The organism is Streptomyces sp. Root1310, assembly GCF_001426425.1.
Taxonomy (GTDB): Bacteria; Actinomycetota; Actinomycetes; order Streptomycetales; family Streptomycetaceae; genus Streptomyces.
Genome location: NZ_LMEQ01000032.1, coordinates 633,273 through 690,943, shown reverse-complemented (window position 1 = coordinate 690,943; position 57,671 = coordinate 633,273). Strand labels below are relative to the sequence as shown.

The following is a 57,671-nucleotide window of genomic DNA, read 5'->3' as shown; positions in this document are numbered from 1 at the left end:
AACGGTTCCGCCGGAGACACCCTCGTCGCGGGTGAAGGAGCCGCTGGAGGCGATGAGCTCGCCCTTGAGCGCGGCGGGGCCGGCCTCGGTGAACAGTTTGCGGACCGGGGTGGGCCAGTCGAGGGCCTGGTCGACGAAGTCCCAGATCCAGCCGCCCTGGAGCACGTCGTGACGGCGGATCAGGTCCCAGTACTTCTTGAAGTTCCCGCTGGAGTTCCCCATCGCGTGGGAGTACTCGATCATCACGTACGGCCGGGTGTCGCTCGTGTCCGCGGCCCGCGCCTCGACGCGGGCGGGGGTGTCGTACATCTCGGAGCGGATGTCGCTGATCCCCGGGCGGTCGTCGCCCTCGTACTGGATGACGCGGGTGGTGTCGTAGGAGCGGATCCAGTCGTGCATCGCGTTGAACGTGGTGCCGCCGCCGGCCTCGTTGCCCAGGGACCAGATGACGACCGACGCGTGGTTCTTGTCGCGGTGGACCATGTTCCGGGCGCGGGCCAGGCACGCCGTCGTCCACTCGGCGTGGTTGCCGGGGTACTCGCCCCGGATGCCGTGGGTTTCGAGGTTGGTCTCGTCCACGAGGTACAGGCCGTACTCGTCGGCGAGCTCCAGCCAGAGCGGGTTGTTCGGGTAGTGCGAGGTGCGGACGGTGTTGATGTTCAGCCGCTTGATGATGCCGATGTCCTCGACGAGGTCGGCGCGGGTGAGGGCCGAGCCGCGGGTCGGGTGCATCTCGTGCCGGTTGGTGCCCCGCAAGGAGACCGGCTTGCCGTTGATGCGCATGAGGCCGTCCTTGAGCGCGAACTCGCGCAGGCCCACGCGGTGAGAAAGCGTTTCGATCACCTTTCCGGACGGGTCGCGCAGCCGGAGCACGGCGGTGTAGAGGTACGGGTGTTCGGCCGACCACAGGCGCGGCGCCGGCACCGCCTTCGCGGCCTGTACGGCCGTCTCCTCCCCGGCGCCGAGCACGACGGCCTGTTGCAACGGCCGGGGCCACACGGGGTGCCCGCCCGCGTCGTACAGCTGGGTCTCGACGGAGTAGTGGCCGGCGCCCTGTCCGCCGTAGTCCCGCACGCTCGCGGTGACCGACAGCCGGGCCGTCTTGTGGTCGTCGCTCAGCGGGGTGTCCAGCCGGAAGTCCCGCAGGTGCACGGCCGGTGTGGAGTACAGGTAGACCGAGCGGAAGATGCCGCTCAGCCGGATCATGTCCTGGTCCTCCAGCCAGTCGCCGTCCGAGTACCGGTAGACCTCCACCGCGATCTGGTTGGCGCCCGGCTTGAGGTGCGGGGTGATGTCGTACTCGGCGGGGTCGTAGGAATCCTCGTGGTAACCGACCAACTCGCCGTTGATCCACACGTAGTGGGCGGACTTGACCCCTTCGAAGTGAAGGAACGTCCGCCGTCCCGCCCAGCCGCGCGGGACCGTGAAGGTACGCCGGTACTGGCCCACGGGGTTGTAGCGGGTGGGGGCGGCCGGCGGCTGCGCCTCCTCCCCCAGCCCGTTGGCGCCCCACCACGGGTAGGTGATGTTGATGTAGATCGGGCGGTCGTAACCGTGCAACTGCCAGGCGGCGGGAACCGGGATGGTGTCCCAGCCGCTGTCGTCGACATCGGTGCGGTGGAAGTCGGGGTCCCGGTCGTCGGGACGGTCGGCGTGGGCGAACTTCCAGATGCCGTCGAGGCTCAGCCGGTACGGCGAGCGGGTGCGGTCGGCGGCGAGTGCCTGGGCGAGATCCGCGTACGGCATGAGGGTGGTGTGCGGGGCTTCGGTACCGAGCCGGAAGACGTCGATGGCGCCGTTCCACTGCGGGGCGCCGTCCGCCGCGACGGCCCGTTGGGCGGTGGACGGCGCGGACAGGGCGAGCGCGCCGAGGACGGCGGCCGACCCTTCGAGCAGACGACGACGGCTGACGACCGTCCGCCGGGGGTGGTCCGGTTCCACCCGCTGGGGGCGGTCCGGCCGGTCCATGGACGACACATGCGGGTGCGACATGACCACGACCTTCCTCGGGGCGACCCGTGCGGCTTCGCACGGACGGAGGGTGCGTCAGATCTTGTCCACTCCTGTTGAAAAAACGAACATGGACGCGCCGCGATGGCCGAATATCAACTCTCTTCGGCGCAACGCCACTTGGTGCCCGCGCCTCCCACGGGCCTTTTTGGTGACTCCCGTCAGTACACGTCCCGCACGTACCGCTTGTCGGTGGCGAGCTGCTTCACATAGGCGGCCGCCTCCGGCTCGCTCAGGCCGCCGTGCAGGACCGCGACGTCACGCAGGGCCAGATCGACGTCCTTGGCCATCCGGGAGGCGTCGCCGCAGACGTAGAAGTGGGCGCCGTCCTGGAGCCAGGACCACAGGTGCGAACCGTGCTCGCGGATCCGGTCCTGGACGTAGACCTTGGCGCGCTGGTCGCGCGAGAAGGCGGTGTCCAGACGCGCGAGGGTGCCGTCGTCCACGAGGGCGGACAGCTCCTGCTCGTAGTAGAAGTCCGTCGCCCGGTGCTGCTCGCCGAAGAACAGCCAGTTGGGAGCCCGGTGCCCCCGCGCCCGGCGCTCTTCGAGGAAGCCGACGAAGGGCGCCACGCCGGTGCCGGGGCCGACCATCACCATCGGGGTGGCAGGGTCGGCCGGCGGCCGGAAGTGCGGGGAGCGCTGCACGTGGACGGCCACCTCGGCGCCGGGATCGGCATCGGCCAGGAAGGGCGAGCAGACGCCCTGCCGGGGCCGGCCGGCCAGGTTCTCGTACCGCACGACGGAGACGGTGAGCGAGACGAGGTGGGGATCGGTCAGCGGGCTGGACGAGATGGAGTACAACCGCGGCTGGAGCCGTCCCAGCAGCTCCGCCCACTCCTGCGGGCCGGCCCGGACACCCGACTCGGCGACCACGTCGACGGCCTGACGGCCCCAGGACCACTTCGCCAGCTCGTCCTTGTTGTCGGGGCGCAGCAGCTTGCGCAGTTCACGCGGGTCGCGGGTGCGGTCGGCGGTGAAGCGCAGCAGGGCCGGGGTGATCCGGGTGATGTCGAGGTGGCGCAGGAAGGCCTCTCCGAGAGCGACCTCACCGACGCCGTTCACCTGCACGCGCGTCTGCGCGTCGAGGCCGGTGACGCTCAGCCACTCCGCCACCACGTCCGGGGAGTTGAGGGGGCGTACACCCAGGGCGTCGCCCGCCTCGTAGACGAGCGGGGTCTCGCTCTCGCGGGTGTCGAAGGTGAAGCGCCGGACCTCCTTGCCCGAGCCGGGCAGGCTCAGCAACCGGTTGCCGGTCAGGCGCGCGGTGACGGGGGCGGGGCGTTTCGGGCGGGGCGTGGCGGGCGCCTTCGGTACCGCGACGGAAACGGTTTCCGTAACGGTCACCGGCGCGTGAGCGGTGGCGGGAACCCCGGTGCCGGGGATCCGGCCGGTGCCCGGGATCCGGCCGGTGTCCGGGGCCGCGGGCACCGGCTCCGTGGCCTCCTTCAGGGCGGTGGCCACCTGGTCGAGCCAGGCCTGCGCCTCCGTCTCGTAGTCCGGCTCGCAGTCGGTGCGGGGGGCCAGCCGGACCGCGCCGAGTTCGTCCAGCCGACGGTCCAGCCGACGGCCGTGTCCGCAGAAGTCGTCGTACGAGGAGTCTCCGAAGGCGAGGACGGCGTAGCGGTGGCCCTCCAGACGGCCGGTGTCCAGCGCGTCCAGGCCGTCCCAGAAGCCGGCGCCGTTGTCGGGGGCGTCACCGTCGCCGAAGGTGCTGGTGATCAGCAGCAGATCGGCGTCGGAGGGCAGCGCGGCGGGATCGGCCTCGTCCATGGCGACGAGGGACGCCGGGTGACCTCCGGCGCTGAGCCGCTCGGCGGTGGTGGTGGCGAAGTCCTCGGCGTTGCCGGTCTGCGAGGCCCACAGGACGACGATCCGGCGCGCCGGGGTCTGCGGGGGTGCGGCGGCGGTGCGGGAGTACATGCCGGCGAGGGTGCCGTTGACCCACAGCGCGTGCTCGGGGCTGAAGGGCGCGTCCGCGGGCAGCACCGGTACCCCGGGGGCGCCGGCCGGGATCCCGGCGAGGAAACCGACCAGGTACTGCCGTTCGCGCTCGGTCAGGACCGGTGGCGGGGCGGGGCGCAGCCCGAAGACCTCGGCCGCGGCGGGCAGGACGGCGGTCGGTACGAGGACCGCTCCGGGCGCTTGCGGCCCGGACGTCCGGGTGCCCGGCGCGTTCCCGAGCGGGTTCTCCGGCGTCGGCTTCTCCGCGGCCGGGGGCTGCACGGTAACCGGTGTCGACACCTTCGTCAGGGAGACCGCGCACACCTTCAGCTCGGGCTGGAAGGACAGCGGGTCGACGGCGTCGCTGGTCACCGCGTTGACGCTGAGGTACTCGCCGAACAGGTCGTTCCAGTGGAACGGCGCGAAACAGGAGCCGGGCAGGACGCGGTCGGTGACGACGGCGGGGAGCACGGCCCGGCCGCGCCGCGAGGCGACCTCGACGGAGTCGCCGTCGGACACGCCGAGCGCGGCGGCGTCCTCGGGGTGCACCTCCACGAACGGTCCGGGATCCAGCTTGTTGAGCTTGGCCACCCGCCCGGTCTTCGTGAGGGTGTGCCACTGGTGCTGGAGGCGGCCGGTGTTCAGGAAGAACGGGTAGTCGTCGTCCGGCATCTCGGCGGGCGGGACATGCGGGCGCGGGTGGAAGACCGCGCGGCCGGAAGCCGTGGGAAAGGTGAGCGAGCCGTCGTCGTTCACATAGCGGATCGGGTTGCGGTCGGGGCCGTCGGCGGTGGCCGCCGGCCACTGCACGGGGGTTTCACGCAGCCGGTCGTAGGTCACTCCGCGCAGGTCGTAACCGGTCTGCTCGTTGTGGGCGCGCTTGATCTCCTCGAAGATCTGCTCGGCGGTGTCGTAGGTGAAACCGCTTTCGTAACCCATGGCGCGGGCGACGGCCGCGATGAGCCGCCAGTCCGCCATGGCCTCGCCGGGCGGATCGGCGGCGGGCCGGGCGAGGGTGAGGTTGCGCTCGGTGTTGATGAGGACGCCCTCGGTCTCGGTCCACATCGCGCCGGGCAGGACAACATCGGCGTAAGCGTTTGTCTCGGTTTCCGCGAAGACGTCCTGGGCGACGACGAACTCGGCGGCTTCCAGCCCCTCGATGACCGTCCTGCGGTTGGCGACGGAGGCGACCGGGTTGGTGCAGATGATCCAGCAGGCCTTGATGTCGCCCTCGGCCATCTTCCGGAACATCTCGACGGTGCCCTTGCCGACGCCGTCGGCCCTGATCGTGCCGGGCTCGAGCCCCCACAGCTCCTCGACGAAGGCACGGTCGCCCTCGACGAGGACGGAGCGCTGGCCGGGCAGCCCCGGGCCCATGTACCCCATCTCCCGGCCGCCCATGGCGTTGGGCTGGCCCGTGAGGGAGAAGGGCCCGCTGCCCGGTCGGCAGATCCTGCCGGTGGCGAGGTGGAGGTTGATGAGCGCGTTGGTGTTCCAGGTGCCGTGCGTGGACTGGTTGAGACCCATGGTCCAGCAGCTGGTCCACTCCCCCGCCTCGCCGATCAGCCGGGCCGCCGCCCGGAGGTCGTCCTCCGCGATGCCGGTGATCCGGGCGACCGTCGCGGGCGGGTAGTCGGCGAGGAACTCCGGCATGGCCTCCCAGCCCTCGGTGTACGCGGCGACGAAGTCGGGGTCGGTGTGGCCGTTCTCGTGCAGGAGGTGGAGCAGGCCGTTGAGAAGGGCGAGGTCGGTGCCCGGCGCGACCTGGAGGAACAGGTCGGCCTTCGCGGCCGTGGCGGTGCGGCGCGGGTCGACGACGATCAGCTTGGCGCCCGCCTTCACCCGGTCCATCATCCGGAGGAACAGGATCGGGTGGCAGTCGGCCATGTTGGAACCGATGACGAGGAAGACGTCCGCCTTGTCGAGGTCCTCGTAGGAGCCGGGCGGGCCGTCGGCGCCGAGAGAAAGCTTGTAACCGGTTCCTGCGCTTGCCATGCAGAGCCGGGAGTTCGACTCGATCTGGTTGGTGCGCAGATAGCCCTTGGCCAGCTTGTTGGCCAGGTACTGCGCTTCGAGGCTCATCTGGCCGGACACGTAGAGGGCGACCGCGTCGGGGCCGTGTTCGTCGACGATCGCCCGCAGCCGTCGTGCCGTCTCGGCGATCGCCTCGTCCACGGGGGCGTGCTCGGGTTCCGCGCCGCGGTCCGGGCGGACGAGCGCGCCGGCGAGCCTGCCGGGCGCGGCGAGCATGTCGGCGGTGGTCGCGCCCTTGGTGCACAGCCGGCCGAAGTTCGCCGGGTGCTGTTTGTCGCCGGACGCCTTCAGGACCGTGCGGCGCCCGTCCGGTCCGCGGCCGATGTCGAGGAGCATGCCGCAGCCCACACCGCAGTACGAGCAGACCGTGCGCACCTTCGTCGTGGTCGCGTTGTCGGTCCGCGGGTGCAACGCGGCCACGGGCGCCCCTTTCCTTCTGCCGATCAGCCTGGTGAGAGCCTCTGCAAGCCTCTGTGACGGTACGAACCGTGCATTACACAGGTGTCTCCCGGACCGGCCGCCAGGAGTTAAGCCCGGCGCACACCGGGAGGCGGGCTGATGTGAGCGGACCGCCGCCGCCCGCAGGAGGGCAGGCTACCCGGGGCGGCGAGCGGGCAGATTCCGCGCACCGGCGGTGGTGACCTGCGGACCGTCGAGATGCGAGGATCTCCGGCGGCCCGGTGAGGATGCGTCGGCCCACCTCACGTCCGGGGGCCCGGACGTACAGCGGCCCGCTGATGGCGCCGACGGTGAGCGGCACGTCGTCCCCGCGCAGCCGCCGCCACGTACCGATCCGCACGGGCAGAGCAGATCCCTCGTGTCCCCCTCGGGGGAGCCAACCGTCGCCTTCGAGCGGGGAACCCGTCGCACTTGAGCGGGGCACCCGTCGCCCTCGAGCGCGGCCCTGCGGTTCGTCGTGCCGCGTGAGCGTCCGGAGGCGGACGACCGGGTGACCCCTGCTCCCGCGCGCCGCGCACGGCTGCGCCGACAGATGTCGAGGGCGTTCGCGCGACGGCGCGACAGGCCATCGCCCGGCAAGGTCTGGGGGCTCCGACGCCGACACCGCCGGGATCGCCCGACAGGCGGGGGTGACCCCGGCGGCTCTCCACCGGCACTGCGCCGATCCCGGGGATCGTGCGGCGCACGGCCCGGGACATCGTCACCGAGCTCACGGACCGGTTGCGGGAGGCCATCGCGCGGGGCCGTGAACGCGCGGGAGCGTGAATCGGACTCCCGCGGCCCGGCCGATCGCCCGGCCCGGGTGTTCCGGGGAGGGCTGGGGGCCAGATACGGGCCACTGGACGGCCCCAGGGCCTGGGGATCCCCTCCAAGGTGCCGCCAGGACCCGCCAGTACTCCTTCAGGACCGGCCGGGACTCCTCCAGAACCCGCCAGCGCTCCTTCCGCCGGCGCTCCTTCAGGACCGGCCGGGACTCCTCCAGGAACCGCCTGGGCTCCTCCAGGGCCGGCCGGTATTTCCGTCGGTCACCTGGCGGTGGTCGCGCCACCGCCCGCGACGGCCGTTGCTCACGGGCAGAAACGGTCGCAGCCGTTCCTGCTCCGCGTCCGGCGGATCACGGCGTTCCCCCTCCTCCTCCCTGTCCCGCCCCATGACCGGGACGACGAGCTGATCGGGGGGAGCCACATGATCGGCCGGACCACTGCCACTCCTAGGCGTAGGTCTCGAACTCGGCCACCTTCGGGGTGGCACTCGAGCCGGTGATCTCGAAGGTGACCTTCTTCAGCGAGGTGGACGTGAAGGAGATGGTGCCCGCTCCGCTGCCCGAGGTCAGCAGCGCCCCGGTGTCGGCGTTGAGCACCCGCCAGGAGCCGATGTTGCCGGTGGCACCGGAGGCCTCCCTGATGTTGATCTTGGAGACAGCGGTGGCCGAGCCCCACTTGATCGAGATGGAGCCGGTGGAGCCGGCCGGCGACCAGTAGGTGCTCGTGTCGCCGTCACGGACATTGCCGTAGCTGGTGCCGGACGCCTTGCTGGAACCGTCGGAGTCGGCGCCGATGCTCAGGTTGGTCCCGCCGGGCGTCGACGTGGCGGTGGCGGTCGGCGTCGCGGTCGCGGTGGCGGTGGCGGTGGCGGTCGACGTGGCGGTCGCGGTGGGCGTCGTCGCGGCGCAGTTGCCGTCCGACACCTTCAGGCCGTTGTTGGCGCCCGCGGTCGCGGTCACGATCGACGGCACGCAGGTGGCGGCGTCGAGGGTGTAGGCGTAGGGGATGCCGACGGTCGTGTTCGACGTCGGGTTCGGCCCGGCGGGGTTGTTGTCCTCGCCCGGCGCCGACCAGGTCACGTTGTCGAAGATGTTTCCGCTGACCTGCCAGTACCCCGGCAGGTCGGTGTAGAAGGTGCCGAGGACGTCCTTGGAGTCCTTGAAGTAGTTGTTGTCGACCTTGGCCTTGCCGCCGGCCCGGGGGTTGATGCCCGATTCGTTCAGGCTGACGTAGTAGTTGTTGTAGATATGGGCGGTGGCGCCGCGCAGCAGAGGGGTGCGGGAGTCGATGTTCTCGTACCGGTTGTGGTGGAAGGTGACCGGCCCGTTGGCGAGGTCGCTGTCGCTGGAGCCGACGAGACCGCCGCGGCCGGAGTTGCGCAGGATGCTGTAGGACAGGGTCACGTACTGGGTGCTGTCCTTCATGTCGAACAGGCCGTCGAAGCCCTCCGACTCACCGCCCGAGGCGATCAGCGTGGCGTGGTCCACCCAGACGTTGTGCACGTCGCTCTCCATGCCGATGGCGTCTCCGCCGTTGGAGGTGGGCGAGCCCGACTTCTTCACGTTCTGGACGGTCACGTTCTGGACGATGATGTTGCTGGACTGGCGGATGTGGATGCCGATCTGGTCGAACACGGCTCCGCTACCCACGCCGACGAGCGTGACGTTGCTGATGCCCTTCAGTTCGATCACGCCGGCGGCGGTGTTGCAGCCGGTGCCCGACACCTTCGCGGTGTTGCCGACGGTGACGGTCCCCTCGACCTGGATGGTGATCGGGGTGCTGGTACTGGCCCGGCCGCACAGGGCTTCGTGGATCTGGGTCCCCGTGGTGGCCTTGACCGTCGTCCCGCCGGCGCCGCCGGTGGTGCCGCCGTTCTGGGTGGCGTACCCGGTCGCGCCGGCGCCGGCCGCCGATGCGGTGGGCATGGACAGGACCACGCCTGTCGCCGCCGCCAGGGCCAGCGTGCCTAGTGCCGCGGAGAGTCGCAGAGCGACTGGCTTTCTCATCCTTGCCTCGTCTTTCGTCATCGCGTACGGGGGTGCCGCGCACGTCGGCGCCCGGATCCGGGCTGTCGAGGCGCGCACCATTGCCATGTTCATGCCATGAAGATGCCGAGCACGGGCCTCTGCCGGCCCGGCGCGGACGCCGTTCTCGCCAGGGGCCGCGCCGGGACCGGAAGGGGCGGTGGTGCTGATGTGGTGCGGGCGGTGCCGCTGTGATGCCAGCGGCGCGAAGGCCATGCGGGCGACGCGGTCGGGACCGGATCGGGACGCACGCATGCCGAGGCGACGCGAGTGGGAACGCCGCCGAGAGCGGGACTACCGGCGGAACGGGACCGCAGAGGCCCCGGCCGGCCCTGGTGCGGGTGCCCGCCACCGCGGCCACGGCGACGAGCGCGATGCGTCCGCGCCCCGGAGCGCGTCCCGGAGTCCTGGCGCGTCGGCACCTCGGTACGGTCAGCCCTGGCCAGCCTTGCGCCGGATCGGTTGCGGCGCGCGTGCTGCTCCACGGCCAATACCGCGGGCCGCTCCCCCGGCACGGTCAACAGGCACCGGGAAAGCGCTTTCTCCACGCGAGGATAGGGCGGTCACCACGGGGTGACAAGTATGTGAACGCCGATCGATCTGTCGGACTCGCGCCGCTGCCCGACCGGAGGCCTTGACTGGCACTAAACGCCCTGGAGAGTCACGGACGCTCACATCCCTGCCGCACGGTCGACAGCCCGCCCTTGTTCATGTACATGAACGAACATGGCCTCGGTTCGCCCATCCACCAGGCCCAGCCTGGCCGGCTTGGCCTGGCCCGGCTTGGCCTGGCCCGGCTTGGCCTGGCCCGGCCCGGCGGGCGCGCCGCGCCCGCGCGCGGGGCGGCCCCTGCCCCCGCCCGGGTCGGCGCACCGGACTTCCGGCAACGCGTTCAGCAACCGCCGCAGTTGTAGTACAGGACGTCCCAGTGGTTGCCCTCGTCGGCGTAGACGTTGCCGGAGCCCGAGCGGTACTGCGGGGCTCCGTCGCCGCGCAGGCCGATGTAAGTGAAGGTGTTCTTGATGTAGTTGGTGACGCAGGTGTTCTTGCCGTAGTCGAGCTTGTAGCCGTTCCAGTGCGAGTAGGTGCCGCTCGCGTGGCCGGTCTCCGTGCCGCCGGTGATGTTGAGCGCGCAGCCGGTGGCCCGCTTGAGCGTCTGCGCTCCCTGGGCGGTGGACAGGTTCAGCTGCTCGAAGGATGTACAGGTGGAGTTGTTGCGGTCGGAGCAACTGCCGGACGAGGACCAGGTGATGCCCACCTCGCGGAACATCGAGGTGGCCGTGGCGTGACTGATCTTGGTGACGGCGAAGGCGTCGGTAGCGGTGCCGACGACGGCGACGCCGGGGGCGATCACGAGCGCGAGGGCGGTCAGTGCGGAGCGGAACTTCATGGAGTAACCCTTCCTGCGGACGACCGTGCTTCCTGTGGAACGGCTGTGCCGGCGGTGCAGGGAGATGGTGCCCGACCTCTACGCGCGTCCGCCAGAGGACGGCGGTCCTCGCACGCCTGGCGGACTGGAGCGGGAGGAGTCCACGGGTCGCCGTGTCGAGCCGATGTGCTCGCCCGGCCGGCGCGCGGCGGCGGCAGTCCGCTCGCCGTCTGAGTACGCGGCACCCGGGATCCGAGTATCTGTACGGCTGTGCGGCGTCGGCCGCCCGGATGGGATGGGGGCATGAACGCATCCACCTCCACCGCCGCCCCCGCTCCCCCGGCCCGGTCCACGTCACCGACGGACCGCACCCGGCGGTGGGCCGCCGTGGCCGCCCTCCTGTTCGTCCCGGCAGCCGTGGTGGCCGGCGTGCTCACGCTGACCTCGGAGCGGGCGGGGCGGTGCCTGACGTACGGCGAACAGTGCGCCCCCGGACTGCCCGGCGGGCTGTTCGCATGGAGTGCGGGAGCCGGCGCCGTGGCCCTCCTCGTCGCCGTGGCCGCCCCGGCCGTGCGGGTACGGCAGGCGGCACTCACCGCGCAGGTTCTCGCGGAGGGCACCGCGCTGCTCGTCATCCTCAGCCACGCCTGATCCCACCCGGGAGCGTCGTCGCCACCACCGTCATTGCCGCCACCACCGTCATTGCCGCCGCCACCGCCACCACGGTCATTGCCGCCGCCGCAGATGCGACCGGACAGTGCGGGGCTACGGACGGCGGGAATGATCCACGGATCCCCGCGAACAGCGGCCGTGGCCGACCGTCGACGCGGTCATGTGGCTGCCAGCAGGATGGCCGTGTAATGCGCGCTGAAGGCGGCGATGGTCAGGGCGTGGAAGACCTCGTGGAAGCCGAACCAGGCCGGTGAGGGGTCGGGGCGCTTGAGTCCGTAGACGACGGCGCCCGCGGTGTAGAGCAGGCCGCCGGCGATGACGAGTACGAGGACCGCGATACCGCCGGTGCGCGCGAAGTCGGGCAGGTAGAAGACGGCCACCCAGCCCAGGGCGATGTAGCACGGTGTGTAGAGCCAGCGGGGAGCGCCGATCCACAGGACGCGGAAGGCGATGCCGACCAGAGCGCCTGCCCACACCGCGGCCAGCAGCACTCGTTGCTGACCCGCGGACAGCAGCAGGACCGCCAGCGGGGTGTAGGTGCCCGCGATGATCAGGAAGATGTTCGCGTGGTCCAGCCGCCGCAGGACCGCCTCCCCTCGCGGGCCCCAGGTGCCGCGGTGGTAGACCGCGCTGGTACCGAACAGGAGGCAGGCCGACAGCGCGTACACCGAGCAGGCCGCCAGCGCCGCCACGGAACGAGAGACGGCGATGAGGACGATCCCGCCGGCCAGCGCCAGGGGGAACACGCCGGCGTGCAGCCACCCCCGCATCCTGGGTTTCAGCGCGGCCGCCGCACGCTCCACCCCGCCTTCCAGGCCGACGGCGGCGGTCAGCCGGCCGACCGTGCCGGCAGGCGTGTCAACCGCCGGGGCGAGCGGGACGTCGGGCGGGGCTTCCGGGCCGGGCTGGGATTCCCGTCCGTGTACCGGCGGTTGAGCATCTTCGGCGGTCATGCGCTCGTATTCTCACATCGGCTGATCAGTGCGGCCTGGCGAGTCGCTGTGGCCGGGGGTTGCGAACTGCGGGCTGCTGAGGGTCAGATGTCGGCCGTGTGCCCGGAGGCGGCTCGGCGGTATTCGGCGTTGATGCGCTGGGCTTCTTCGAGTTGGTCTTCGAGGATGATGATCCGGCAGGCGGCCTCGATGGGGGTCCCGTGGTCGACGAGTTCCCGGGCACGGGCAGCGATCCGCAACTGGTAGCGAGAGTAGCGCCGGTGTCCGCCCTCGGAGCGGAGCGGGGTGATGAGGCGGGCTTCGCCTATGGCGCGGAGGAAGCCCTGCGTGGTGCCGAGCATCTCGGCGGCCCGGCCCATGGTGTAGGCGGGGTAGTCGTCGTCGTCGAGACGGTTGTAGGAGTCGTCTGCTGTCACTTGCACCTCTCTGTGGAACGCGTAGAGGGGCCCTGGCGCCGTACGGCGCCAGGGCCCGAAGGAACTGCTACACCATCCGCCGGCCTTCTACTGCGCCGGCCTTCTGTTTCCGCAGACCCGACCGGAATGCGGTCGGGCGTGCTGGGATCGCGGTTGCTTGACCGGAGACCACCTCACTATCGATGTCCTGCGGTACCCGGGCTCACAACCTCTGCCCGGGCGATCCTGATGGCGTTCGGCTCCTCCGTTCTTCCCTGATCGATCAACTGCGTGTCCCACGGGGACCGCGTACTGCTGGTGACGCGAACTGCTCACGGCGGCCCCTGATCACTGCGGGCCACCCGGTCCGGCCGTCAGCCCCGTCGCCGTCCTGCGACAACCCTGGCTTCGGAACTCCACCGCCGTACCGTCCTGCGAACGGCAACTGCCGTACTGCTACCCGGCAGTTCGTGTCTGCCGGTCCTGCTGTCTCTCTGGGCTACGAGAGAAACCATAACCACGTCATCGACCAATGTCTACTCTCGTCGGCATAGATTTTCGTGCGCCGGATGGTGAGGTACGACCCCGCCCCGCTCTTCTGCGGCCAGGGCCGACGCCTGCGCGACGAGCACCTCCTCGCGGTCGGAACGGCGTCATCGACGGCGGCCACACTCAGGCGACCGCCGGCAGCGGATCGCCGGCGGCCGTCGACTCCAACCGCTTGATCTTCCGCCGCACCACGTACAGCGGGATCACCCCGAACACCCCGAACGACATGTCGATCACGCTCCACCAGAAGGGAATCCCCCGGAGGGGCCCGCAGATCAGCGCGAGCGGGACGATTCCGGCGCAGGCGATCATCGAGAACTCGACGACCCAGATATTGCGGACCGGGTCACGGTAGGGGCCGTAGAAGGCCACGGCGATGACGAGATGGGCGAAGGCCAGCCAGTCCGTTCCGTAGAGGAGGAAGGGGTAGTCGGCGTCGGCGGTGTCGAGCCCGCGCCGGACGCGCTCGATCCACTCCATGAGGCCGGGCAGGTGCTCGGGGGCGGACAGATGACCCAACAGCTCCTCGGTCCAGCGCAGTTCGTGCACCAGCGGGAAGGCCGTGGCGCCGCTGAGCACCAGACAGACGACGAAGAAGCCCAGCCATGCGCGGATGCCCTTCACCAGGGCGGCTCGGTCGCTCATGGCGGTAGCGTACGCCCGCAATTGAACACGTTCAAAACCACCCCTCGACGCATGCGTGGCGCACCCTGCGGGGCGATCCGCGAGAGGCTCCGGAGGCCGCGGGCGGAGCAGGCGGAGGGGGCGGAGCAGGGCGGAGCGCGCGGAGCGGGCGGGGGCATCGGGTCCAGTTCCGAGGCGGACCCTTTACCCATGCCTGATGGCATGGCCGCGTCAAATCTGTCACGCTTCCGGCAGCCGTCGCGCACCGCCCTCCGGCACACCCACGCCGTCAGGGACAGCCACCGAGCAGGCCGGAATCCCGGCCGCCGCAAAGGAGCCACGTGTGAGACCCACCCCACGCAAGGCCGTCGCCGCGAGCGCGCTCGCCCTCGCCGCACTGGCCGCCGTCTCGCTCCCCGCCGCGCCCGCGGCAGCCACCCCGGAGCGGGCCGCCTCGGCCGCGCCCGGGACCTCCGCCCCGGCCGCGGCCGCCGTACCGGACGGCGTCGCCACAACCGGCGTCGCCGCACCAGGGCACGCGGCTGTGGCGCCCGGCGGATCGGCTGCCGCGCCCGCGAAGGCGGCCGCCGCGGCCGACGCCTGCACCCCGGCCCAGGTGATCACCAACGGTGGCTTCGAGAGCGGCACCTCACCGTGGACCCAGTCCTCGACCACTGTGATCACCAGCCGCACCGGGCAGAGTGCCCACGGCGGCACCGCCTTCGCCTGGCTGGACGGCGTGGGCAGCACGCACACCGACACGCTCTCGCAGAGCGTCACGATCCCGTCCGGGTGCGCCGCCGCCACCCTCACGTTCTGGCTGCACATCGACACGGCCGAGACGACCTCGTCCACCGCGTACGACAAGCTGACGGCCAAGATCGGCACGACCACACTGGCCACGTACTCGAACCTCGACAAGAACACCGGCTACGTCCAGAAGTCGTTCGACGTGTCGGCGTTCGCGGGCCAGACCGTGAGCCTCGCCTTCACCGGCACCGAGGACTCCAGCCTCCAGTCGAGCTTCGTGCTCGACGACCTCGCGCTCACCACCTCCGGCGACACCGCTCCGCCCGCCGACGCCACCCGCACCCCGGCGGCACCGTCGTACACCGTGAGTCTGACCAGCAACACGGCCGGCACGGTCTGGACCGGTCGCGAGAGCGCGACCTTCACCAACGCCTCCGCGACCGCGCTCAGCGAGGTGTACCTGCGGCTCTGGGACAACTACCACGGCACCTGCGCCTCGATGCCGATCACGGTCGGCAACGTCACCGGCGGCACCGCCGGCGCCCTGTCGGTGGGCTGCACGGCCCTGCAGATCACCCTCGCCAGTCCCCTCGCCCAGGGGCAGAGCGCCACGATCGGCTTCGACCTGGGTATCACCGTGCCCAGCGGCGCCGACCGGTTCGGCTACGACGGGGCGTTCAGCTTCATCGGCAACGCGCTGCCCCTGCTGGCGGTGAAGGACGGCGCGGGCTGGCACCTGGACCCGTACACGAACAACGGCGAGTCGTTCTACTCGCTGGCCGCGGACTTCAAGGTGACCCTCGACCATCCGACCACCCTCCTGGTGCCGGCCACCGGCGCCTCGGTCGACGCCGCCGGCACCAGCGGCCGCACCGTCACCACGGCCACCGCCACCAAGGTCCGTGACTTCGCGTGGGCGGCCGGCCCGTTCAGCAGGATCTCCGGCACCTCGACCGCCGGGACCCCGATCAACGTCTACTCCGTCACCGGCATCAGCTCGGCCAACGCGCAGTCGATGCTCACCACCGCCAAGACCGCCGTGGACGCGCACGCCGCCCGCTTCGGCGCCTATCCGTACGGCGAGTTGGACGCCGTCATCGACAACAACTTCTGGTTCGGCGGCATGGAGTACCCCGGCTTCGTCCTCGACCTGGTCAGCACCACGGCACTGACCCATGAGATCGGCCACCAGTGGTGGTACGGGATCGTCGGCGACGACGAGTACAACAGCCCTTGGCTGGACGAGTCGTTCACCGACTACGCCACCGACCTGGCGCTGGGCAAGACGGGCACCAGCTGCTGGAGCAGCGTCTCGTGGGCCTCGTCGGCGGAGAAGATCACCAACTCGATGGCCTACTGGGACACCCACTCCTCCCGGTACTCCACCGTCGTCTACGGCTACGGCAAGTGCGCCCTGCACGACCTGCGACGGCTCATCGGCGACACCGCGATGACCAAGCTGCTGAAGGACTACGCCACTTCGCACTGGTACGGCGTCTCGACCACGGCCGAGTTCAAGGCCGCCGCCCAGGCCGCCACGACCACGGACCTGACGTCGTTCTGGACCACCCACCGCATCGAGGGCTGACCCGGCACGGGCCACCCGCCCCCTTCACCGGCCACCGGTGCCGCGGGAACGCCGGACGGCGTCCCCGCGGCACCGTCGCCGTTCGTCGGCCGGTCGCCTCCGCCGGCCGTCCGTCGCAGACCGCCCGTCGCAGGCCGTCGGTGAGCGGCCCTCCGGTCGGCCGGTTCAGCGGGTCGGCCGGTTCAGCGGGTCGGCCGGTTCAGCGGGTCGGCCGGTTCAGCAGTTCAGCCGGTTCAGCCGGTTCAGCCGGCCGGCGGATCAGCCGATCAGCTCGGCGAACGCCTGGTACGCCTGCTCGTCGAACAGCACGAACCGCACCTCCTCGACCGCCGTCTCCGCCGCGCGTACCGCCTCGACCGCGATACGGGCGGCATCCGCCATCGGCCAGCCGTACGCCCCGGTGGAGACGGCCGGGAACGCGACGGTACGCGCGCCCAGCTCGTCCGCGACCTCCAGGGACGCGCGGTAGCAGGAGGCCAGCAGGGCGGGGTCGCCGCCGGAGACCTGGTACACGGGACCCACGGTGTGGATCACCCAGCGGGCGTCCAGCTCCCCCGCGGTCGTGGCCACCGCCCGGCCGGTGGGCAGGCCCTTGCCGTACCGCGAGGCGCGCAGCCGTCGGCAGTCGTCGAGGATCGCCGGGCCGCCCCGGCGGTGGATGGCCCCGTCGACGCCGCCGCCGCCGAGCAGCGAGGAGTTGGCCGCGTTGACGATGGCGTCCACGGACTGCCGGGTGATGTCGCCCTGGACGAGCGTGATCGTGGTCATGCCTGCGTGTATACCCCCCGTCGGAGGGCGGCCGGTCACCTTTCTCGCCGCAGGCTCCGCCATACGGCCTTCGCCGCGTTGTGGCCCGACATGCCGTGCACGCCGGGGCCGGGCGGAGTGGCCGAGGAGCAGATGAAGACGGCCGGGTGCGGAGTGGCGTACGGGAACGGCGTCAGCTTGGGCCGCAGCAGGATCTGGAGCCCGGAGACCGCTCCGGAGGCGATGTCCCCGCCCACGTAGTTGGCGTTCCGGGCGGCGAGCTCGGCGGGGCCGGCGGTCGCCCTGGCGAGCACCCGGTCGCGGAACCCCGGTGCGAAACGCTCCAGTTGGCGTTCCATGGCGTCGGTGAGGTCGCCGGTCCAGCCGCTGGGCACATGGCCGTACGCCCAGAAGACGTGCCGGCCGGCCGGCGCGCGGCTCGGGTCGACGACACCGGGCTGCACCGTGATCATGAAGGGCCGGTCGGGCGCCCGGTCCTCCCGGGAGGCGGCTCTGAGGGCGGCGCCGATCTCCGCGCTGTCCGCGCCGATCTGCACGGTGCCGGCGGCGCGGGCCTCCTTCGCCGTCCACGGGACCGGACCGTCCAGCGCGTAGTCGATCTTGAAGACGCCGGGTCCGTACCGGTAGCCCTCGTAGTAGTTGCCGAAGCCGGCGATGCGGCCGAGCGCGGTGGGCGAGGTGTCGAAGACGTAGGCGCGGGCCGGGGGCAGGTCGTCGAGGCGCTTGACCTCGTAGTCGGTGTGGATGCTGCCGCCGAGATCCTTGAGGTAGGCGGCGAGGGCGTCCGAGATGGACTGGGAGCCGCCACGGGCCACCGGCCAGCCGCGGGCGTGGGCGGCGAGGGCGAAGACCAGGCCGATGGCGCCGGTGGCGAAGCCGCTCAGCGGGGCCATGACATGCCCGACGAGTCCGGCGAAGAGGGTCTTGGCCCGCTCGTCGTGGAAGCGGCGGGTGAGCCAGCTGGACGGTTGCAGGCCGACCAGGCCGAAACGGGCCAGGGTGACCGGGTCGCGCGGGAGCGCGGTCAGCGGCAACGACATGAAGTCGCGGGCCAGGGTGTCCCACTTGGGCAGGAAGGGCTCGACCAGCCTGCGGTACGTGCCCGCGTCGCGCGGCCCGAAGGAGGCGGCCGTCTCGGCGACGGACCTCGACAGCACCGCGGCACTGCCGTCGGTAAAGGGGTGTGCCATGGGCAGCTCGGCGTGCAGCCACTCCAGGCCGTAGCGCTCCAGGGGCAGCGCGCGGAACGCGGGTGAGTTGATGCCGAGGGGGTGCGCGGCGGAGCACGGGTCGTGGTGGAAGCCCGGCAGGGTGAGCTCCTCGGTGCGGGCCCCTCCGCCCACGGTGTCCCGCGCCTCGAAGAGCGCCACGGAGAAGCCTCGCCTGGCCAGCTCCACCGCCGCGGTCAGCCCGTTGGGCCCCGCTCCCACCACGACCGCATCGAGCATCGACGGCACTTCGACCCCTTCGTCAGCCGGTGGCCCCCGTAGACCGGTGGCCCCCGCACTCAGGATATGCCGGGGGTACGGCGACACCGGCGGCGCGGGGCCCGCGAAACGTCCGCGGACGCCTCGATCGAACCCTCCTCGGGGAACGTCCGCCGGAGGGTCCTGCGCGTCGGCGGCCGGACACTGTCCAGGCTCCCCCGGCGCGGCAGTGCCTCGCTCGCGCCCGGCCGGAGTGGCCGCGGTCCCGTGGTGCCCGGGGTCCCGTCCCGCTCCCGGAGCGGGAGCCTCCCGGCCCGCGTCAGCTCGACCGAGGTCCGGCGCCCGACAGCAGCGCCGCCACGCGTCGGGCCGTCGCCGCGTCCCGGGCCGCCGTGAAGGGCAGGGAGTTGCCGCCCGTGACCCGGAACGGTCCGCCGTCGAGGGTGAGATGGGCACCGCCCGCCTCCTCCACCAGCAGCAGCCCGGCCGCGTGGTCCCAGGCCGCCTCCCAGGAGAACGCCGTGGCGTCCGACTCACCCCGGGCTATGGCGAGATACTCGAGCCCGGCCGATCCGCACGCGCGCGGCGCGACCCCGTCCGTCCACAGGCCCAGCAGGGCGCGCTTCTGCTCGTCGGTCGTGTAGTCGGGGTGGGAGGTGGCGACCACGAGGTCACGGCCCGGCTCGGGCGGGCCGGCGAACAGTCGCTCGCCGTCCAGGAAGGCGCCGCCGCCGCGGACGGCGGTGGCCAGCTGGTCGCGGGCCGGGGCGTAGGTCCAGGAGGCGAGCAGAACCCCGTGCCGGACGAGCGCGACGAGGGTGCAGAAGCCGTCGTCGCCGTGCACGAACTGCCGTGTTCCGTCGACGGGATCGACGATCCAGACCGGCGCGTCGCCCTGTATCGCCTCGTACGTGGCCGGGTTGGCGTGCACGGCCTCCTCGCCGACGACGACCGAACCGGGCAGCAGGGCGCCGAGGGCGCGGGTCAGGTAGAGCTCCGCGTTGCGGTCCGCGTCCGTCACCAGATCGTGCGGTCCGCTCTTCTGGTCGACCTCGTGCGCGCCGAGCTGCCGGAAGCGGGGCATGATCTCGGCCGCGGCGGCCTTGCGGACCGCTTCCTCCACGTCGGCCGAGTGGCGCGCGAGAAACTCGTCGATGGTTTCCGTGTCTTCGATCATGCCTCCATGAGAGCACGCCCCACTGACAATCCCCACCTGCCCGGTGCATCACGGGTGGAATCGGGATGAAGAACAGGAACGTTTCCCTCCGCTCTCCGGCGTGAGCGATCCGCCCCGCTCTCCCGCACGAGCGCCCGGCCCCGCAGGCGCGCGTGAGCGAGCCGTCCCGCACGCGTGCCGGTGACCCGGGCCGCGCCCGCGTCAGCGGCCCACGGCGTATCCCTGCATCCCGCGCGGGTTCGCGGCCGCGAGCAGGATCCCGGTCTCCGGGTCACGGGCGACCGCGCACAGCCGGCCCTCGGACCACGCGTCGCCCAGGGTCACGTCATGACCGCGTCGCCGCAGCTCCTCCACCACCCCGGGCGGCATCCGGGACTCCACGGTGACGCTGCCCGGCCGCATGCCGCGCGGGTAGAAGGAACCGGGGAAGGCGTCGTTGTGCCAGTTCGGGGCGTCGATCGCGCCCTGGAGGTCGAGACCGCCGCGCACCCGCGCGCGCAGCGCCACGGCCAGCAGGAAGTGCAGCTGCCACTGGTCCTGCTGGTCGCCGCCGGGGGTGCCGAACGCCAGCACCGGGACCCCGTGGCGCAGCGCGATCGAGGGGGTGAGGGTGGTGCGGGGGCGGCGGCCGGGCGTCAGCGAGTTCGGCAGGCCCTCCTCCAGCCAGGTCATCTGGAGCCGGGTGCCGAGCGGGAAGCCCAGTTCGGGCACGACCGGGTTGGACTGCAGCCAGCCGCCGCTGGGCGTGGCGGCGACCATATTGCCCCACCGGTCGACGACGTCGAGGTGGCAGGTGTCGCCCCGGGTGGCGCCCCGCGCGTCCACCTCCGGCTCGCCCGGCACGCGGGACGTGCCGTGCCGGGCGACCGTCGGCTCGCCGGCGCCCAGGGGGTCGAAGGCGGGGTCGTCGGGGGCGACCACGTACGCGTGCGTGCTCAGTCGCGGGACACGTCCGCCGGGGCTGCCGGGGCGCAGCTCGTACGACGCCTTGTCGCCGATCAGCCGCCGCCGCTCCGCGTTGTAGCCGGTGGCGAGCAGTTCGCCCAGCGGGACCTCGGCCGCGTCGCCGTACCAGGCCTCGCGGTCGGCCATGGCGAGCTTGCAGCCCTCGATCAGGAGATGGACGTAGTCGGCGGAGCCGTACGCGGGCAGCTCGGGCGGGAGCAGGGCGAGCTGCTGGAGGAGGGCCGGACCCTGGCTCCAGGGACCGGCCTTGCACACCGTCCAGCCGTTCCAGTCGTACGTGGCCGGCGCCTCGTAGGAGGCGGACCAGGCGGCGAGATCGGCGGCCGTGAGCGTGCCGGTGTGGCGCTCCCCGCTGGTGTCCAGGGTGGGCCGGGCGGCCTGCCGGACGAGGGCCTCGGCGACGAACCCGGTCCGCCACACCTCTCGCGCGGCATCGATCCGCGCCTCCCGGTCGCCCGCCCCGGCGGTCTCGGCGAGCAGTCGCCTCCAGGTGCCGGCGAGGGCGGGGTTGCGCAGCAGCACGCCCGGGCGTGGCGGCTTCCCGCCCGGCAGGTACACCTGCGCCGACGAGGTCCACTCCGTCTCGAACAGCTCCCGTACGGTCTCGACGGTCGCGCCGACGTTCTCCACGGGCGCGTGCCCGTGTTCGGCGTACCCGATGGCGTACTTCAGCACCTCGTCGAGGGACCGGGTGCCGTGGTCGCGCAGGAGGAGCATCCAGGCGTCGAACGCGCCGGGCACGGCCGCCGCCAGCGGTCCGGTGCCGGGCACGAGTTCCAGGCCGAGTGCCCGGTAGTGGGCGACCGTCGCGCCGGCCGGCGCCACTCCCTGCCCGCACAGCACGCGCACCTCGCCGCCGGCCGGGGCGAGCAGGATGGGCACCTCGCCCGCGGGCCCGTTGAGATGCGGTTCGACGACGTGCAGCACGAACGCCCCGGCCACGGCGGCGTCGTAGGCGTTGCCGCCGCCCTCGAGGACGGCCATCGCCGACTGCGAGGCCAGCCAGTGCGTGGACGACACCATGCCGAACGTGCCCTGAAGGGTGGGGCGGGTGGTGAACACGGGGGCTCCTCACTGCGCTACGGCGGTTCCCGGGATCGTACGTACCCACCCGCCGCGCACCCGCACCCGCACCCGCACCGTGTCCCACGAAGAGGCCGCGTGAGAAAGCCGTACGGGGGTTCCGTACGACGGCGCCGCATAGGCGGCGACGCGGGTGTCGCGGGTGGGTCGTCGCAGGGGTGCCGCCCGACCGCGCCTCGCGAAGATGTCTGATGAAGGGCGGTGATGTCCCGGTTGGGCAGGGCCCCTTCGTCACCGCGCGGCCACGGAGCGAGTTCACACTTCCACCCCACAGGGAGTCGTGTGACACTGGCGTCTCCTGTCCGCACTGCGGACCCCGTCCGCACCGTCCCCCACGAAAGTGCGCCGTGCGCTCACTCCCACTGCCGCTCGCCCTCACCGCGCGCCTGACCCCCGTGGTCGTGCTCGCCTGCGCGGGCTGGGCGATGTCGTCCGGCCCGCTCACCGAAAAGCAGGACACCGCGGCCAAGGACACGCAGAAGACCCAGTCCGAGAAGGCGTCCGGCCCGTCCACCACGGCTGTGTCCAAGACGTACGCCGCCGCGCCCGCCCCGTGCACCGGCATCGCCGCGAAGACGGTCACCGCACTCGTGCCGGGCGCCAAGACGGCGGGCAAGGAAATCCCCTCCACGGACACCGATCTGCGCCGGACCTGCTCCTGGAACGCCCTCAAGGGATACGACTACCGGTGGCTCGACGTCTCCTTCGAGATCACGGAGTCGGACGACGCGGCGCAGACGTCGTACAAGGAGCGGACCGGTGAGAAGAGCGGCGGCGGCGCGGTCCCGGGGCTCGGCGACGAGGCCTATTCGGTGGTGAACCTGACGACCGAGGACAAGCAGCAGACCCGTGAGGGCGTCGTCATCGCGCGGGTGTCGAACGCGCTGGTGGTCGTCAACTACAACGGCAGCGACTTCGAGACGAAGAAGGCGCCCAGCACGGACGAGATCAACAAGGGCGCGATCAAGGCCGCGAAGGAAGTGGTGGCCGCCCTGTCGAGCGGCCAGAAGAGCTGAGCGCCCCCGCCGCGCACCGCACGGACCTGGACACGCAACGGCCGGAAGAGCAGAGTCGCTCCTCCGGCCGTTCTCGCGCCACACCTCAGACGGCGTCCGCGGGCTGTTCCTGCCGTGCGGGCAGCAGCAGCATCAGGGCCAGGTACAGCACCATCGATGTGCCGAGCCCGACCGCCCAGCCGTAGTCGGCGAGGGATTCCAGCGCCGGGATCGGCCGTCCGTCGACCAGCGGCTTGAAGCTCGCGCCGCCGACGGCGAGCACGCCGCCGGTCACGAAGGCCACCACGGCCCGCCAGTTCCAGCCGCCGTCGTACCAGTAGCGGCCGCCCGTGCGGTACAGATCGGCCAGGTCGAGCTTGCCGCGGCGCAGGATCCAGTAGTCGGCGATGAGGATGCCGGCGACCGTGCCCAGCAGACCGCCGACCAGCCCGAGCCAGGTGAAGATGTAGCCCTGCGGGTCGGAGTACAGCTTCCACGGGAAGATCAGCACTCCGAGGACACAGGTGGCGAGGGCGCCGGTCCGGAAACTGATCTTCCGGGGCGCGATGTTGGAGAAGTCGAAGGCGGGCGAGACCAGGTTGGCGGCGACGTTCACGGACAGGGTCGCCACCAGCACGGTCACCAGCGCGAACAGCAGACCGAAGACGTTGTCGGTCTTGGCGGCGAGCTGTACCGGATCCCAGATCGTCTCGCCGTACACCGCCTGCGAACCGGACGTGACCATCACCGACAGCAGCGCGAACAGCGTCATGGTGGTCGGCAGACCGAGCGCCTGTCCCCAGGTCTGCGCTTTCTGCGACTTTCCGTACCGCGTGAAGTCCGGGATGTTCAACGACAGCGTCGACCAGAAACCGATCATGCCCATCAGGGACGGCCAGAACAGCTTCCAGAAGTCGGCGCCCCAGCCGACCTTGGACGGCTGGTCGAGCAACGGGCCGAAACCGCCTGCCTTGTTGCTCATCCAGATCAGCATCACCAGGGCGCCGACGAGGACGAAGGGCGCCGCCCAGTTCTCGAAACGCCGGATCGTCTCCATGCCCCGGTAGATGATCGCGACCTGGATCGCCCAGAAGATCGCGAACGACAGCCACATCGTCCAGGCGTAGCCGCCGATCTCACCGGCGTCGCTCCAGCCGTTTCCGATCAGTTTCCCGGCGAGGAAGTAGATCGCCTCGCCGCCGATCCAGGTCTGGATGCCGAACCAGCCGCAGGCCACCAACGCCCGCACTACGGCGGGCAGGTTGGCACCGCGGATGCCGAAGGAGGCGCGGGCGAAGACCGGGAACGGGATCCCGTACTTCGGCCCCGCGTGCCCGGTGAGCAGCATCGGGATCAGCACGATGACGTTGGCCAGGGCGATGGTGAGCACCGCCTGCTTCCAGTCCATGCCGACGGCGATCAGACCGGAGGCGAGCGTCCACGACGCCGTGTTGTGGGCCATGCCGACCCACAGCGCGGAGAAGTTGTACGTGGTCCAGGTGCGCTTCTCCACAGGGACCGGAAGCAGGTCCTCGTTGGCGTAGGGGCCGCTGGGCTGCGGCGAACCAGGGGCGATCTCCACCCGGCCGTCGGCGAGGGTGACTTGGGAGGTCGGCGGTATGGCCGTGGGAGCGGTGTCGGTCATGGGCAGGCCAATCAAACGAGGGGCGGATCCGGAAAGGCCGTGCGGGCTCCGGCCCCCTCCCCCGGGTCGCCGGAGGAGGGGAGAACTGGAGTGGGGGGTTGGGGAGTTGAGCGGTCACTGCGGTGAGCTGCGGTGAGCTGCGGTATCCGATGCCGTACGGCGGTCCGTGCGCCGTACGGCGGTCCGCGCGTCGGGTCAGCCGTTGACGGCCGGGATCACCCGTGTCCCGTAGGCGTCGATGGTGGCCTCCCGGGCGTCGTGCATGTCGTAGACGGCGAACTGGTCCACGCCCAGCTCACGCAGTGCCTGGAGCTTCTCGATGTGCTTCTCGACCGGTCCGACGACGCAGAACCGGTCGACGATCTCGTCGGGCACGAACGCGGTGTCGGGGTTGTCGGCCCGCCCGTGGTGCGAGTAGTCGTACCCCTCACGGGACTTGATGTAGTCGGTGAGTTCCTCCGGTACGGCGGCGGAGTGCTCGCCGTACTTGGACACGAGGTCGGCGACGTGGTTGCCGACCATTCCGCCGAACCAGCGGCACTGCTCACGCGCGTGGGCCAGCGCCTCGGGCGAGTCGTCCTCGGTGACGTACGCCGGGGCGGCGACGCAGATCTTCACCTCGGCGGGGTCACGGCCGGCGGCGACAGCCGCGTCCTTGACCGCCTTCACCATGTACTCGGTGAGGTAGAGGTCGGAGAGCTGGAGGATGAAGCCGTCGGCCTCCTCGCCGGTCATCTTCAGCGCCTTGGGGCCGTACGCGGCCATCCAGACGGGGAGCCGGGCGTCCTCCTTGATCCACGGGAACTTGACGACCGTGCCGCCGAGGTCGGCCTCCTGGCCCGAGCCGAGCGCCCTGATGACCTTCATGGCCGCACTGATCCGGGCGAGGGTGTTCGGGGCGCGGCCCGCGACGCGCATCGCGGAGTCGCCCCGGCCGATGCCGCACACCGTGCGGTTGCCGAACATGTCGTTGAGGGTGGCGAAGGTGGAGGCGGTGACCTCCCAGGTGCGGGTGCCCGGGTTGGTCACCATCGGGCCCACCGTCAGCCTGCTGGTGTTCGCCAGGATCTGGCTGTAGATCACAAACGGTTCCTGCCAGAGCACGGCGGAGTCGAAGGTCCAGCCGTACGTGAAGCCGTTGTCCTCGGCGCGCTTCATCAGCTCGACGACCTTCGAGGCCGGCGGGTCGGTCTGCAGGACGAGTCCGAAGTCCATGTGCGCTGCTCCTAGTTGAGGTACTGACAGGTGGAGCGCGGGGTGTAGACGCCGTGACCGGCGTGTCCGGTGTACTCCCGCTCGGTGATGACGAGTTCGCCCCGCGACAGGACCGTCTCGACGCGGCCGGTGAGCCGCTTGCCCTCGTACGCCGAGTAGTCGACGTTCATGTGGTGCGTGTCCGCGGAGACGATCTGCTCGGCGTGCGGGTCGTAGATCACCACGTCGGCGTCGGCGCCCGGGGCGATGGTGCCCTTCTTCGGGTACATGCCGAACATGCGGGCCGGGGTGGCGCAGGCGATCTCGATCCAGCGGCGGCGGCTGATGTGTCCGTCGACGACGGCCTGGTGCAGCAGGTCCATCCGGTTCTCGACCCCCGGCAGCCCGTTGGGGATCTTCGAGAAGTCGCCCCGGCCGAGCTCCTTCTGGCCCACGAAGCAGAAGGGGCAGTGGTCGGTGGAGACGACCTGGAGGTCGTTGGTCCGCAGGCCCTGCCACAGCTTGGCCTGGTGCTCCTTGGGCCGCAGCGGCGTCGAGCACACGTACTTCGAACCCTCGAAGTCGGGTTCCGCGAGGTTGTCCGTCGACAGGAACAGGTACTGCGGGCAGGTCTCGCCGAAGACGTTGAGCCCCTCGTCGCGCGCCCGGGCCAGTTCCGCAACCGCTTCCATCGCCGAGACGTGCACCACGTACAGCGGAGCACCCGCGACCTGCGCGAGCTTGATGGCCCGGTGGGTGGCCTCGGCCTCGAGGAGGGCCTTGCGGACCTCGCCGTGGTACCTCGGATCCGTCTCCCCGCGGGCCAGCGCCTGTTCGACCAGGACGTCGATGGCGATACCGTTTTCCGCGTGCATCATGATCAGTCCGCCGTTCTCGGCGGAGCGCTGCATGGCGCGCAGGATCTGACCGTCGTCGCTGTAGAAGACGCCGGGATAGGCCATGAACTGCTTGAAGGAGGTGACGCCCTCCTCCACCAGCAGGTCCATCTCCTTCAGCGTGTCCTGGTTCACGTCGGAGACGATCATGTGGAAGCCGTAGTCGATGGCGCAGTTGCCCTCGGCCTTCGCGTGCCAGGCGTCCAGCCCGTCGCGCAGGCTGCGTCCGACGCTCTGCACGGCGAAGTCGACGATCGTCGTCGTGCCGCCCCAGGCGGCCGCCCGGGTGCCGGTCTCGAAGGTGTCGGAGGCGAAGGTGCCGCCGAACGGCAGCTCCATGTGGGTGTGGACGTCGACTCCGCCCGGGATCACGTACTTCCCGGTGGCGTCGAGGACCCGCTCGGCGGTCCAGGCCTCGGCGGCCGTGGTTCCGCAGGCGGCGAGGGCGGCGACACGGCCGTCCTCGATCAGGACGTCGGCGTGGATCTCGTCGGACGCGGTGACGACGAGGCCGCCGCGGATGACGGTACGGGTGCTCATGCGTGGACGCTCCGCTGGGTTGTGGTCGTGACGTGCGGTTCGTTCGAGGCCGGTCGCGCCCCGCGGCGGAGCCGCGCACGGACGCCGCCCCGCGCCCCCGGCAGGGGCGCGGGGACCTCGGGTCTTACGGTGCGGTCAGCGGGCCGTAGGCCTCCGGGCGGCGGTCCCGGTAGAACTGCCAGCGGTCGCGGACCTCGCGCAGCTTGGCCATGTCGAGGTCGCGGACGACGAGTTCGGTCTCCTTGTCGCTCGCCACCTCGCCGACGAACTGGGCCTCCGGGTCCACGAAGTACGAGGTCCCGTAGAAGTCGTTGTCGCCGAGTTCCTCGACACCGACCCGGTTGATCGCGCCGACGAAGTACTCGTTGGCGACGGCCGCCGCCGGCTGCTCCAGCTGCCACAGGTAGGCGGACAGACCACGCGAGGTCGCCGACGGGTTGAAGACGATCTCGGCGCCCTCCAGCCCCAGCGCGCGCCAGCCCTCCGGGAAGTGGCGGTCGTAGCAGATGTAGACACCGACCTTGCCGACGGCCGTCTCGAAGACGGGCCAGCCCACGTTCCCGGGACGGAAGTAGAACTTCTCCCAGAAACCCTTTACCTGCGGGATGTGGTGCTTGCGGTACTTGCCGAGGTACGAGCCGTCCGCGTCGATCACGGCGGCGGTGTTGTAGAGGACGCCCGGCTGCTCCTCCTCGTACATCGGCAGCACCAGGACGATGCCGTACTCCTTGGCGAGCGCCTGGAAACGCTTGACGATCGGGCCGTCCGGGATCTGTTCGGCGTACTCGTAGAACTGCGGGTCCTGGACCTGGCAGAAGTACGGTCCGTAGAACAGCTCCTGGAAACACAGGACCTGAGCACCCTGCGCGGCCGCGTCGCGGACCGCCTGCTCGTGGACCTGGATCATCGATTCCTTGTCGCCGGTCCAGGCCGTCTGGAAGACGGCGGCACGGATCACTCTGCTCATCGGGACCTCCGGTCGCTCGGTGTACGAGGAGCCTAGGAAGCCGGAGAGCCTGCTTTGAGTTGCACGGTGTCACGCCTGCGGGCGTCCGGCGTGCCACCGTGTCACGTCTTTCCGGACCCATGTTTCACCACCGTTTTCCCTGGTCGTTCCATGTTTCTGAGGTGTTGCCGGACGTCCGCCGTCAGCTCTGCTGCGCGTCGTGCGCGAGGAGCGCGATGTGCACCGAGGCGGCCTGTTCGAAGTCGTCGAGGTCCACGCCCAGCCGTCCCTCTATCGCCTCCAGCCGGCGGTACAGCGCGGGCCGGGAGACGTGGTGGAGCTGGGCGGTGCGGGACTTGTTGCGGCCGGTGGCCAGATACGTCCGCAGCACGGCGAGCAGGTCGTCCCCGGCCGCGCAGAGCAGCCCGTCCAGCTCCCGCTCTGCGAAGGACTGCACATGCGGGTCGTCCCGCAGCAGCCGGACCAGGCCGCGCAGATGGACGTCCTTGAGGCGGACGACGGCCGGGAGGTCGAGGGCGGCCGAGGAGTCGGCCACGGCGTCCGCGACATGCTGGGCCTCGCGCAGCCCGGCGGACACGTCGTCCCAGACGATGCGCGGGGCGGCCGCCGCGACGACCGTACGGCTCTCCCCGGACTCGGTCCGCAGCCGGGCGGCGAAGTGCGCGGTGAGCGCCTCGGCGTCCTGGTCGCGGGCGAGGCTGAGCAGCACGGCGGTGGCACCGTCGGCAAGCTCGGCGACCAACCCGGCCATCCCCAACAGGCGGAGCATGCGCTCCAGTTGGGCGGGATCGCCGTCACGGACGACCAGCGGTACGAAGGTGCGCCGGTTGACGGGGAGCCCGGCCGCCCGGGCCCGGGGCAGCAGTTGCCGGGCCGGCACGACACCGGAGACCAGGTCGGTGAGCAGACTCTGCGCGGACTGCTCCTCCCAGGTGTGGGCGGAGGTGCCGCCGAGCATGCGGTGCAGGACGAGGGCCTCGGCGGCCCGGTCGGCGAGGAGCCGTCCGCCGGCGGTGTCGCCGCGATGGCCGCAGAGCATGATCTGCCCCCACCGCTCCCCGCGTCCGCCCAGCTCGGCGCGGATCCAGCCGTCGCCCTCGCTGCCGCCGGCCTGGCGGGCGATGCGCTCCCAGTCCCGCAGCACGTCGTCGACCGCGGACCGCTCCCCCGCCGTCGCCAGCACCCGGTGGGCGAGGTTGGTGACGACCACGGGACAGGCGGCGTGCTGGGCGACCTCGTCGAGCAGCAGCTGAAGCGGGGCGCCCGCGGTGATCAGACCGGTGAGGGCGGTCCGTACCGCCTCCGACAGGCTGACGGCGGCGAACTTCCGCCGGACCAGCCGGGACTGGACCTCCTCCGTCAACTCGGCGAAGGGGAAGGGCCGGTGGAGTACGACCATCGGCAGTCCGCACCGCTCGGCGGCGCGCCGCATCACATCCGGCGGCGCGGGGAACGCCCGCCCGAGCCCCAGCACCACGGCGGCGGCCTCCGCGCGGTGCAGGGACTGGATGTACTCGGTCTGCGCGTTGTCGTCGCCGGCGAGCAGCACTCCGGTGGTGAGGACCATCTCCCCGCCGCTGAGCATGACGCCGACGTCGGCGGCCTCGGCGACATGCACCCAGCGCACCGGCCGGTCGAGCTGGCCCGCGCCCGCCACCACCTCGGGTTCCCCGGCCAGCACCCTTTCCAGGGCCAGGACCTGACGGACCGACAGGGCGGGTTCCAGGGGCTCTACGGGCCCCCAGGGCTCCAGGGTGATGGTCATGGTGTGGTGTTCCCTTGGCTCAGGCCTGCGCTACTGCGTGCTCCTCAGCGCGCCTTCGAGGATCGCGGCGCCCTCCTCGGCCTCCGCGACGGTGAGGGACAGCGGCGGGGCGATCCGCAGGGCGCTGGTGTCGTGACCGCCGCCCTTGCCGATCAGCAGCCCGCCGGCGCGGGCCGCCTCCAGCACGGCGGCCGCCCGGCCCGGGTCCGCCAGGTCGGTGCCCGGCTTCGTCAGCTCGACGCCGATCATCAGCCCGCGCCCGCGCACCTCCCGTACGCCGGGGTCCTGGGCGGCGACGGCCCGCACTCGTTCGATGAGCAGGCCGCCGACTCGCCGGGCGTTGCCCTGGAGGTCGTGTTCCAGCAGGTAGGAGAGGTTGGCGAGACCGGCCGCCATGGTGACCTGGGTGCCGCCGAAGGTGGAGATGCTGTTGGCGTCCAGGCAGTTCATGATCTCGGAGCGGGCGATGACACCGCCGATGGACATGCCGTTGCCGATGCCCTTGGCGAAGGTGACGATGTCCGGTGGTCCGCTGCGACCGTGTGCCTGCCAGCCCCAGAAGTGCTCGCCGGTGCGGCCCCAGCCGGTCTGCACCTCGTCGGCGATCCACAGGATCCCGTGGGCGTTCAGCACTTCACGGAATGCCGCGTACAGTCCGTCCGGCGGCGAGGTGAACCCGCCGACCCCCTGGATGGGCTCGGCGATCAGGGCCGCGGGCGGGCGGGTGTGACCGAGCAGGTCCTTCAGGTCCTCGACGCAGGCCTCGATGAACTCGGCGTCGCCGAGACCGGCGAACGGGCCGCGGCCGCGTACCCCGCCGTGCACGTAGAGCGTCTGGAGCGGGGAGAGCGAGGTCGGCGACCAGCCGCGGTTGCCGGTGATGCCGACCGCGCTGAAGGAACGGCCGTGGTAACTGTTGCGCATCGCGAGCACGGTGTTGCTGCGCCGGTGGGTGGTGGCGAGCAGGAGCGCCGTGTCGTTGGCCTCGGTGCCCGAGGTGGTGAAGAAGACGCGGGCGTCGGGGATGCCGCTGATGTGGGCGATGCGCTCGGCGAGTTCGACCATGGGCCGGTTGAGATACAGGGTCGAGGAGTGGATGATCCGACCGGCCTGCTCGCTCACCGCCTTGGTGACCTCGGGCAGCGCGTGCGCGGTCATGGTGGTGAGGATGCCGCCGAAGAAGTCGAGGTACTTGTTGCCCTCGGCGTCCCAGACGTGCCGGCCCTCGCCGTGGGTGATCTCCAGCGGGTCCTCGTAGTAGAAGGCGAGCCAGTCCGGCAGGACCTTGCGGTGGCGGGCATGGAGTTCGCTCACGGCTGCACCAGCCCCTCGTAGGCGTCGGGACGGCGGTCGCGGTAGAAGGCCCACTGCTGCCGGACCTCCTCGACCAGGTCGAAGTCGAGGTCGCGGACCACGAGTTCCTCGTCCTTGTCGCTCGCGACCTCGCCGACGAACTTCCCCCGCGGGTCCACGAAGTACGACGTCCCGTAGAAGTCGTTGTCCCCGTACTCCTCGACGCCGACCCGGTTGATCGCGGCGACGAAGTACTCGTTGGCGACGGCGGCCGCGGGCTGCTCCAGCTGCCAGAGGTGGGCGGAGAGGCCGCGGTGGGTGGCGGACGGGTTGTAGACCAGCTGGGCGCCGTTGAGACCGAGTTGCCGCCAGCCCTCCGGGAAGTGCCGGTCGTAACAGATGTACACGCCCACCTTGCCGACGGCCGTGTCGAAGACGGGCCAGCCGAGGTTGCCGGGCTTGAAGTAGTACTTCTCCCAGAAACCCTTTACCTGCGGGATGTGGTGTTTCCGGTACTTGCCGAGATAGGAGCCGTCGGCGTCGATCACGGCGGCGGTGTTGTAGTAGAAACCGGACTGCTCGATCTCGAAGACCGGCACGACGACGACCATGCCCGTCTCGCGCGCGAGCTCCTGCATACGACGCACGGTCGGCCCGTCGGGGACCGGTTCGGCCCAGCGGTAGTGCTCCGGCTCCTGGACCTGACAGAAGTAGGGAGCGTTGAAGACCTCCTGGAACCCGATGATCTTCGCGCCCCGGCGGGCCGCCTCGCGGGCGTGCTCCTCGTGTTTCGCCACCATGGACTCGGTGTCGCCGGTCCAGGTGGCCTGGACCAGTGCGGCACGTACGACGTTGGCCATGAGCTGCTCCTTCGACGGGACGTCAGAGCCTCTACGCCCGTAGACGAAGGTCGTAGAGGGACGAACGTAAGCCTCCGGGACGGGCTTGCCAAGACCATCGTCGTTAACCCGCCGAGTCGATCGCGTTTCACACTCCGGTGGGTGAGTCGCCGGGCGTACGGCGTAAGGGGTGGCCCGGGTCAGGCGGTGAAGCCGGCGACCCTGAGGGCGTGCACCAGGTCCCAGTGGCGTTCCTCCGAGACCGTCCGGGCGGCCTCCAGCACGAGGGGGACGAGGGTCCCCGGGTCCGGGGCGACGCTGCGCGCGGCCTCCTCGGGGGTGCGGACCCGGACGTAGGCGTCGAGCAGCGCGCCGACCTCGCGTCGCCGGCCCTCCTCGACCAGGCCGAGGACGGCCTGTCCGATCTCGGTGGCCGGCCGGGCGACGCCCTGGCGCAGGATCTGCTCGCCGTCCGCCGTGCGCCCCACCGCGACCAGTGCGTCGGCCGCGGCGACGAGCCGGTCGGCGGGGAGGGAGGCGGCCTCCCAGAGCAGCGTGGTCCAGTCGGCGGTGAGCCCGGCGCGCTGGAGTTCGGCCGCGAGGAGCGGGATGCGGGCGGCCGGCCAGTAAGCGAGTTCGACGAGCAGCGCGTGCGCCTCGCCGCTGCGGCCTTCACCGCGCAGTCGTACCAGCCGTTCGACCGTCTCGACGGTCTCCCGCCGGGCCGCCGTGTCCAGCGGCTCGCGCCGTGGCTCGGACCGCTCGGCCTTCTCGGTGGCGGCCCCGGCGAAGCGGGCGCCGCGCGGGGTGCGGCGCCCGGTCGGGGCGGGCGCGGGCGTCACCGGTCCGGCGGCGGGCGGTACGGCGAGGGAGGCGGCGTCCTCCTCCTCGGCCATACCGGCGAAACGGGCGCTGCCGCGGCGGCGCTTGCGCTGTTTGGGGACGACGGCCGGGGCGGGGGCGTCCTCGGCGGGATCCGGCCGGGGGGCGGAGGCCTCGGCCGCCGGCGCCTCGGCCTCGTACGCGTCCGCGGGGGCTCCGGCCATGGACCCGGCACCGTAGCCGGAACGTGCGTCGTACCCCGCAGAGGCGTCGTACCCGGCAGAGGCGTCGTACCCGGCGGGGGCGTCGTGCCCGGCGGGAGTGACGTGCCCGGCAGGAGTGTCGTGTCCGGCCGGGGCGTCGTGCCCGGCAGCCGTCCGGTCGGCGGGTGCGGTGGCGGTGTGCGGGGTCGGCCCGGAGGCGGCGCCCGGCGACGGGAGCCGGTCCGACTCCGCCATCCGGTAGCGGAGTTCGGCGCACCGTGCGGTGGCCCGTTCATGGTCGTCGTGGGCCCAGGCGAGGTCGAGACGGATGGCTTCGGCCTGCTCGTGGGTGACCGCGGACGGGAGCCTGCGCCCCAGCTCGGCCAGACGTTCGGCGGCGTAGCGCTGTTCGCGGAGCATCACGTCGAGCCGGTCCCCGAGGGCGTCACGGCCACCGGGCCGGGCGTCGTGGGCGGCGAGGGCGGCGGCGTGCAGGGGCCGGATCCGTTCCGCCTGCTGCGCGGCGACCGCGGTCCCGTACTCGGCGGCGAGGTCCTGGAGCACCGCCTCGACCACGTCCCAGGGCGGCACCTCACGCCCGTCGAGGCAGGCCTGCATGCCGTCGGGATCGCGTTGCCAGAACACCGCGCACCAGCCGGCGCCCTGATCGAGGCGCGCCAGCAGTCCGTTCAGGTAGCTCGCGAACTCCCGTACCCGGCCCGGGAGTTGATCCACAGCCATCGCTCGACTCCCGCCCCGACCGGAACACTCCGGTTCGTAGAAAACACCAACCGTGTTACAGCGCGGCTACAGCCAGTTTTCGAAACCGACGCGACGACCTGTACGCGATCCCGACCGGGCGCGGACAGCGACCCCAGACTGTCACGCGGGGGCGGGCACGCACAGCCCCGCCGGCTCGTCCATCGACAGACCGAGCACACGGGCGAGCGCGGCGACGGTGAAGAACGAACGCCGGCGTCGAGACCGCCGAGCGGGCCCTCGCGGCCGGTATCGAGGCGGCCGTCGTCGGCGACCGCATCGGCGACATCGCGCACGCGATCGGCACGGAGTGCCGGACGGCGGACTACGGCATCCCGCGGGGCTGCGGAGGCCACGGCATCGGACGCCACATGCACGAGGACCCCGCGGTCCCCCACGAGGGCCGCCCGGTCCGGGGTTGTCCCCTGCGCCACGGCATGGACATCGCGAGCGAACCGATGCCGATCGCGAGCGGCGAGGACGGCTACCACGAGGCGCCGGACGGCTGGTCCCTGAGCACGGACGACGGTTCCCGGGCGGCGGCCCACGCGGAACACACGGTGGCGATCACGGAAAGCGGACCGAGGGTCCTCACCGAGCGCCGGTAGGACCGTCGGGCCGACGGGCCCGGGCCGTACGGATCCCGTCGATCCGCGGCCCCGCCCCGCGGGCGCCACCGCACACCGGCGAGTGGAGGCCGTGGCGATCCACCGCCTCGCCCGCGGGCGCCGCCGACCGCGCGCGGCCCGCGGACGGCGTGCGGCGGGTGGTCCCAGGACATGCCGCGCACTGCGGATCGTGCCATCGTGGTGTAGCCCGGGACGGACAGGGCACCCGTCCGCACCGGCAGCGCAAGTCGATCGAACGGAACGCCATGACCAGCGGCTTCTCCAGCCCGGAGGGGTACGGCGACCCCTTCGGCGAGTTCCTGGCCCGCTTCTTCGGCGGGCCCCGCCCCGGCCCCCGGCAGATCAACATCGGCCAGCTTCTCAGCCGGCCCGCGAGGGAGCTCGTACGCGGTGCGGCCCAGTACGCGGCCGAGCACGGCAGCCACGACCTGGACACCGAGCATCTCCTGCGCGCGGCCCTCGGCGCGGAGCCGACCCGCACCCTGATCAGCCGGGCCGGCGCCGATCCCGAGTCCCTCGCGTCGGAGATCGACGAGCGCTCGGGCCCGGTCCAGCACCCGCCGGGCGAGGTGCCGCCGCCCACGTCGTTGTCGCTGACCCCGGCCGCCAAACGGGCCCTGTTGGACGCGCACGACCTGGCCCGCTCGCGCGGGGCCGGCTACATCGGCCCGGAGCATGTGCTGAGCGCCCTCGCGTCGAACCCGGACTCGGCGGCCGGGCACATCCTGAACGCGGCCCGCTTCGCCGCCGCCGGGCTGCCGAGCGAGTCCCCGGACACCGTGCAGACGCCCCGCCCCGGCGACCGGCAGCGGCCCACCGGCACACCCACGCTGGACAAGTACGGCACGGATCTCACCGAACTGGCCCGTCAGGGCCGGATCGACCCGGTGATCGGCCGCGACGACGAGATCGAGCAGACCATCGAGGTGCTCTCCCGGCGCGGCAAGAACAACCCGGTGCTGATCGGTGACGCAGGCGTCGGCAAGACCGCCATCGTGGAGGGACTGGCCCAGCGGATCGCGGACGGGGACGTGCCGGACGTCCTCGTCGCGCGGCGCGTGGTCGCCCTGGACCTGACGGCCGTGGTCGCGGGCACCCGCTACCGCGGCGACTTCGAGGAGCGGCTGACCACCATCGTCGACGAGATCCGCGCCCACTCCGACGAGCTGATCGTCTTCATCGACGAGCTGCACACCGTCGTCGGCGCGGGCGGCGGCGGCGAGGGCGGCGGGTCGATGGACGCCGGCAACATCCTCAAGCCGGCCCTGGCCCGGGGAGAGCTGCACATCGTGGGCGCGACGACGCTGGAGGAGTACCGGCGGATCGAGAAGGACGCGGCGCTCGCCCGCCGTTTCCAGCCGATCCTCGTCCCGGAGCCGTCCGTCGCGGACGCGCTGGAGATCCTGCGCGGGCTGCGCGACCGCTACGAGGCCCACCACCAGGTCCGTTACACCGACGAGGCGCTCGTCGCAGCCGTGGAGCTGTCCGACCGCTACCTCACCGACCGCCGGCTGCCCGACAAGGCGATCGATCTGATCGACCAGGCCGGCGCCCGGGTGCGGCTCGGTGCCCGCACCAAGGGCACGGACGTACGGGCGATGGAGCGCGAGGCCGAGGAACTGGCCCGCGACAAGGACCAGGCGGTCGCGGACGAGCAGTACGAGCAGGCCACCCGGCTGCGTGACCGCATCGTCGAGCTGAAGCAGCGCATCGAGGACGCGACGGGTGAGATCACCTCCGACGAGGGCCGGCACCTGGAGGTCACCGCGGAGGCGATCGCCGAGGTGGTGTCCCGCCAGACCGGCATCCCGGTCGCCAGCCTGACCCAGGAGGAGAAGGACCGCCTGCTCGCCCTGGAGGAACACCTGCACGAGCGGGTCGTCGGCCAGGAGGAGGCCGTACGGGTCGTCGCGGACGCCGTGCTGCGCTCGCGCGCCGGACTCGCCAGCCCGGACCGGCCGATCGGCAGCTTCCTGTTCCTCGGCCCGACCGGCGTCGGCAAGACCGAACTGGCCCGCGCCCTCGCCGAAGCGCTGTTCGGCAGCGAGGAGCGCATGGTCCGGCTCGACATGAGCGAGTACCAGGAGCGGCACACCGTGAGCCGTCTGGTCGGCGCTCCGCCCGGCTACGTCGGCCACGAGGAGGCCGGGCAGCTGACGGAGATCGTCCGCCGCCACCCGTACTCGCTGCTCCTGCTGGACGAGGTGGAGAAGGCGCACCCGGATGTCTTCAACATCCTGCTCCAGGTCCTCGACGACGGCCGGCTCACCGACTCCCAGGGGCGCACGGTCGACTTCACCAACACGGTCATCGTGATGACCAGCAATCTGGGTTCGGAGGCGATCACCCGGCGGGGCGCCGGTATCGGCTTCGGAGCGGGTGGCGCGGACGCCGACGAGGAGGCGCGGCGCGAACAGATCCTGCGGCCGCTGCGCGAGCACTTCCGGCCGGAGTTCCTCAACCGGATCGACGAGATCGTCGTGTTCCGGCAGCTCACGGGTGAGCAACTGCGGCGGATCACCGACCTGTTGCTGGAGCGGACGCGGCGGCTGGTGCAGGCGCGGGGCATCACGGCCGAGTTCACCGACGCGGCCGTCGACTGGCTCGCCGAGCGCGGCTACCAGCCCGAGTACGGCGCCCGCCCGCTGCGCCGCACGATCCAGCGCGAGGTCGACAACGAGCTGTCCCGGCTGCTCCTCGACGGCCGGGTCGAGGAGGGCGACCGGGTGACGGTGGAGGTCGAGGACGGGCGGCTCGCGTTCCGTACGCGCCCCGGCGGACCACCCGCCCCCGAGCTCTGACGCCCGACGCCACAGGCCGGGCGCCCGACGCCCGAGCTCTGACGCCCGAGGCCGGACGCCCGGTACGGGGTCGGGCGCCCGGTACGGGGTCGGGCGCCCGGTCCGTCCGCTCCGGGCCCGGGCCCTAGGGCGCCGGGCGCACCACCTGTGCCGAGCCGCCGCCGCGTCGTACGGTTTCGGCGGCGGCCAGCCACCTGCCGTCGGGCAGCCGCTGCACGGCGGTCGCCGCGCCGATCTCCGGGTTGAGCTTGAAGGAGTGCCCGATGGCCTCCAGCCGGGCCCGCAGTCCGTCGGGACTGGTGTCGTTGTAGAGCGCGGGCTCCAACTCCGTCTGGGCGGCGTTGCGTTGGCTGGCCCGGGGGGCGGCGATCGCGTCGACGAGCGGCAGTCCGCGGTCGACGAACTCGGTCAGGGTCTGCAGCACGGTGGTGATGATGGTCGCGCCGCCGGGCGAACCCAGCGCCACCACGGGCTCGTCGTGCCGGTCGAGCACGATCGTCGGCGAGATCGACGAGCGCGGCCGCTTGCCCGGACCGGGCAGGTTCGGGTCGTGGACGGCCGGGTTGGCGGGGGCGAAGGAGAAGTCCGTCAGCTCGTTGTTGAGGAGGAACCCGCGGCCGGGCACGGTGATGCCGCTGCCGCCCGTCTGCTCGATGGTGAGCGTGTAGGAGACCACGTTGCCCCACTTGTCGGCGACGGTGAGGTGCGTGGTGTTCTCGCCCTCGTACGTCGTCGGCGCCGCCGTGCCGCCCGTGCCGCAGGCGGCCGGGTGGCGCGGGTCGCCGGGTGCCACCGGACTGTTGAGGACCGCGTCGTCCTTGATGAGGCAGGCGCGTGAGTCGGCGTACTTCTGCGACAGCAGCTGCTTCGTGGGGACGTCCTCGAAGGCGGGGTCGCCGACCCAGCGCCCGCGGTCGGCGAACGAGATCCGGCTGGCTTCGAGGTAGTGGTGCAGGTACTGGACCTCGCTCGCCTTCGAGAGGTCGGTCTTCTCCAGGATGTTGAGAGCCTCGCCGACCGTCGTGCCGCCCGAGGACGAGGGGGCGATGGAGTAGACGCCCAGACCGCGGTACGAGGTCTTCGTGGGCGCCTGGAGCTTGGCCCGGTAGGCCGCCAGGTCCTTGGCGGACAGCTCGCCCGGCCGGGCGTTCCAGCCCGAACCAGGGTCGACGGGGGGCTTGTTGACCGTGGAGACGATGTCCTCGCCGAGGTCGCCGCGGTAGATCGCGCCGACGCCCTTGCGGGCCAGCTCCTCGTAGGTGCGGGCGAGGTCGGGGTTCTTGAACGTCGATCCCACGACGGGGAGTTGGCCACCGGGAAGGAACAGCTTCGCCGTGTCGGGGAAGTAGCGGAAGCGGGTCTCGTTGGCGGCGGTCTGGCTGCGGAAGGTGTCGTCGACGGTGAAGCCGTCGCGGGCGAGGCGCTGGGCGGGCCTCAGGACCGTGCCGAGCTTCTCGCTGCCCCACTCCCTCAGCGCGGTCGCCCAGGTGGCGGGGGTCCCGGGCGTGCCGACGCCCAGGCCGCTGCTGACGGCGTCCGCGAAGGCGAGCGGCTTGCCGTTCTCCAGGAAGAGACCGGAGTCCGCGGTCAGCGGCGCGGTCTCCCGGCCGTCGATGGTGTGCACCGCACGGGACTCGGCGTCGTAGTAGACGAAGTAGCCGCCTCCGCCGATACCGGAGGAGTAGGGCTCGGTGACGCCGAGGGCGGCGGCGGTGGCGACGGCCGCGTCGACGGCGTTGCCCCCCTTGCGCAGTACCTCGATGCCGGCCGCGGAGGCGTCCGCGTCGACGCTGGAGACGGCACCGCCGTAGCCGACGGCGACCGGGACCTTCGCAACAGTGGTTCTCTCAGCGGCGGGTGGCGCCGCGGCCCCCACCGTGACCACGGCGGCCGAGACCGCCAGGACCGACAGTTTCCGCGCGACAGGGCGACGCATCCGTACCTCCAGTCCAGGACCGTCCGCGCAGCGTAACCACATTCCCGGGGCCCCGACAGCCTCCTTCCGGGCACTGTCATACGACTGCCACACCTCGAACACGGGTACGCCCGGGCCGTGCTCGCCCGCTACCATGCGCGCCCATGAACGACGACGTGCGCAACATCGTCCTGGGCGTGGTCGCGGCCGGCATCAGTGCCGCGCTCGGCTGGCTGACCCGCACCTACCTGTGGAAGCGCAGACTCCGGCGCAAGCAGGCCTTCTTCGGGCTGCCCGAGAACTCGGAGTGCCTGCTGGTCGTCAACCGCGACGCGGGCAGCCCCGACCTCGCGGTGCACCGCCACGACGTGTTCGCGCTCCTGGAACTCGCCGCGCTCATCAAGGACTGCGGCGCGGGCGCCGAGGTGGTCACCCAGGACGCGGCCCGGCAGGGTTTCGGAGAGCGGACGGAGTTCTGTGTCGGCGGTCCGGGATCGAACCGGCGGATGGCGGCCCACATCCAGGCCATGCTGCCCGGGGTGCGCATCAACACCGACCGGGAACCGGGCCCGGACCGGCTGGCGTTCCAGATAGGCAGCGAGCACCACCGCATGGAGCCGGGTGTCACCGAGTACGTCCTGCTGGCCCGGCTCACCGCCGGCCGGCGGCGCGAGGCACGGCCGGTGTTCCTGTTCTGCGGCCAGCGCGCGATCAACAACCAGGCCGCCACCCGTTACCTGGTCCGCAACCACGAACGGCTGGCCCGCAAACACGGGTACGACTCCTTCGTCCTGCTCCTGAAGGTCATCAACTCCCAGGTGTACGGCCCCGACGTGGTCGAACTGGTCGCGGACGTGACCCGGGCGGCACAGGCCCCCCTGCCGGACACGACAATTGTTACTGCGACGTAACTTACCGACGGTTACCTCGGGCGGGGCGCAGCGGTTACCGTCGGGTCACTTTGCGATGGCGCAGGCAAGAGGAGTGACCCGTGGGACGACCGCACCGCATGGCCCTTCGCACGACCGCCGTGGGCGCCGTCTCCGCGACCCTGGTCGCCGGCGGGGTACTGGGCCTGGCACCCGCCGCGCAGGCCACCGCCGGCGGGGTCCGCTACGTCGACATCACCGGGGACGGCGGTACGGTCCTCAAGGCCAACGTGGTCACCCCCGCCGGTGCCGACGGCACCCGCCGCCACCCGCTGATCGTGCTGCCGACGAGCTGGGGCTTCCCGCAGGTCGAGTACCTCGCCCAGGCGCGGCGGCTCGCCGACTCCGGTTATGTCGTGCTCAGTTACAACGTGCGCGGCTTCTGGCAGTCCGGCGGCGAGATCGACGTGGCCGGGCCGCACGATGTCGCCGACGCCGCCAAGGTCGTCGACTGGGCACTCGCGAACACCCCGAGCGACCCGGGACACGTCGGCATGGCGGGCGTCTCGTACGGCGCCGGGATCAGCCTGCTGGCCGCCGCCCACGACCCGCGCGTCAAGGCCGTCGCCTCGCTCAGCGGCTGGGGCGACCTCATCGACTCGATCTACTCCGGCCGCACCCAGCACGTCCAGGCCGCCGCCGTACTCGACACCGCGGGCACGGTCACCGGCCGCCACAGCGCCGAGTCCCGGGCGGTCTTCTCGGCCTTCTACTCCTCCGACCTGTCGAAGGAGAAGGACATCGTCGCCTGGGGGCAGAAACGTTCCCCCGCGACCTACCTGGACCAGCTCAACAAGAACGGCGCGGCGATCATGCTCGCCGGCGCCTGGGGCGACACGATCTTCCCGCCCAACCAGTCCGCGGCCTTCTACGAGGGGCTGACCGGCCCGAAACGGCTGGAGCTGCGTCCCGGCGATCACGCGACGGCCGAGCTCCCCGGTCTTTTCGGGGTGCCCAACGACGTGTGGACCGACACCGAACGCTGGTTCGACCACTACCTCAAGGGCGAGGACAACGGCGTCGACCGCGAGCAGCCCGTCCGCCTCAAGTCCCGTTCCACAAGCGGTTACGAGGGCTATCCGGACTGGAAGTCGGTGACCGCGACCCGGAACAAGATCGCCCTCGCGGGCTCCACCACGATCCACACCAACGTGGACTCGGGCGCGGACGGCGGCATCGTCTTCCTGTCCAGCATCCTCGACCAGGTGGCGAAGCTGCCCCCGGTGGCCGCGATCCCCCTGCTCCCCCGCCGCTGGGCCGCCGTGTGGCAGTCCGGGAAGTACGCCACCGCCCAGCAGGTGCGCGGCACCGCGACGGTGCACACCACCGTCACCCCGACCGAGGAGAGCGGCACCCTCGTCGCCTACCTCTACGACGTGGGGCCGCTCGGCCTCGGCAGACTGGTCGCCAACGCGCCGTACACCTTCCACGGACGCACGCCCGGCAGGCCGTTCGGTGTGGACCTGGACCTGGTCTCCACTGCCTACGACGTCCCGGCGGGGCACCGGCTCGCCCTGGTCGTCGACACGGTCGACCCGCTCTACATCGAGCACAACCCGTCCGGCGCGCGGCTGACCTTCTCCTCGCCGGCGAACGACCCGTCGTACGTGTCGGTTCCGCTGCGCGGGCAGTGATCTCCGGCCGCCGCCGGGGCGGGTGGGCTCTGCGGCTGACGCCGTCGCTCAGTGCTTGAGGATCTTGGACAGGAAGTCCTTGGCGCGGTCGCTGCGCGGGGCGGTGAAGAACTCCTCGGGGGTGCGGTCCTCCACGATGCGGCCGTCGGCCATGAAGATCACACGGTTGGCGGCCGAGCGGGCGAAGCCCATCTCGTGGGTGACCACGACCATGGTCATGCCCTCCCGGGCGAGCTGCTGCATGACCTCCAGGACCTCGTTGATCATCTCGGGGTCGAGGGCGGAGGTGGGCTCGTCGAACAGGAGCGCCTTGGGGTCCATGGCGAGGGCGCGGGCGATGGCCACGCGCTGCTGCTGGCCTCCGGAGAGCTGGGCGGGGAACTTGTCGGCCTGGTCGGCGAGGCCCACCCGGTCGAGCAGTTCCCGGGAGCGCCGGTCGGCCTCGTCCTTCCCCCGCTTGCGTACCTTCACCTGGCCCAGCGAGATGTTCTGCAGGACCGTCTTGTGGGCGAACAGGTTGAAGGACTGGAAGACCATGCCGACCTCGGAACGCAGACCCGCCAGGGCCTTGCCCTCCTCGGGCAGCGGCTTTCCGTCGAGCATGATCGAACCGGACTGGATCGGCTCCAGCCGGTTGATGGCGCGGCACAGTGTCGACTTCCCCGACCCCGAAGGGCCGATCACCACGACCACCTCCCCCCTGCCGACGGTGAGGTTGACGTCCTGGAGGACATGCAGCTCCCCGAAGTACTTGTTGACGTCACGCAGCTCGATCAACGGATCGACGGCCATGCGCAGTCCTACTCACTTTCAGCTGTGTCGTGGTCGCCGCAAACTATCCACCCAAGACCGGAGTTGAGGCACGACACGCACTTCTCCGCCATTAGCCGTATTTACGCGCCCGCACGTCAGTTCTCGGCCACCTCGGCGTACAGCTGGGACAGTTCGGGGGTCCCGGTCGCGGCCCACTCGCGCCCCGCGGCGACCACGTCGACCTCCCGGCCGGACGCGAGCCGGACGACGGGCTCCCCGCCGGGCCAGATCATCCAGACGGCTCCGGGCACCGTGCGCACGACGACCGTGCCCAGGTAGAGCCCGGCGTCGTGACCGAACCAGGGCAGGGTCTCCTCGTCCTCGCGCCAGCGCGGCGGAAGCTGGTCCAGTGCCTCCAACGAGGCGGCCGTGTCGTCGAGCCCGATCCCCTCCCGGGCCGCCTGGGAACGCAACAGCTCGCATTCGGAGAGGAGTTCTGCGATCCCCTCGGGGTCCTCGGCGAGCACCGCCACACGGTACTTCTTGCTCCTGTTGCCCAGGAAAGGGATGTTCATAAGCCCAGCGTGACATTCACACCAGCGTGCGCACCACAGGCGCGCTGGCACACGGCGAGGGCCGAGGTCCGGTCCGGTCGGGCACCGCGCGGGGACGGGCGGGCACCGGCTCCCGCTACACCTCGAGGTCGACCACGACCGGAGCGTGGTCCGAGGCGCCCTTGCCCTTGCGCTCCTCACGGTCGACGTAGGAGTCCTTGACGGCCTTGGCGAACGGCTCGTTTCCGTACACCAGATCGATGCGCATGCCGCGGTTCTTGGGGAAGCAGAGCTGACGGTAGTCCCAGTACGTGAAGGGGTGGTCGTACTTCAGCGGGCGCGGCACGACGTCCGACAGGCCGGCCTCGCGCAGCGACGCCAGGGCGGCGCGCTCGGCCGGGGTGACATGGGTGAGGCCCTCGAAGGCGGCCACGTCGTACACGTCGTCGTCGGTCGGCGCCACGTTGTAGTCGCCCATCACCGCGAAGGGGCGGCCGCCCGCCGCGTCGCCCGCGACGGCGGCCTTGAGGGCCTCGAACCACTGGAGCTTGTAGGCGTAGTGCGGGTGGTCGACCTCACGGCCGTTCGGCACGTACACCGACCAGACGCGGACCGGGCCGCAGGTCGCCGCGATGGCGCGGGGCTCCGGCGCCCCGTCGTAGCCGGGGTCGCCGGGCAGACCCTTGACCACGTCCGCCAGGCCGACGCGGGAGATCACCGCCACGCCGTTCCACCGGCCCGTGGCGTGCACCGCCGCCTCGTAGCCCAGTTCGCGCAGCTGGTCGAGCGGGAACTGCGCCTCGGCGACCTTGGCCTCCTGGAGGCACAGCACGTCGGTGCCGCTGCTCTCCAGCCAGGCCAGCAGCCTCGGCAGGCGGGCGGTGATCGAGTTCACGTTCCAGGTCGCGATACGCATGCCTCACAACCTACCCGGCGGGTCCGACAACGCCGTCCCTCAGACCTCCGCGGAGGCCCCGGGCGCCAGCCGGCCGTGCTCGGCACCGCCCAGGTTGCCCAGGTGCGTGTCGTAGATCGGGCGGGCGAGGTCGGTGAGGAGGGCGTCGTGGATGTCGTAGACGCGCTGCGGCCGGACCTCGCGGACGTACTCGATGACCTCGGAGATCTTGTTCCAGGGGGCCTGGACCGGAGCCAGCAGGGTCTCCACCGGGCGCCCGGGGACGGTGAGCGCGTCTCCGGGGTGGAAGACGCGGCCCTCGTCGACGAGGAAGCCGACGTTGGTGACGCGCGGGAGGTCGGGGTGGATGACGGCGTGCAGCTCGCCGTGGACCTGGACGTCGAAACCCGCGACGGTGAACGTGTCACCGTGGCCGACCGTGTGCACCCGGCCGGGGAACGCGGCCGAGAGCTTCTCCGCGACGGACCTCAGGGTCCAGATCCCGACGGCCGGGTCCGCCTCCAGGGCCGCCCGCAGCCGCTTCTCGTCGAAGTGGTCCGGGTGCTCGTGGGTGACCAGGATCGCGTCCGCCCCGACCGCGGCGTCCGCCTCGCTGAATCCGCCCGGGTCGAGGACGAGCGTGCGCCCGTCCTTCTCCAGGCGCACACACGCGTGCGACTTCTTGGTGAGTCTCAGAGCCGTCATGGGATCCATCCTGCCCCCGCGCCCGGCGCGGGGCTCACTCGACGGGGGTGGTCTCCTCCCGGATGACCTGCTGCGCCACCTTGAACGCGCTGTTCGCCGCGGGTACGCCGCAGTAGACGGCCGCCTGGAGCAGCACCTCCTTGATCTCGTCCGGGGTGAGGCCGTTGCGCAGCGCGGCCCGGACGTGGAAGGCGAGCTCCTCCAGATGGCCGCCCGCGACCAGCGCGGTGAGCGTCACGCAGGAGCGGGAGCGCCGGTCGAGGCCGGGCCGGTCCCAGATCTCGCCCCAGGCATAGCGGGTGATGAACTCCTGGAACTCCCCGGAGAAGTCGTCGGCCTGCGACAGCGCCCGGTCGACATGGGCGTCCCCGAGGACCTCCCGGCGCACCTTCAGACCGGCGTCGTACGGATCGGGGCGCCCCATGGTCTGCACGGGTTCGAGGACCGGGGCGGGCGCGATCTCCGCGATGGCCACCGGCTGCGGAGGCTGCTGGGGCACGGTCGGGACCGCTCTGACGGGGATGCCCGGCACGGCCGTCTGCCCGGTGCCGGTGTCGTAGGCGGGCTGCCAGGCGGTGGAGAAGTGGCGTACCAGCAGGTCGGTGACGGCCGCGGGCTGCTCCACCGGGACCAGGTGCGAGGCGCCCGGTACGACGGCCAGCCGGGCGTCCGGGATGCCGGCCACCAGGGTGCGCGCCTCGGCGGGGCCGGTGACCTGGTCGTCCGAGCCGACGAGGACCAGGGTCGGCACACCCACGAGACCGATCTCGGCGCGCACGTCGAAGGCGGCGAGCGCCTCGCAGGCCGCTATGTAGCAGCCGGGGTCGGTGGTGCGCACCATCTGCACGGCCCACTCGGTGATCGCGGGCTGCGCGGCCGCGAAGCCGCTGGTGAACCAGCGGTCCGGCGAGCTCCGGGCGATGGGGTCGAGGCCGTTCGTGCGGACTATGACGCCGCGCTGCCGGAACTCGTCGGCCGTCCCGAACCGCGGCGAGGCGGCGATCAGCGCGAGCGAGGCGACCCGCTCCGGGTGGCGCAGCGCCAGCTCCACGCCGACCGCGCCGCCGAACGCGCAGCCCGCGTAGCCGAAGCGCTGCACGCCGAGCGCGTCGAGGGTGGCGAGCAGCCGCCCGGCCAGGTCGGAGACCGAACCGACCGGGTAGGCCGGGGCGCCGCCGTGGCCGGGCAGGTCGTAGCGGAAGATCCGCCACTGCTGGGCCAGCTCGGGGACCTGACGGTCCCACATGTGCCATGTCGTACCCAGGGACGGGCCCAGGATCAGGACAGGGGCGTCCTCCGGCCCGTCGAAGCGGTATTGCAGGGTGTTGGTCGTACTCTCGCTCACCCGGTTCACGCTCCCACATCTCACAATTTCTCACGCGCTTGGGTCGGAACCCCGTGCAAGCCGTCCCAGGTTGTGGCAGCCCCGCGAAGATCCTCTGCACCGGGCTTCACCCACCCGCGCCGGCGGTCCGCGAGACCCGATGCGCGTGCATCGTACAGACGGAGCCCGCGCGACCCGTCCCGAACCCTGGGCCGACGCCTGTCCGCCGTACGCGCGTTCCCCTCACACCGCCCGGACGGGGTGCCGGACCACGGCGTCGAACAGATAGCCCTGGGTGTTCGGGACGGTCGTGTCGGGCTGGGTGCGGCCGGTGCTGTCGGTGGCCCGGGCCAGCAGGGTGTACCCGCCCGGGGCCGACGGGCGCCAGTCGGTGGACCAGCGGACCCAGCCCGCGCGGCGCGGGGCGTCGTGCAGCCGGGCGCGCCGCCAGCGGGTCCCCCCGTCGGTGCTGACGTCGACGCGGACGACCGCGCCGGCGCCGGACCAGGAGCGGCCGGTCAGACGGTGCACGGCACCCGCCCCGAGGGCCGCGTCCCAGGGCAGTTCCCAGGCGCTCTTGACGGTCTGCCGGGTCAGCGGGGCGCTGCCGCCGTCCGGGTGGGCGCTGCCGAACAGCCGGTAGAAGTCGGTGTTCCAGGGCGAGTAGAGAGGCTGCGCGGACACCTCGATGTCACCGACCCACTTGATCGACGCGATGCCGATCCAGTTCGGCACCAGGACGCGTACGGGGAAGCCGTGGTCGTACGGCAGCGGTTCGCCGTTCATCTCGTAGGCGAGGAGGACGTCGTCGAGCGCCTTGGACACCGGCAGCGGACGACGGACCCGGCCGAGGTCGGTGCCGTCGGCGGTGACGTAGTCGGAGTCGAGGCCGCGGGGCAGGACGTCTACGGCGTCGCGCGCGAGCCCCGCCCGCCGCAGGACGTCGGCGAGGCGGACCCCGCGCCAGCGCGCGGTGCCGATCGCGCCCAGCGTCCAGGCCGTGCCGCTGACGGTCTGGCCCTGCTGGGTGGTGAAGAAGCTGCGGCCGTTGCCCGCGCACTCCACGAACGCCGTGCGGGTGACCGCGGGGAACTTCTTCAGGTCGGCGAGGGTGAACTCGGCGGGGGCGGCGCGGGTGAGGCCGTCGCCGTGGACCGTGAGGGCCCAGTCGGCGGCGTCGAGCACGGGGGTGGAGGTGTGGTTGCGGACGAAGAAGTGGTCGACGGGGGTGTGGTAGCCGGTCCCCGCGAGGGCGGCGAACTTCGTCTCGGCATTCGTGCCCCGGACGGTGAACCGGTCGTCGGGGAGCGCCTTGACGATGCCGGGTGACGTCGCCGCGGCGGCCGGCGCGGCGAACGCCGGGGCCGCTGCGGTGGCGAGTCCGGCGGCGGCCACGAGGCGGAGCAGATCGCGCCGGGAGACGCCGTCGGCGCGGGCCTCGCCGGCCAGCCACTGGTGCAGTCTGCGGCGGTCGTAGGCGGATTCGGGCGTGGGAGAGGTGGGCATGGACCGGCCTTTCCGGAGGCGGGGTGCCTGGACCGGGACGCGATCAGGGCGTCAGAAGGCGCGGCGCGTCCACGGCAGGAGGGCGGGGAGGGGTGAGGTGAGGATCAACAACAGCCGCGCGAGAGCAGCGCGCGGTACCGCGGGGCGGGGCGGTGGTCGTCGACAGTCACGGGCGCCATCGTACGAGGCGGGCCGAGAAGTGGGGAGCGGTTCGGGCGAGTTGGCCGGCGGCCGGGCACGGACACCGGCCGGGCGCCCTGCGCTCCGGTCGGGTCCGGTCGGGTCGGGTGCCCTGCGCTCGTCGGATGCCCTGCGCTCCGGTCGGGTCGGCGCCTCAGAGCTCGTCCGAGCCGCCCAGACCGGTCAGCGCGCCCACCGGGTCCGGGTCGGGCGTGCCCCGTGGCCACCAGTCCTCCTGGCCCGGTTCGGACTCGTAGGCGTACCACAACCCGTCGCGGCCGAAGCGGAGCTGGACGTGACCGCGGGGGTGGGTGAGATGGTTGCGGCGCGGGCGGAAGGCCGGGAGGTCGGCGGCGAGGAGGAGCGGCCGGGCCCGGTCGAAGCGGCCGGCCGGCGGGTCCCAGGTCTCCTCCAGGACGGTGAGCCCCTCCGGGCCGCCCTGGCGCCAGGCGGCCACCGCGCGGGCCAGTTCGACAGGTGTGCGGCCGACGGCGGCGGCGAGCGCGGCGTAGAGGGCGCGGGTGGTGACGGTGAGCCCGGAACCGGGGCGGGACGCGGCGAGCCGTACGGCGTCCCGCCACAGGGTGAGTTCGCCGATCTCGTCCTCGCCGGTGACCAGCAGGGCGTGGGCACGGGCTGCCGCGTCGGTCGCGAGGTGGTCCAGGGCGAAGGAGTCCGGGCCGTTCGGCGCGGACGGGTAGGCCGGGGGCTGCTCGGGGTGCGGGGGCACGGGGAGCGGCGTGGGCAGCGGCGGGAGCCGCCGCTCCGCGAGGGCTTCGGCGGCCCGTACGCCCGGCAGGGGTTCCGGTTCCTGCTCCTGGGCGGTGCGGGCCGCGCGGGTGGCGTTGCGGCGGGACAGCGCGTCGAGCACCTCGCGTTCGCCCCGGCCGCGCAGCAGGAGCAGCACGAACGGGTCGGCGTCGAGCAGCCGCGCGGTCTGGTAGCAGAGGGCGGCGGCGTGCTTGCAGGGGTGACCGCGGTCGGGGCAGCTGCACTGCGGTTCGAGGTCGCCGGGGCCGGGAAGCAGGGGCACCCCGCACTCGGCGAGGGACTCGGGCATCTCCTTGTCGAGCAGCGCGGCGATGTGCCCGGGGCGTTCCACGGCGGCCTCCAGGAAGCGCTCCCAGTCCTCGGCGCCGAGGGTGCGCAGCCGTACCTGTACGCGGTAGGGGCGGGGGCGGCTGCCCTGCACGTACGCCAGCACGAGCCCCGGGGTGACGGTGATCGCGTCCACGTTTCCCTGCTCGGCGTAACCGCGCCCGCGGGCCAGGCGCTTGGCGTCGAGGGCGCCCTCCTCCAGCGCGGTGACCCAGGCGTTGCCCCACCAGGTCCCCGCGAAGTCGCCGCCGGTGCGCGGCGGGAAGGCCGGGAAGGTCCGGCGGTGGTCGCCGTCCCGCGCGGGGGCGGCCATGGAGCGGGGGGTGCGGGGCGGTTCCGGCGGCAGGGAGGCTGCGCCCGCGAGGGAAGTCGCGGAGGCCTGGGCCTCGGGTGACCTTCCGTGGGACGTCGTCGCGTGCCCGGCGTCGGCCCCGGCCCCGGCCCCGGACGCGGTCGTCGGCTCGGCCCAGGGGTCGGTGGTCGGACCGCCCCCGGGCTCGGCCCTGTCGTCGGCCGTCGGATCAACCCCGGGCTCGTTGCCGGGCTCGGTCGTCGGCTCGCCCCCGGGCTCGGCCCTGTGGTCGGCCGTCGGATCAACCCCGGGCTCGGCCCTGTGGTCGGCCTCGGGCTCGACCTCGGCCGAGTCCTCCGACGGCATGCGGAAGGCACCGGCGAGCAACTCCCGTACCGCACGTGCTCGTTCGACGGCCACCTGGTCAGGTGCGCCGGGGTGCCGCCGGGCCTCGGTGGGGCGAGCGTCGGGGTGGCGGCGGGCGTCGCCGCGCGTGGTCCCGCGGCCTGCCCGGGTCCGGGTCTCGGCCTCGTTCCGACGTGCCTCCGCGCGGGCGGCGCGCAGGGCCTCCCGCGCGATGTCCCCGGGGCGGGGGCCGGTACCGGCCAGAGGCGCGCGTGGCTCGGCGACCTCCGACGAGGCACCGTCCGACGAGGGTTCCGCAGGCGAGGCTTCCGCCCATGGGGCCTCCGCAGGTGGGACCTCCGCAGGCAAGGTGAGGGGCACCGCGGGGTCGGCGTCAGCGGTCGGAGCGGCTTGACCGGCGGGCGAGTCCGCCCCGGTCACGGCGTCGGCCCCGGACTCGGTGCCTGGCACAGACTCGATGCCGGCCGCGGTCTCGATGCCCACCCCGGGCGCAGCTTCCGCCACGGGCCCGGGTTCCGCCACGGACGGAGGTTCCGCCGCGGACGTGGGCTCCACAGCGCGCCGCAAGGCCGCGCGGGCCGCGTCACCGGCAGACGCAGCTTCCACCACGGACGCAGGCTCCACCGCCGAAGCGGGCCCCGCGGTGCGCCGCAGGGCCGCGCGGGCCGCGTCACCGGCAGACGCGGGCTCGACCGCGGGCGCGGACTCCGGCGCGGACGGAGGTTCCGCCGCGGACGCGGGCTCCACGACGGACGTCGGCTCCACCATGCGCCACAAGGCCGCGCGGGCCGCGTCGCCGACGGACACAGGCTCCACCGCCGACGCGGGCTCCGCCGCGGACGTCGGCTCCCCAGCGCGCCGCAAGGCAGCGCGAGCCGCGTCACCGGCAGACGCGGGCTCGACCGCGGGCGCGGACGCAGGCTCGACCGCGGACGTGGGCTCCACCACCGGCGCGGGCCCCGCTGCGCGCCGCAAGGCCGCGCGAGCCGCGTCGGCGGGTCTGGGGGCGGGATCGCCGGGCCGCGCCGTGGGGTCGTGCGACGGCTCGTGCGACGGTGTTCGCGTCGGCGCGTGCGGTGGTGCTTGCGGCGGTCGGCGCGGTGTGTGCGGCGGCTCCTGTTCCTGCGCACGCTCCCGGGCCGCCCGCAGCGCTCGGCGAGCCTCGTCGGCCGGGCCGGCGCCCTTCTCCTGTTGCTCTGCGGCCGGGACGGCAGCGGCGGTGCCGGCGGTGGTCTCGGCCTTGTCCGTCTCCCCCATCACGCCTCCCTCCGCAGCCTGACCAGGTCGGTCAGTTCGCGGTCCGTGAGCTCGGTGAGGGCCGACTCGCCCGATCCGAGGATCGCGTCGGCCAGGGCGCGCTTCGCCTGGAGCATCTCGGCGATGCGGTCCTCGACCGTGCCCTCGGTGATGAGCCGGTGCACCTGGACCGGCTGGGTCTGCCCGATGCGGTAGGCGCGGTCGGTGGCCTGTTCCTCCACCGCGGGGTTCCACCAGCGGTCGAAGTGGACGACATGACCCGCGCGGGTGAGGTTGAGGCCGGTGCCGGCGGCCTTCAGGGAGAGGACGAGAACCGGGGTCGCGCCGTCCTGGAAGCGATCCACCATGCGCTCCCGCTCGGGGACCGGGGTGCCGCCGTGCAGCAGCTCGACCGGGACCGCGCGGGCGGTGAGGTGCGCGGTGATCAGACGGGCCATGCCGACGTACTGCGTGAAGACGATGGCCGAGCCGTCCTCGGCGAGCAGGGTGTCCAGCAGTTCGTCCAGCAGGGCGAGTTTGCCGGAGCGGGCGGCGAGGGCGTCGCCGACGGAGGCGGTCTCCTCCTTGAGGTACAGGGCCGGGTGGTCGCAGATCTGCTTGAGCGCGCCCAGCAGCTTCAGCACCAGGCCGCGCCGGGCGATGCCGTCCGCCGTCTCGATGGCCAGCAGCGACTCCCGCACCACCGCCTCGTACAGCGCGGCCTGCTCGCGGGTGAGCGGGACCGGGTGGTCGGTCTCGGTCTTGGGCGGCAGCTCGGGCACGATGCCGGGGTCGGACTTCTTGCGCCGCAGGAGGAACGGACGGACCAGCCGGGCCAGGCGCTCCACCGCCTGGTCGTCCTCGCCGTTCTCGACCGCGCGCGCGTGCCGGGCGCGGAAGGACTTCAGGGGGCCGAGGAGTCCGGGTGTCGTCCAGTCGAGGAGGGCCCACAGCTCGGAGAGGTTGTTCTCCACCGGGGTGCCGGTCAGGGCCACGCGCGCGGAGGTCGGGATCGTGCGCAGCGCCTTCGCCGTCGCCGAGTAGGGGTTCTTCACGTGCTGGGCCTCGTCGGCGACGACCATGCCCCAGGGCTGCCCGGCGAGGGCGGGCGCCGCCGAGCGCATCGTGCCGTACGTGGTGAGGACGAAGCCGCCGCCCAGGTCCGCGAGGCTGCGGTCGGGGCCGTGGAAGCGGCGGACCGGGACGCCGGGCGCGAAGCGGTTGATCTCGCGCTGCCAGTTGCCCAGCAGGGAGGCCGGGCAGACCACCAGGGTCGGTTCGCTGCGGGCCCGCTTCAGGTGCAGGGCGATGACGGTGATCGTCTTGCCGAGGCCCATGTCGTCGGCGAGGCAGCCGCCGAGGCCGAGGGAGGTCATGAGGTCCAGCCAGGCCAGTCCGCGCAGCTGGTAGTCGCGCAGGGTGGCGTGCAGACCGGCGGGCGGATCGGCGGGGTGCACGCCGGTGGTGAGGCGGTCGCGCAGGGCGGCCAGGGCGCCGACGGGGACCGCCTCGACGCTCTCGCCGTCGACCTCCGCGGTACCGCTCAGGGCGACGGACAGGGCGTCGACCGGGTCCAGCAGGCCCAGTTCCCGCTTGCGGGCCTTGCGCACGAGCGCCGGGTCGACCAGGACCCACTGGTCACGGAGCCGGACGACCGGGCGGTGGGCCTCCGCCAGGGTGTCCATCTCGGCCTCGCTGAGCGGGTCGCCGCCGAGCGCCAGCTGCCAGCGGAACTGGAGCAGTTCCTCGCTCTCGAAGAAGCCGGTGCCGTCGGTCGCCGAGCCGGGTGCGGTCCTGACCACCGCGGCCGCGCTGAGGTCCTGCGCCAGGTCCCTCGGCCAGTGCACGGCGACCCCGGCCGTCGCGAGCCGGGTGGCCGCCACCCCGAGCAGATCGCTCAGCTCGTCCTCGGAAAGGGCCAGGACGTCCGGCGCGTCCTGTTCGGCGAGCCGGGCGAGCGGCGGCCAGACGCGGGCCGCGCGCCGTACGGCGAGGGCGGCGTCCACCCGGGCGCGTGCGCCGAAGGCGGCGTCGGCCTCGCCCGCCCACAGGGACGCCGCGTCGGTCATCAGGGTGGGGTCGGCGAGGCTGTGCACCTGGACGATCGCGGCGCCCGCCCGGCGCGCCCGCTCGCCGTCGTCGAGCCGGTCGAACATGTCGTAGGCGGACAGGTCGAGGCGGAGCGAGATCCGCACGCCCGCGTCCATGCCGGCGGCGACCTCCGCGGCCCAGTCGCGCGCGCCGGGCAGCCGCTGGGGCCGACGGTCGGCGAAGGGCTTCCCGCACGCGTGCGGCGCGGCCGGGGTGCGGGGCAGGGTGTCCGCCACGGCGTCCAGGAAGGACCGCATCAGGGCATCGGGCCGGGGCAGCAGGAGCGGCCCGGAGCCGGGGAGCGGCACCGCGTGGCCCTCGGGCGGGAGCGCGGCGGCGACCGCGCGCAGATGGGCGACGTCCTCCGGGTCCAGCGGGCCCGCCCGCCAGGCGTCGTGTCCCGCGGGCGTCAGGCCGGGCAGCAGACGGCCGCGGGCGGTGAGCCGCAGCGCGTGCAGCGCGGCCGCGCCCCAGCAGGCGGTCGCCGGGTGGGCGGCGGGGTCGCGGCGGGCCCGCACGAGCAGCGGGAGCGCCTTGTCGAGCGGCAGGGTCAGGGCGGGGGCCTGCCCGCGGCGGATGGCGGAGCCGCGTCGCCGGACGACGGTGAGCTCCGTTTGCTCCGCGTGCGCCGCGGTGGGCAGCGGGCCGTCCGCCGGGTCCCAGAAGGCGACGCGGCCCTCGCGCGGGAGGGGAGCGGGCAGGAAGACGGCGGCGAGCCGCACGGAGACGCAGCCGGGCTCCGCCGCGGCCGTGCCGTCGGCCATGACGCTCATGCCGTGTGTCCACCTCCCGCCCGCATGTCGGATCAGTCGTCTTCGACTCTACGGGCGGGGTCTGACAATCGGTTCCGGCGGCCGGCCGGGTCACGGCGTTGCGGCCCGGTCACGGCCCTCCGGCGGGGCGGGACCGGTCAGGGGACCGTGCGGGAGACCACGTAGACGAAGGGGTAGACCGCGTTGCCGGTGTTCACGACCACGTCCAGCGTCGGCATGGGCTTCTTCTGCTCGTGGACGATGCCGAAGTCGTCCCCGGGGCGTGCGCCGGGGCCCGTGAACTTCCAGCCCGTGACCTCCTGGTCGCGGGCGCTGATGGTGATCTCGCCCTTCTTCAGGTCGGCCCTGGTGACGCCGATGCCGGCGAGGAACTCGTCGAGTCCGGCCTGTGTGGTCTGGAACTGCGCGTACAGACGGCTGCTCTTCCAGTTGTTCGTCTCGTAGTAGGCGACCTGGTTCGACGGGTGCGGGATCGGCACCTGGTACAGACGGCGCTGGACCTTCGACGGCCAGCCCTCGGTCAGGCCGGTCGCCGAGTACTTCGCCTCTTTGTCCTTGCCGCTGTCGCGGCTCTGGTTGGCGGAGATCACCAGATAGCCGGCCGGGACACCGATGAGCAGCACGATGATCAGCAGGGTGAGCGCCCTGCGGCGGATCACGTGCCGCCGGTCCTCCGGCGGGCGGTCCGGCCCGTCGGAGGGCGCGGCCTGGCGGGGCAGCGATGCTGTCATGCGGTGTCCCGGGGCGTGCGGGGCGGTGCGGCGGTCATGCGGTGTCCTGGGTGGTGCGGGGCGGTGCGGCGGTCACGCCGTGTCCTGGGTGCGGCGGGCCGCCTCGGTGAACCGCTCGAAGCGCTCGTAGCGCTCCACGCGGCGGCGCTTGGCGCGCCGGAAGCGGCGGGCGACCAGGCGGGCCAGGTCGGCAGCGCCGACCATACCGGCCTCGGGGCCCAGCTGGGCGCGGACGATACGGGCCTCGGGGCGGTAGCCGCGGCCGGTGAGCTGGCGCTTGAACGCGTCCCGCGCGGGGCTGATCAGCAGGTCGTCGGCGGCCGAGACACCGCCGCCGATCACGAAGCAGGACGGGTCGAGGGCGGCGGCCAGGTTGGCGATGCCGACGCCGAGCCACTGGCCGATGTCCTGGAGCAGCTCGATGCACATGGCGTCGCCCTCGCGGGCCAGCTCGGTGATCATCGGGCCGGTGATGTCGCCGATGTTGCCCTTGACGTGCTCGATGATCCCGTACGCCACCGGCGAGTCGGCGGCGGCCAGCTCGCGGGCCTCCCTGACCAGCGCGTTGCCCGAGCTGTACTGCTCCCAGCAGCCGCGGTTGCCGCAGGGGCAGCGGTGGCCGCCGGGCACGACCTGCATATGGCCGAACTCGCCGGCGACGCCGTACTTGCCGCGCTTGACCTGGCCGTCCTCCAGGATCGCGCCGCCGATGCCGGTACCGAGCGTGATCATGACGAGGTGGTCCTCGCCTCGGCCCGCGCCGAAGCGCCACTCCGCCCAGGCGGCGGTGTTGGCGTCGTTGTCCACCAGGACGGGAACCGCGAGACGGCCGGAGAGGCGGTCGCGCAGCGGCTCGTTGCGCCACGACAGGTGGGGGGCGAACAGGACGCGGTTGCGGTCGGCGTCCACCCACCCCGCCGCGCCGACGCCGACCGCGTGCACGTCGTGGCGGTCGGACAGGTCCAGGACCAGCTCGACGATCGTGTCCTCGACGACCTTCGGGCTCTTGGACTTGTCCGGAGTCTCCGCGCGGACCTTCTCCAGGATGTTGCCGTCGGCGTCGACCACCCCCGCCATCACCTTGGTGCCACCGATGTCGATGCCGACCGTCGGCACGCGGGGCGCGGTGAGGTGCGACCGGCGCTCCCTCGTGCCCACGGTGCGGAGTGCGGGCGCGCGGCGGGAGCCGATGGGGGCGGTGAAGTTGCCGTAGGTGCTCATCGCCGCCGATTCTGCCTCACCCTCCCGCCGGGTGCCGAGCCGGGCGGCGGCCGGGGCGGGGCGTCTCCGCGCCGCCCGGGCGCGTCCTGGCCGGTCACGGCCGGTACCGCCGCGCGTGGGCGCGGCCCCGGGCTCCCGTGGAGCCTGTCGTGGGGAAGATGCCGCGGACGGGGGGTCCGGCAGGCGCCTGCGCCGCCCCGGTGATCTCACCGGCGTGGACTCCGGGGAGACGCCTTCGAGGGGACGGACCTCGCCGTACCGCCTGCCGACGTCGGACAGCTCGACGGATGCCGTGCGCGGGTGCCGTGCGCGTCGCGGTCTTCTTCGCTTCGTGCGCCGCCGTCGCTTCGAGGCCTTGCCGAAGGGGAGCGCGCCGACCGCCGGGCCGAGCGCGCCGCCGTGTCCACCGGTGATCGGACCGCCGCCGATGACGACCGCGATGACGTAGATCAGCTCGTCGCCGACGCCTTCGCCGGACCGGACGAGGTCGTACGAGATCGAACACGGGTCAGGCACATACGGGCCGGGGACCGCCCATCACTTACCTTATCCGGATATCCGGTCACATTGTCTGGACAATGCGACCAGGGCGGGCCGATCGCACCGCCGGTCTCAGGGGCGGACGAGCAGCTGGAACTCGAAGGAGTAGCGGGTCGGCCGGTAGATGTGGTCGCCGAACTCCACCGCACGGCCGGTGTCGTCGAAGGTCGTGCGCTGCATCGTCAGCAGGGGGGCGCCCTCCTCCTCGGCGAGCCGCTCGGCCTCGGCGGTGGTGGCGGCGCGGGCGCCGATGGACTGGCGGGCGCTGTGCAGGGTGATCCCGGCGGCCCGCATCAGCCGGTACAGACCGGTGGCCTGGAGCTGCCCGGTGTCCAGGTCGAGCAGGCCGGAGGGCAGATGGTTGCAGAGGTACGCCATCGGCTCCCCGTGCGCCAGGCGCAGCCGCTCCACGCGGTGCACGTCGCTGCCCTCTGCCACCGCGAGCGCGGCCGCGACCTCGGCGGACGCCGGGACCATGGTGTTGACCAGCACCGTCGTCGCCGGACGCTGCCCGGCGGCCTCCAGGTCGTCGTAGAGGCTGCTGAGCTCCAGCGGGCGCTTGACCTGGCTGTGCACGACCTGCGTCCCGACGCCCCGGCGCCGGACCAGCAGGCCCTTGTCGACGAGCGACTGGATCGCCTGGCGGACGGTCGGCCGGGAGAGGCCGAGCCGGGCGGCGAGCTCGATCTCGTTGCCCAGCAGGCTGCCGGGGGTCAGCGATCCGTGCTCGATCGCGGCCTCCAGCTGCTGGGCGAGCTGGAAGTACAAAGGCACCGGAGAACTTCGGTCCACACGTAGTTCTAGCTGCACGGTCGGGTCCACTTCTGGTTTCGGCACGGCCCGAGCGTAGCTCCGCGACCGGTTGACGGGAAGTTGTGTAGTTCGGTTGTCCGGACATACGCATTGACAGCGCCCTGCCTGCGACGTCACTTTGGTTTCATGCGCATCGGGGTCATCGGGACGGGCCGCATAGGCACCATTCATGCGAACACACTCAGCCGTCACCGCGAGGTCGGATCCCTGATCCTGACGGACGCGGACCACGCGCGGGCCCAGGAGCTCGCGCACCGGCTGGGCGAGACGGCCGCCCCCGGGGTGGACGAGATCTTCCGCTGGGGCGTGGACGCCGTGGTGATCACGACGGCCACGTCGGCCCACGCCGAACTGATCGGTCGGGCAGCACGCTCCGGGCTCCCGGTCTTCTGCGAGAAGCCGATCGCCCTGGATCTGGCGGGCACGTTACAGGCGATCGCCGAGGTCGAGAGCGCCGGAACGATCCTTCACATGGGGTTCCAGCGCCGCTTCGACGCGGGGTACACAGGGGCCCGCGAGGCGGTCCTCTCGGGACGGCTCGGGCGGCTGCACACCGTGCGGGCGCTGACGTCCGACCAGTCGGCGCCGCCGGCCGCCTGGCTGCCGGTGTCCGGCGGGATCTACCGGGACGCGCTCCTGCACGACTTCGACTGTCTGCGCTGGGTGACCGGCCGCGAGGTGACGGAGGTGTACGCCGCCGGCTCCGACGCCGGACCCGCGATGTTCCGCGAGGCGGGGGACGTGGACACGGCGGCCGCGGTCCTCACCCTCGACGACGGCACCCTCGCCACGGCGACGGCGACGCGGTTGAACGGGGCGGGCTACGACGTCCGCATGGAACTGGCCGGAGAGCTCGACCAGATCGTCGTGGGCCTGGACGACCGCACCCCGATCGCGTCCACCGAACCCACCGGTCCACCGGCCGCGGACAAACCGTGGACCGGCTTCCTGGAGCGGTTCGAGCCCGCCTACGCGGCGGAGCTGAACGCCTTCGTGGACGTGGTGCGGGGCGAGCGCGCCAATCCCTGCGGCGGCCGTGAGGCCCTCGAGGCCCTCCGGATAGCCGAGGCCTGCGAGGTGTCCCGGCGGGACCGCAGGGCGGTGTGGCTCTCGGAGATCCCGGCGACCTCCGGAACGGGCTGAGCGGCGTCGGCCCCTCGGGGGCGTCCCGTCCGGGCGAACGCGCGGCAGCCTGCCGGCCGCGGGACCGGC

The 57,671-nt window shown here is 72.3% G+C and carries 38 protein-coding genes and 2 pseudogenes (1 of these 40 only partly in view); 8 read left to right on the top strand and 32 right to left on the bottom strand.

Annotation, left to right across the window (positions count from 1 at the left end):
- The 4 genes from ASD48_RS36075 to ASD48_RS36060 all read right to left on the bottom strand — a co-directional run.
- Positions 1-1,968, bottom strand: partial view of a glycoside hydrolase family 2 TIM barrel-domain containing protein gene (locus tag ASD48_RS36075; RefSeq protein ID WP_057606134.1) — the 5' portion only. The gene continues 1,941 nt to the left of window position 1, outside the view; 1,968 of the gene's 3,909 nt are visible here — the first part of the coding sequence; its start codon is at positions 1,966-1,968; its stop codon lies beyond the left edge, outside the window.
- 203 nt (positions 1,969-2,171) lie between these two features.
- Positions 2,172-6,407 carry a bifunctional nitrate reductase/sulfite reductase flavoprotein subunit alpha gene (locus tag ASD48_RS36070; protein WP_057606068.1) on the bottom strand — a complete coding sequence of 1,412 codons (4,236 nt, stop codon included), beginning with the start codon at positions 6,405-6,407 and terminating at the stop codon, positions 2,172-2,174.
- Positions 6,408-7,656: 1,249 nt separating this feature from the next.
- On the bottom strand, positions 7,657-9,216 hold the full coding sequence (locus tag ASD48_RS36065) for a pectate lyase (protein ID WP_057606067.1): 1,560 nt from the start codon (positions 9,214-9,216) through the stop codon (positions 7,657-7,659).
- Positions 9,217-10,126: 910 nt separating this feature from the next.
- The gene (locus ASD48_RS36060; protein WP_057606066.1) at positions 10,127-10,624 is read right to left on the bottom strand and encodes a hypothetical protein; all 498 of its coding nucleotides are present in this window, start codon (positions 10,622-10,624) and stop codon (positions 10,127-10,129) included.
- Positions 10,625-10,906: 282 nt separating this feature from the next.
- On the opposite strand from ASD48_RS36060, the gene ASD48_RS36055 reads away from it, so the two are divergent.
- Complete coding sequence (locus tag ASD48_RS36055) at positions 10,907-11,254, top strand: hypothetical protein (protein WP_057606065.1); 348 nt, start codon at positions 10,907-10,909, stop codon at positions 11,252-11,254.
- Positions 11,255-11,433: 179 nt separating this feature from the next.
- Here ASD48_RS36055 and ASD48_RS36050 read toward each other — a convergent pair whose 3' ends face one another.
- From ASD48_RS36050 to ASD48_RS36040, 3 genes are all read right to left on the bottom strand, one after another.
- On the bottom strand, positions 11,434-12,228 hold the full coding sequence (locus ASD48_RS36050; RefSeq protein ID WP_242432829.1) for a hemolysin III family protein: 795 nt from the start codon (positions 12,226-12,228) through the stop codon (positions 11,434-11,436).
- An 83-nt stretch (positions 12,229-12,311) separates the two neighbouring features.
- Positions 12,312-12,644, bottom strand: coding sequence for a MerR family transcriptional regulator (locus ASD48_RS36045; protein ID WP_057606064.1), 333 nt, complete (start codon positions 12,642-12,644; stop codon positions 12,312-12,314).
- Positions 12,645-13,295: 651 nt separating this feature from the next.
- Positions 13,296-13,817 (bottom strand): hypothetical protein, encoded by a 522-nt coding sequence (locus tag ASD48_RS36040; RefSeq protein ID WP_057606063.1) that lies wholly within the window; start codon positions 13,815-13,817, stop codon positions 13,296-13,298.
- Between the two features lie 322 nt (positions 13,818-14,139).
- Between ASD48_RS36040 and ASD48_RS36035 the strand changes: the two genes are divergently transcribed.
- Positions 14,140-16,134: a M1 family metallopeptidase gene (locus tag ASD48_RS36035; protein WP_057606062.1), complete on the top strand. Its 1,995-nt coding sequence runs from the start codon at positions 14,140-14,142 to the stop codon at positions 16,132-16,134.
- A 258-nt stretch (positions 16,135-16,392) separates the two neighbouring features.
- On the opposite strand, the gene ASD48_RS36030 is transcribed toward ASD48_RS36035, so the two are convergent.
- The 4 genes from ASD48_RS36030 to ASD48_RS36015 all read right to left on the bottom strand — a co-directional run bounded on the left by ASD48_RS36030 (position 16,393) and on the right by ASD48_RS36015 (position 21,534).
- Positions 16,393-16,902 carry an O-acetyl-ADP-ribose deacetylase gene (locus ASD48_RS36030; protein WP_057606061.1) on the bottom strand — a complete coding sequence of 170 codons (510 nt, stop codon included), beginning with the start codon at positions 16,900-16,902 and terminating at the stop codon, positions 16,393-16,395.
- A gap of 35 nt (positions 16,903-16,937) precedes the next feature.
- Positions 16,938-18,350, bottom strand: coding sequence for an NAD(P)/FAD-dependent oxidoreductase (locus ASD48_RS36025; RefSeq protein WP_057606132.1), 1,413 nt, complete (start codon positions 18,348-18,350; stop codon positions 16,938-16,940).
- A 298-nt stretch (positions 18,351-18,648) separates the two neighbouring features.
- Positions 18,649-19,506 carry an inositol monophosphatase family protein gene (locus tag ASD48_RS36020; RefSeq protein ID WP_057606060.1) on the bottom strand — a complete coding sequence of 286 codons (858 nt, stop codon included), beginning with the start codon at positions 19,504-19,506 and terminating at the stop codon, positions 18,649-18,651.
- Positions 19,507-19,707: 201 nt separating this feature from the next.
- Positions 19,708-21,534, bottom strand: coding sequence for a gamma-glutamyltransferase (locus ASD48_RS36015; protein WP_057606059.1), 1,827 nt, complete (start codon positions 21,532-21,534; stop codon positions 19,708-19,710).
- A gap of 368 nt (positions 21,535-21,902) precedes the next feature.
- Here ASD48_RS36015 and ASD48_RS36010 point away from each other — a divergent pair, with 368 nt between their 5' ends.
- On the top strand, positions 21,903-22,571 hold the full coding sequence (locus tag ASD48_RS36010; protein ID WP_057606058.1) for a hypothetical protein: 669 nt from the start codon (positions 21,903-21,905) through the stop codon (positions 22,569-22,571).
- An 85-nt stretch (positions 22,572-22,656) separates the two neighbouring features.
- On the opposite strand, the gene ASD48_RS36005 is transcribed toward ASD48_RS36010, so the two are convergent.
- From ASD48_RS36005 to ASD48_RS46255, 9 genes and pseudogenes are all read right to left on the bottom strand, one after another.
- Positions 22,657-24,195, bottom strand: a complete 1,539-nt coding sequence (locus tag ASD48_RS36005; RefSeq protein ID WP_057606057.1) for an NCS1 family nucleobase:cation symporter-1 — start codon at positions 24,193-24,195, stop codon at positions 22,657-22,659.
- A gap of 195 nt (positions 24,196-24,390) precedes the next feature.
- The gene (locus tag ASD48_RS36000) at positions 24,391-25,410 is read right to left on the bottom strand and encodes a TIGR03842 family LLM class F420-dependent oxidoreductase (protein WP_057606056.1); all 1,020 of its coding nucleotides are present in this window, start codon (positions 25,408-25,410) and stop codon (positions 24,391-24,393) included.
- An 11-nt stretch (positions 25,411-25,421) separates the two neighbouring features.
- A complete protein-coding gene (gene hydA / locus ASD48_RS35995; RefSeq protein WP_057606055.1) occupies positions 25,422-26,825 on the bottom strand; it encodes a dihydropyrimidinase in 1,404 nt (467 codons plus the stop codon).
- A 124-nt stretch (positions 26,826-26,949) separates the two neighbouring features.
- A complete protein-coding gene (locus ASD48_RS35990) occupies positions 26,950-27,792 on the bottom strand; it encodes a nitrilase-related carbon-nitrogen hydrolase (protein ID WP_057606054.1) in 843 nt (280 codons plus the stop codon).
- Positions 27,793-27,973: 181 nt separating this feature from the next.
- Positions 27,974-29,557, bottom strand: a complete 1,584-nt coding sequence (locus ASD48_RS35985; RefSeq protein WP_057606053.1) for a PucR family transcriptional regulator — start codon at positions 29,555-29,557, stop codon at positions 27,974-27,976.
- Positions 29,558-29,587: 30 nt separating this feature from the next.
- Positions 29,588-30,871: an aspartate aminotransferase family protein gene (locus ASD48_RS35980; protein ID WP_057606052.1), complete on the bottom strand. Its 1,284-nt coding sequence runs from the start codon at positions 30,869-30,871 to the stop codon at positions 29,588-29,590.
- Positions 30,868-31,710, bottom strand: coding sequence for a nitrilase-related carbon-nitrogen hydrolase (locus ASD48_RS35975; RefSeq protein WP_057606051.1), 843 nt, complete (start codon positions 31,708-31,710; stop codon positions 30,868-30,870). Before ASD48_RS35975 ends, ASD48_RS35980 begins: the two co-directional genes overlap by 4 nt.
- A 179-nt stretch (positions 31,711-31,889) precedes the next feature.
- Positions 31,890-33,455: a hypothetical protein gene (locus ASD48_RS35970; RefSeq protein ID WP_057606050.1), complete on the bottom strand. Its 1,566-nt coding sequence runs from the start codon at positions 33,453-33,455 to the stop codon at positions 31,890-31,892.
- A 141-nt stretch (positions 33,456-33,596) separates the two neighbouring features.
- A pseudogene (locus ASD48_RS46255) lies at positions 33,597-33,683 on the bottom strand (XRE family transcriptional regulator); the annotation flags it as partial.
- Positions 33,684-33,691: 8 nt separating this feature from the next.
- Here ASD48_RS46255 and ASD48_RS35965 point away from each other — a divergent pair.
- Both ASD48_RS35965 and ASD48_RS35960 read left to right on the top strand, forming a co-directional pair.
- Positions 33,692-34,081, top strand: a pseudogene (locus ASD48_RS35965) (M24 family metallopeptidase); the annotation flags it as partial.
- Positions 34,082-34,347: 266 nt separating this feature from the next.
- Positions 34,348-36,903 carry an ATP-dependent Clp protease ATP-binding subunit gene (locus ASD48_RS35960; protein ID WP_057606049.1) on the top strand — a complete coding sequence of 852 codons (2,556 nt, stop codon included), beginning with the start codon at positions 34,348-34,350 and terminating at the stop codon, positions 36,901-36,903.
- Between the two features lie 124 nt (positions 36,904-37,027).
- Here the strand turns inward: ASD48_RS35960 and ggt are convergent, their stop codons facing one another.
- Positions 37,028-38,839 (bottom strand): gamma-glutamyltransferase, encoded by a 1,812-nt coding sequence (gene ggt, locus ASD48_RS35955; RefSeq protein WP_057606048.1) that lies wholly within the window; start codon positions 38,837-38,839, stop codon positions 37,028-37,030.
- A 143-nt stretch (positions 38,840-38,982) separates the two neighbouring features.
- Here ggt and ASD48_RS35950 point away from each other — a divergent pair, with 143 nt between their 5' ends.
- Positions 38,983-39,729 carry a hypothetical protein gene (locus tag ASD48_RS35950; protein ID WP_020125506.1) on the top strand — a complete coding sequence of 249 codons (747 nt, stop codon included), beginning with the start codon at positions 38,983-38,985 and terminating at the stop codon, positions 39,727-39,729.
- A gap of 80 nt (positions 39,730-39,809) precedes the next feature.
- Positions 39,810-41,381 carry a CocE/NonD family hydrolase gene (locus ASD48_RS35945; protein ID WP_057606047.1) on the top strand — a complete coding sequence of 524 codons (1,572 nt, stop codon included), beginning with the start codon at positions 39,810-39,812 and terminating at the stop codon, positions 41,379-41,381.
- A gap of 48 nt (positions 41,382-41,429) precedes the next feature.
- Here ASD48_RS35945 and ASD48_RS35940 read toward each other — a convergent pair whose 3' ends face one another.
- The 11 genes from ASD48_RS35940 to ASD48_RS35890 form a co-directional block, all read right to left on the bottom strand.
- Positions 41,430-42,173 carry an amino acid ABC transporter ATP-binding protein gene (locus ASD48_RS35940; protein WP_057606046.1) on the bottom strand — a complete coding sequence of 248 codons (744 nt, stop codon included), beginning with the start codon at positions 42,171-42,173 and terminating at the stop codon, positions 41,430-41,432.
- A gap of 116 nt (positions 42,174-42,289) precedes the next feature.
- The gene (locus ASD48_RS35935) at positions 42,290-42,709 is read right to left on the bottom strand and encodes a DUF6278 family protein (protein ID WP_057606045.1); all 420 of its coding nucleotides are present in this window, start codon (positions 42,707-42,709) and stop codon (positions 42,290-42,292) included.
- 115 nt (positions 42,710-42,824) lie between these two features.
- Positions 42,825-43,604, bottom strand: a complete 780-nt coding sequence (locus ASD48_RS35930; RefSeq protein WP_057606044.1) for an exodeoxyribonuclease III — start codon at positions 43,602-43,604, stop codon at positions 42,825-42,827.
- A 39-nt stretch (positions 43,605-43,643) separates the two neighbouring features.
- Positions 43,644-44,279 carry an MBL fold metallo-hydrolase gene (locus ASD48_RS35925; RefSeq protein ID WP_057606131.1) on the bottom strand — a complete coding sequence of 212 codons (636 nt, stop codon included), beginning with the start codon at positions 44,277-44,279 and terminating at the stop codon, positions 43,644-43,646.
- Positions 44,280-44,322: 43 nt separating this feature from the next.
- Positions 44,323-45,633, bottom strand: a complete 1,311-nt coding sequence (gene pcaC, locus ASD48_RS35920; protein WP_057606130.1) for a 4-carboxymuconolactone decarboxylase — start codon at positions 45,631-45,633, stop codon at positions 44,323-44,325.
- A 222-nt stretch (positions 45,634-45,855) separates the two neighbouring features.
- Positions 45,856-47,118, bottom strand: a complete 1,263-nt coding sequence (locus ASD48_RS35915) for a sulfite oxidase (RefSeq protein WP_057606043.1) — start codon at positions 47,116-47,118, stop codon at positions 45,856-45,858.
- Between the two features lie 334 nt (positions 47,119-47,452).
- Entirely contained in the window at positions 47,453-49,660 is a 2,208-nt protein-coding gene (locus tag ASD48_RS35910) for an SWIM zinc finger family protein (RefSeq protein ID WP_057606129.1), read from the bottom strand.
- A gap of 650 nt (positions 49,661-50,310) precedes the next feature.
- Positions 50,311-53,145, bottom strand: coding sequence for a DEAD/DEAH box helicase (locus ASD48_RS35905; protein WP_057606128.1), 2,835 nt, complete (start codon positions 53,143-53,145; stop codon positions 50,311-50,313).
- A gap of 146 nt (positions 53,146-53,291) precedes the next feature.
- On the bottom strand, positions 53,292-53,885 hold the full coding sequence (locus ASD48_RS35900; protein ID WP_057606042.1) for a hypothetical protein: 594 nt from the start codon (positions 53,883-53,885) through the stop codon (positions 53,292-53,294).
- 72 nt (positions 53,886-53,957) lie between these two features.
- Positions 53,958-55,106: an ROK family glucokinase gene (locus ASD48_RS35895; RefSeq protein WP_057606127.1), complete on the bottom strand. Its 1,149-nt coding sequence runs from the start codon at positions 55,104-55,106 to the stop codon at positions 53,958-53,960.
- Between the two features lie 612 nt (positions 55,107-55,718).
- Entirely contained in the window at positions 55,719-56,456 is a 738-nt protein-coding gene (locus ASD48_RS35890) for a GntR family transcriptional regulator (protein ID WP_199876132.1), read from the bottom strand.
- 129 nt (positions 56,457-56,585) lie between these two features.
- Between ASD48_RS35890 and ASD48_RS35885 the strand changes: the two genes are divergently transcribed.
- Complete coding sequence (locus ASD48_RS35885; protein WP_057606041.1) at positions 56,586-57,602, top strand: Gfo/Idh/MocA family oxidoreductase; 1,017 nt, start codon at positions 56,586-56,588, stop codon at positions 57,600-57,602.
- The last annotated feature ends 69 nt before the right edge of the window (positions 57,603-57,671 follow it).

Excerpts from the sequence above, each read along its gene's own strand:
- ASD48_RS35935 (WP_057606045.1), bottom strand. The coding sequence starts at position 42,709 with ATGAACATCCCTTTCCTGGGCAACAGGAGCAAGAAGTACCGTGTGGCG.
- ASD48_RS35905 (WP_057606128.1), bottom strand. The coding sequence starts at position 53,145 with ATGGCCGACGGCACGGCCGCGGCGGAGCCCGGCTGCGTCTCCGTGCGG.
- ASD48_RS35885 (WP_057606041.1), top strand. The coding sequence starts at position 56,586 with ATGCGCATCGGGGTCATCGGGACGGGCCGCATAGGCACCATTCATGCG.
- ASD48_RS36030 (WP_057606061.1), bottom strand. The coding sequence starts at position 16,902 with ATGACCACGATCACGCTCGTCCAGGGCGACATCACCCGGCAGTCCGTG.
- ASD48_RS35990 (WP_057606054.1), bottom strand. The coding sequence starts at position 27,792 with ATGAGCAGAGTGATCCGTGCCGCCGTCTTCCAGACGGCCTGGACCGGC.
- ASD48_RS36055 (WP_057606065.1), top strand. The coding sequence starts at position 10,907 with ATGAACGCATCCACCTCCACCGCCGCCCCCGCTCCCCCGGCCCGGTCC.
- ASD48_RS35930 (WP_057606044.1), bottom strand. The coding sequence starts at position 43,604 with ATGCGTATCGCGACCTGGAACGTGAACTCGATCACCGCCCGCCTGCCG.
- ASD48_RS36050 (WP_242432829.1), bottom strand. The coding sequence starts at position 12,228 with ATGACCGCCGAAGATGCTCAACCGCCGGTACACGGACGGGAATCCCAG.
- ASD48_RS35900 (WP_057606042.1), bottom strand. The coding sequence starts at position 53,885 with ATGACAGCATCGCTGCCCCGCCAGGCCGCGCCCTCCGACGGGCCGGAC.
- ASD48_RS35915 (WP_057606043.1), bottom strand. The coding sequence starts at position 47,118 with ATGCCCACCTCTCCCACGCCCGAATCCGCCTACGACCGCCGCAGACTG.
- ASD48_RS36060 (WP_057606066.1), bottom strand. The coding sequence starts at position 10,624 with ATGAAGTTCCGCTCCGCACTGACCGCCCTCGCGCTCGTGATCGCCCCC.
- ASD48_RS35960 (WP_057606049.1), top strand. The coding sequence starts at position 34,348 with ATGACCAGCGGCTTCTCCAGCCCGGAGGGGTACGGCGACCCCTTCGGC.
- ASD48_RS36020 (WP_057606060.1), bottom strand. The coding sequence starts at position 19,506 with ATGATCGAAGACACGGAAACCATCGACGAGTTTCTCGCGCGCCACTCG.
- ASD48_RS36065 (WP_057606067.1), bottom strand. The coding sequence starts at position 9,216 with ATGAGAAAGCCAGTCGCTCTGCGACTCTCCGCGGCACTAGGCACGCTG.
- ASD48_RS35985 (WP_057606053.1), bottom strand. The coding sequence starts at position 29,557 with ATGACCATCACCCTGGAGCCCTGGGGGCCCGTAGAGCCCCTGGAACCC.
- ASD48_RS35940 (WP_057606046.1), bottom strand. The coding sequence starts at position 42,173 with ATGGCCGTCGATCCGTTGATCGAGCTGCGTGACGTCAACAAGTACTTC.
- ASD48_RS36025 (WP_057606132.1), bottom strand. The coding sequence starts at position 18,350 with ATGCTCGATGCGGTCGTGGTGGGAGCGGGGCCCAACGGGCTGACCGCG.
- ASD48_RS36040 (WP_057606063.1), bottom strand. The coding sequence starts at position 13,817 with ATGAGCGACCGAGCCGCCCTGGTGAAGGGCATCCGCGCATGGCTGGGC.
- ASD48_RS35970 (WP_057606050.1), bottom strand. The coding sequence starts at position 33,455 with ATGGCTGTGGATCAACTCCCGGGCCGGGTACGGGAGTTCGCGAGCTAC.
- ggt (WP_057606048.1), bottom strand. The coding sequence starts at position 38,839 with ATGCGTCGCCCTGTCGCGCGGAAACTGTCGGTCCTGGCGGTCTCGGCC.
- ASD48_RS35950 (WP_020125506.1), top strand. The coding sequence starts at position 38,983 with ATGAACGACGACGTGCGCAACATCGTCCTGGGCGTGGTCGCGGCCGGC.
- ASD48_RS36000 (WP_057606056.1), bottom strand. The coding sequence starts at position 25,410 with ATGGACTTCGGACTCGTCCTGCAGACCGACCCGCCGGCCTCGAAGGTC.
- ASD48_RS36005 (WP_057606057.1), bottom strand. The coding sequence starts at position 24,195 with ATGACCGACACCGCTCCCACGGCCATACCGCCGACCTCCCAAGTCACC.
- ASD48_RS35975 (WP_057606051.1), bottom strand. The coding sequence starts at position 31,710 with ATGGCCAACGTCGTACGTGCCGCACTGGTCCAGGCCACCTGGACCGGC.
- ASD48_RS35895 (WP_057606127.1), bottom strand. The coding sequence starts at position 55,106 with ATGAGCACCTACGGCAACTTCACCGCCCCCATCGGCTCCCGCCGCGCG.
- hydA (WP_057606055.1), bottom strand. The coding sequence starts at position 26,825 with ATGAGCACCCGTACCGTCATCCGCGGCGGCCTCGTCGTCACCGCGTCC.